Below are 57,671 nucleotides of genomic sequence, written 5' to 3' on the forward strand. Positions count from 1 at the left end.
CATGGCGATTGCCATAGCATCATCCGAACCACAATCTGTATCTATTATTATTTTCTTTTTAGAATAAATTCCTTTATTTTCCATAAACTCTCAACATCCTATCAATTAATAGAAACTGTAGTTTCAGATGTAACTAACTTTAGCGTGCAGCTGAAGCAACACATACTGCAAGCATTATAAAACCAAATGTTATTTATATACGCAAGCGCGTATATGCCGTATATATGTCATATACTCGCGAAAATTTATCAAAAACACTAAATATTAATTTACAAACTTTATAAAGGTATCTTATAATCCATGAAAAGATTATATTTGTAGTAATAAAATAGGAGGTAGTTGCATGAAACAGATAATTAAATCATTCAAGGAAGAATTTACTACTGCTGCAGTTGTCACAATACCATTATGTGTTGCTATTAATTATATTTCTGGCACTATAGCTGGCGTACTAAAACTACCTATCTTCCTTGATACTATAGGCACTTTATTTGCATGCATGGTTTTTGGACCACTTGTAGGAATAATAACTGGAATGCTATCTTCAATAGTTTCATCAATCACTATGCCAACCATGCTTCCATTTATAGTGGTCAATATTGCTCTGGCCTTATGCGCTGGCATTCTAGCAAAACATAAAATGTTTTCAAATTATATGAAAATTTTTATTTCTTCAATAATCATGGCAATAGTATCCATTATTATTGCGGCACCGATAGTAGTAATAGTATTTAGCGGGTTTACTGGCGGAGGATCATCTATGATAGCGGGTTTAATAACTGCATCTGGAGTGAATATTTGGATTTCTGTATTCTCTGCTGAAGGATTCTTTACTTGGGCTGATAGAATATTAACAATCATTATATGTTTAAGCGTTATAAAATGCTTGCCCAATAAATTACTGCTTCTTTTCCCATTAGGTTCACTTTACTTAAAAAATTCAGATTCTGAATAGTAAAAATTAAATCGAGTCTACTATATACAGACAAAGATAAAAGTAATTATGCACATGCATTATATAGATACTATTAATCAAGTAAAAAATACAAATACGTTTGTAACGCTGTATCCTACAACAAAATTTATATTGACCATATATTTGATAATAGTAGACATTATATTAAATACTTTTTCATTCACATTATACTATTTACGACTTTTATTGTTCCCCTATTTTCTTGCTCTACTTATTCTGATGATTCTATGCGGAATAAAAAAGAATGGATATAAACTTGTAGCAAGTATAGCCATGTTCTCATTATTTGTTGCAATATTTCAAGTTGCTTTCTATAGACAAGGAAATGCAATATTAAATCTTAATTTTTTGCAAATTACAGATACAGCATTGTCTAATTCTATAACGCTTGGAATGAATACCTTAAACATATCAACTATAGTCATATGGTTTTTCCAAATAACTGATATAGAAGATATTACAATATCTTTAAGCAAACTTGGGATGAGCAATAAAATATGTTTCATAATACTTTCTACTTTCCAAACTATTGATTATTTACAAATGCAAATTAAAGCAATCATAATCTCGCAAAAAAGTCGTGGAATAAACTTTAATGGAAATTTAATACGTAGAATTGGCACATTTACTTCGATTTTGCTTCCAGCATTTATTACTTCACTAATAAACATAGAGCAGCGCATAATGATGCTTGATTCAAGAAATTTTTTTAGTTCAGAAAAAAAGACATATATTAAACAGGTTAATCATAATGGTCACGAAAAATTAGTACTAGCAATAGGAACAATTACACTAGTTTTTCTTATTCTAGGAAGAGTAATTTATGGTTATCTCATATAATATTTGCGATTTTTCATACACTTATCCACTTACTTCAAAACCAGCTTTAAGTAACATAACAATACAGATAGAATCAGGGAAAATATATGGAGTAATTGGAGCTAACGCTTCAGGTAAATCAAGTCTATGCTTATCTCTTAAGGGTTATATTCCTCATTTCTATAAGGGAGAATATTCTGGAAAAATACTATTAAACAACACGATTGATTTAGTAAAATCTGATGAAAGTGGCAGCATAGGCTTTGTATTTAGCGATCCTTTTTCACAGTTAAGTCATATTAAAAAAACCGTATTTGAAGAAATTGCATTCAGCTTAGAAAATCGCAACACCCCTACTCAACAAATAGAGAGTCGAGTTACACAAGTTATGCAATTACTTAACATAGAACAGCTTGCGCTTCAAAACCCACTAAGCCTATCTGGCGGGCAAATTCAACGCGTTGCAATCGCTTGCGTTATAGTGAATAATCCAGAAATACTAATTCTTGACGAACCTACTCTACAACTTGATCCAAAAGAAACTAAGAATATTTATAATTTTCTACAAAAATACAAAGATGAAGGACATACTGTAATAATTAGTGAACAAGATACAAATTTGTTAGCAGAATATGCAGATAATATTATTGTTCTTCAAAATGGTTTTATAACCCATTATGGGAATAAATATGATGTTTTTTATGATGAAACCTTCCCTTCTGACTGTATTGATATTCCAGAAGTCGTCAAAATTGTAAAAAAGTTACGTAATTTTGATATTCAAATAACGCCTAACATAACAGATATAAGCAAATTAATAGTTTTATTGAAGGAGAAATGCAATGAGCACCGCAATTAAATTGGACGATGTAAGTTTTCAATATCCTTCAAATGAAAAAATAAAAAATAAGAACAATAATAAACAAGAAAAATCATGCAAAATTCTAAAACACGTAAATGTAGAATTCGAAAGTGGTGAAGTATGCGCAATAATAGGTAGCAATGGAGCAGGGAAAAGCACTTTAGCCAGAATAATAGACAATTTATTACAGCCAACTTCTGGTGACATAACTATCGAAGGAAAACAATATAAAACATTAAAGCAACACGATATTACATCACTCGTTGGTTATATTTTTCAGAATCCAAATGATCAAATTTTTAACAGCACTGTGCATAAAGAGATTACATATGGGATAAAGAATATAAACAATGATCTTTACCGTCGCATTGTGAATCTTACTGGTTTAAACGATAAAGAAAATACAAACCCATTTAATTTGTCATTCTCTGAAAGAAAATTTATTAACATTGCATCTGCACTGCTAAGAGAACCACATATTATTATTATGGATGAAGTGACTGGCGGGTTGGATAAGCTACAAAAAATGCGACTTGTAAAAATACTTAATTATTTACATACGATAAATGTAACAGTATTATTTATTACCCATGACATGGAATTTGCATACAAAAATTGTCAAAATGCTCTCATACTTGATAATGGAAATGTGCTATACAAAGGGAGCATCGAATCTGCATTTCAGAATGTAGAAATAGTAAGACGCGCGCATATTGACCAACCAATCATAGTGCAGATAATGAATGCGCTCGAAATTAACTATATAAATACAGATAATCCTATATGTGCTTTAGCTAAATATATTGCAAATCGCAATAATCATTAATGTATGTGCAATCACAAGTATCAAAATATAAACAAAAATATCAATATTAAGATGCAATGTGAATGCGCAATGAGCATAGCTGAAAAGGATGTAATTCTATATTTAACACGTCATTATTCTTGTGCAAAGCTACAGGCATACCGTGCAACACGGGCATTTCCATAAGATCCACTTCTTCAATCGAAGCCGCACGCAAGATTTTATTGAGTTTTATTTGCCCACTTGCGCAGCCACCACATGGCTCGTAAATACGCAAAATTATATCTCCAGAACAATCGTCAGCTAGCTTAACCCAATCTAATGCAATTAGACCTGAGTTTCTATGAATCGTAAACAGCGGATCTACATCTGGAAGCTTATCAATAATTGGCGAATTCAAAAAATCAGCTATACTTAGCACTGAATCCATATTTGCATCAGCAATAAATGACCAAGTAAATTCATGCTTACCTTGATCCGTATTTGGATCTGGGTAAAGAGGCGCAGAAAGCAAAGATAATCTGAGCATAGTTCCACAAGATGAAACATAATCGCCAATAGGAGCAGCATCAGCGCCATAAGTAGACGAATTCGCAACTGCAACAGCATAAGAGGAATCTTCTATACGAACAAACCTATGCGTGCATGATTCAAATTTTGCGTCATCACTACGAGTATTTTTTACTATTGGACGTTCAACTAAACCATATTGACACTCATATTGCGCATTATTTGAACATATAGATGTTGGCATATCTACTTTCAAAAATTGCTCTTTAGCTTTCCAATCAACTTGTGCATGGAAATCAAGTCGTTTAACACATGGCTCTAAAATTATATTTGTTTTAATCTTTATATCTTTTTTACATGCCAAGATTTCAACAGACACACCGCCCGATAAAAGTTCTTTAACATCAGCAATTGAGGAATCATCAATCTTACGATTCCTCATAAATGCATCTCTATCAACATCCCACGCATCCCATTGATACGGCTCATCTTTTAGTATCTCGTATTGCGCCATGCGATAACCAGATGGAATTAGCTCGCGATTAAATTTAATATCTTTAACAGAAGATACTGTGCCATCGCGTTCAATAATCACACTTAAAACACTATTATTAAGAATTATTCCACCATCATTTTTGTGTTTTACAGTTGTTTTATTATTTTTACCGCTTTCATTGCATTGATATAAATTCCAAGCGACCTCATTTTTACCTGTATAAGTCAATAACTTTACATTTTCACGCATACTAATCGCGCTAATAGTGCCAGTCGCACTGTTAGCTTTTACAATCGCATGAGCAATATCTGAGATAATCTTACGTAAACAAGAAATATCTCTAGCATATTCTTCTCTAGCTTGCCTATGAACCCATGCAATAGCAGAGCCTGGAAGAATATCGTGGAACTGGTTCAGTAATAAAGTCTTCCAAATTCTAGTAAGCTCATTGCTATTAAAACGGTATTCTGGCGCATAAACTCGAGCTAAAACAACAAGATATTCAGCTACGCGCAACAATGATTCCTCCATGCGGCAATAGCGCTTCATATCTTGCTGAGAAGTAAGAGTTTTCCTATGCAACTCTAGATAAAGCTCACCTTTAAACACTGGTGTATTACCATTTGAATCGTCAACAATATCTTTTCGTATTTTTTCAAACAACTCATCAGGAGTGCCGAAATCAACTCTAGGAGCACCCTCTAAATTACAATCACGCCTAATACGAGCAGTCATTTCGCGAGTAGGTCCGCCACCGCCATCGCCAAAACCGTATAACAATATTGCGTGATCAGATAAATCTTTATCCAAAAAATTGCGTTGAGAATAAACTAACTCATGCATGCTCACAGCTGAAGCATAAGTATTAGATGGAGGAAAATGAGCTAAAATCCTAGAACCGTCTATTCCTTCCCAAAGGAATGAATGATGCGGGAATTTAGTGGTATCGTTCCAAGAAATCTTTTGAGTTAAAAACCAATCAAATCCAGCGCGGCGAGCAAGTTGAGGCAATGCTCCAGTATAGCCAAAACTGTCTGGGAGCCAAATGCCATGAGGTTCAACACCAAGATGCTCCTTAAAATAGCGCTTACCAAAAGTCATTTGGCGAATTAAAGATTCACCGCATGGCATCATTACATCGGACTCAACCCACATACCACCGACAGGTATAAAACGTCCTTCCTTAATCCTATTTTTCATACGCTCAAACAAATCGGGATGCTCGTTTTCTAGCCACTCGTATTGTTGAGCAGAACTCATAGCATAAGTAAAATCAGGATCCTCATCCATAAGAGCTAAAACGTTAGATATTGTGCGTGCAACCTTTCTATGAGTCTCGCGCACAGGCCATTGCCAAGCAGAATCAATATGAGCATGCCCGACAGCCGTATGCTTTATAGAGCTTGCTGCAGCAGGGCAACTTAATACATTAAACAACTCTTTACGAGCATTTTGAACAGTAGAAAAATCATGCTCATCATATGCGTTTAAGGAGAGCTGTAAAGCTTTAGCTAATTTCCAATAACGCGGATTATCATCATTTAATTCGCGCATCAAAGAACTTACAGTCTCAAGATCTATATAATAATCAAAAATATTACGATTAAAAACGGTAACGTCAACATACTTCAACATATATTGGCATTCGGTTTTTCCAGTAGCACAATCTCCTAAATCAGTAGGAGAAAATGGAGCAGATCCTTCAACAAATGGATTGTCTGCAGCTTCTAAATATAAAGTAAAATTACCATTTTCATCAATACTAACAGAACGATTATTATGTTCATCAATCAATGGAACCCAATGATTACAAGGGTTTACAGCTTTGATAACTCTTCCATCGAGATTATATACTAATCCTTCAGCTTGAAAACCAGGAAAAAGATTGCTAATCCAACCTAAATCAACATTTAGCTCAACTTTGCGCCCTTTTACCTTTGAAAAATCAATCGACCCTGTAACTTCAAACCATGTTGTACCCCAAGTTGTTCCCCAAACACCTGGAACATTAAATGAGCTAAACACAATATCGTTTCTTTTTAGCTTAGAAAAGAATTCGTTAGAAGAAATAGGTTCTCCAGCAATCTCATATGCTCGAATTTTACAGTGCGATAAAACAATATTTATATACGGATATAGGCGTTGTTGCATAACTCTTGTACAGCGATTCAACTGCTGCTCAGGTAATAAAAACATTGTTTCTACACTTCTTTCTTACATAGCTACACATTTATATATAAATCGCGTATCTCGGTATATAAAGACAAAACAAGTAATTGATACATCTTATAGAATTTGCGATTGTAAGTTTTTGCGAGCAGCTTCCATTGAAGTAATTTTTCCTAGAAGCTCAAGCTTTTCCTGACCATCCTTGAGTTTCGCCATACGCGCTCTAGCAGCACCGATCCTACGCATATAGCCAATATCAAGAAGGCGAATAAGCAGCTCGTTTGCATACTTACTTTCTGCACTCGTAGCTTTCCGCAAAAAATCTGAAGGAGATCCGTTTGAAACTTGCTGATTCTGTCGATTGCCGGTATCTTCCAATGTATCTGCAGGAGAAGGAAGCGGCAACGGCATTACAGAAAGTTCTGTAATAACGGATTCAAGCAAAGGACCTGCAGCTTTTGTCATCATGTGCAGCCACAATCCTTGCGAAACATTGCCAACTGGCAATCCACCTGCAGCTACAAATGCCTGAAACAGCGTACGAAATACTGGTGTAATAAAATTGTTCAAAGTCAATTGCGCAAATAATTTTTCATCAAAAGCAAGCGGAACTTGCAAAAGTAACGCCATAAATTGTTGTTCGCACATAAATACAGCATCATCCACACGATAATAATGCTGATTTTTAGCAGAACTTTTAATAATTCCCATGCGAGAAGCTTTAAAACCTGCATTACGATCGTCATGAATTTGCTGACCAAAAGGCGGAATAACGTTATGCTTTTGCGCATAAGCATCGTCGTCACGCACTTTCAAACGTCTACGCGCAGACTCAACTTCATTGCGCATAACAGCTAAATCAACGCCAATTGAGCGCACGGCTTTGCGCATATACAAGTCAAGCAGCGAACGGTCTCGAATTTGCGCAATAAGAGGAGCGACAGCCTTTATAGCGCCCATTTGACCAGTAGTGTACGAAGTCTCAAAACGATTAATTACTGTGTCAATAACGAAATCGTATAGCGGACTTGCATGTGCAACAAGCGAACGCACAGCGTCGTCACCGCGCTGAATACGCAAATCGCAAGGATCGAGATTATTGTCTGCTACAGCAACAAAAGTTTGCGTCAAAAACGCAGAATCCAAACCAAAAGCGTGTAGCGCAGCCTTTTGACCTGCAGCATCACCGTCGAAAGTAAAAACGATGCGCGAACTTACAGACTGTCCATCTACCTTCAGCGGACCAACAAGCTGAATTGCACCCAAAGAATCGTCTGCAATAAGGCGGCGCACAATTTTTGCATGCTCAACGCCAAACGCAGTTCCGCAAGTTGCAACTGCAGTATCAATACCAGCTAAATGGCATGCCATAACGTCCGTGTAGCCTTCGACAATTACAACTTGACGCTTTTTTACAATATTTGCTTTAGCTAAGTCAATTCCGTACAAAACTTGCGTTTTTCGATACAGTGCAGTATCGGGAGTGTTAATATATTTTGCGCTAATGGAGTCGTCGTCATAAAGCTTTCTTGCACCAAAGCCAAGAGTTCGACCAGTCGAGTCGCGAATAGGCCAAGTTAAGCGACCGCGGAAATAGTCATATATTCCGCGCTGACCGAGTCTAGCGAGACCAGCATTAAGAAGTTCTTGACGCGTAAAACCTTTATTTGCCAAATATCTAACTAAATTATCCCAGCCTTTAGGCGCGTAACCACAAGAAAAACGCGCACTTTGTTGCGGAGTAAAGTTTCGCCCTGCAAGTAATTCGCGCGCAGGAGCTGCCTCTTTAGTGCCGAGATTTGAAACGAAAAACTTTTGCGCTTCTTCATTTGCTTCTAAAAGCCTGGCTCGTTTAGAACCGCGCGCTTGAGAATCATTATTTTGCTCCTGCTTATAATGCATCTCAATGTGATAACGATCTGCTAAAAACTCGACCGCTTCACGAAAATCAATATTCTCTTTTTGCTCAACGTACTTAAATACATCGCCGCCAGCGCCGCAACCGAAACAGTGCCATACTCCCAAGCTTGGTCGCACACTAAAACTTGGCGTTTTTTCATCGTGGAATGGGCAAAGACCTACAAAAGTGCCAGTTCCGGAAGGCTTAAGCGTCACTGTTGCAGACACAATGTCATACAAATCTGCCGCAGCGCGCACGCGCTCAATGTCTTCTTTCACAATCATTCCAACCATGCTATCTAGCTTATCGCAAATCTGCGGCGAGTGGTAAATTTCTTCGCCAGTGCTGGAAACTCCTAGTGGATTCGTTAGCACAAAGCCGCGTGAAGAGTTGTAGCAGAACCGTCTGTAAGACTTGCTACTTGGTCGATTGCAACACGAAGACGCTCATCATCGTTAGTGCACTCGTTCCAATCTCCCACGAATACTTCCTCCATTGCATCGTGCGAGCGCGGCGACTTGCTCATAAATACTTCTACTAAATCTGTCAAAATTTTCTGTTCGCGCTTATAAACTTCACGCTCTCGAGGGGCGATTATAAAGTGCACAGCTAAGCTTTTCAGCATCACAATTTCGTAGGAAGTATTTTCCGGAATCACAAGGTTTGCTCGGTAGCGAACAAGCGGACCGTTGCCATAACGCTCACGCGTAGCGTGCTCAACAGAGCTTGCAAAACGACCAATAAGAGCACTAGTAATATTTTTCAGCTGCGCTAGCGCTCGACGAGAACCGTCGAAAGAATTAGGAAACATGTGAAGCGAGCGCAAACGTTTCAAAGCATCCAAAAGTTTATCTACATCCCAACGCTCACCATACCATGCGTGGGTTTCTTCAATAACTTCATCTACAACTTTTGAATCTGCAACTAAAGCCGGATTAAAAGCGCCGGTTACAATCGCATCCTCAATATCATGCACACTGTAAGCAATGTCGTCTGAAAGATCCATTATTTGACATTCCATTGGTTTTGCTTCGCATGGAGCACCAATTTTCAGCCATTCAAACACATCTCGATCATCCGGATATACGCAGAATTTCAAATCACGCTCGCCTTTATCGTGTGCTTTTGCTTCTTCTAATCCCCACGGATACTTCACTGCAGCATCTAATGCTGCGCGCGTAAGATTTACTCCTGCACTACTGCCGTTTTCACGAAAAACTTTCGGTTCCAAGCGCGTAAGTAAGCGAAGAGTTTGTGCGTTTCCTTCAAATCCACCAATATTTTTCGCTAATTCTGCGAGCGCGCGTTCCCCGTTATGGCCAAATGGTGGGTGCCCTAAGTCGTGCGATAAACAAGCGCAATCAACAACATCCGGATCGCATCCAAGCATTGCTGCAATTTGCCTACCAATTTGCGCAACTTCCAAAGTATGTGTCAAGCGAGTGCGAGCAAAATCATCCGAGCCTGCAACTAAAACCTGGCTTTTTGCACCCAATCGACGAAGAGCAGACGAGTGTATGATTCGCGCGCGATCTCGTTCAAAAGGCGTTCTCACACGAGTGTGATGAGGCTCACTCGCCCAGCGCTCAGTATCATGCAAATCGTATTCGCCAACGATCTCATTATCCGATGCAATTACTTCGTCGCACATACAGCACCTCTTTTATTTGCAATTAAGGCTATTTTAACCTTCTAAAACAAGCAGCAACAAACTATATAAGACTTTTTGCGTCCAGTTTTGCAATATCGCTAGAAGATAGCACTTCATAAGCGTTGCGGTAAAGCCGCGGCACGCGAGGCCCAATTCCAGTCATGATTTCGTAGCTGATTGTTCCTGCAGCTTCTGCCCAATCGTCTGCAGTAGGCTCAGCAAATTCCACGCCTCTTCCAGGTCCAAAAAGCGTTACAGTATCGCCTTCTCGAACGCCTAACTCTGAAGCATCTCCTTTTAAATCGACTATGAACTGATCCATACAAACTCGCCCAGAAACGTTCAAAATTCGCGCACCTTTATTGGTTTCTACTCTAACTGGTCCGCCCGGCTTATCAATATGACGAGCACCTTGCATATCAAATCCAGAGGCAGAACGCAAAATTCCGTCAGCGTAGCCAAGCGGCACGATAGCAGTACTCGTATTATTTGGAGTTAAATACGTACGCCCGTAGGAAATTCCATGCCCTTCTTCTACAGCTTTTACAGTGCCAAGTTGCGCTTGAAGCGTCATAGCTGGTTGCAATCCATAAGTTTGCGAATCCCCCATTGCAGGATCCGGCTCGTATCCGTACAAACCAATTCCTGGACGAACAAGTTCAAAATGAATTTCAGGACGATTAAGCGTTGCAGCAGTATTCGCTAAATGGCGGATTTTAGGTGCTAAACCAGCTTCACTCATGCGATTTGTAAACTCGTGGAATTGTTGGATTTGCCGGTCGGTTGCATCTACAAATTCTGGAACGTCCGGCGAATCTGCCACAGCTAAGTGACTCCATTGACCAATAACCTCAATTACACCTTCGCTCGCATACTGCTTTAACTTTGCTAAAGCGGCACTAAAACCTTCTGGCGTAAAACCGTTTCGTCCAAAACCAGTATCGACTTTTACGTGCACGCGAGCAGACTTTGCTAAATTACGTGCAGCAAAAGCTACAGCATCAAGAGAGTCAATAGAGCCTACAGAAATATCGATATCTGCTGTAATCAAATCTGCAAATCTCGTAGTTGGAGCACTAGTAAGCCAAGTGAGAATATGACAACGGCTAGAATCAATACCAGCTGCACGCAAACGTAACGCCTCGTACGGTTGAGCTGTGCCAAGCCAAGTAGCACCTCCAGCTAAAGCCGCGAGCGCACTAGGAATAAGCCCGTGACCGTATCCATCTGCTTTTACGACTCCCATAACTTCCGGCGCATTCTGACCAGGCTGCAAATCTTGCAAAACGCGCGCAACCAAAGTGCGCATATTGTCTCGAAGCGCCTTCAAATCAACAATTACCTGCCCGGGGTATACGCTTAACGCGCGAGCATAGTTTGCTTCTAACATTGCCGCATTACTTGCACTATTACTTACCGCATTACTTAAATCTGTACTCATAACTCACCTAACCGATTTAGTATGCTTTTAATGCTACATGCTCTTTTGCATACTCTCTATAAGCTTTTTAAGAACACATGCGCATTCATATGACATGATTAAGCGTTTGCAACCATTGGTATGCAATACGTACTGCACTGTGTGCGCGATCTGGAATAACGACCAACCCACAACGACTAAACCCTGCACGCGTAATTACTTTTTGCATAATTACGTTATCTGGATGCGTGTCAATGCGTACATTATTATAGTTTTGCTGCACCCAATGCAAGCACGCTGTTGCCATTTTTGGTTTTATTCCCGAAGATGCTAAGCGGTGAATTGTTACATAGGGGGAAATATCATCAAGCCACGCACCGTCAATACTGGCATACACTTCATCAACACCTTCGCATAATGCGAATTGCGCTAGAATACGCTCGTTACATGATTCTGGGTCCTCGTCAACAATCAAATAGAAACGTTTTAAACGAATATCCTCAATAACACTTGAAACAAGTGGAAAACTATTCCCCCACTGATGAGGATTGCCTGTAACACGCATAAATTTGCGAGCATTTTCATAAATATGCTCAATATTTCGCAAGTCACCAAGAGTTGCTTTTCTCAATGTTATATCTTCCATGTCAACCTCTAAAAAGAAAGCAAATAAAACTACGCAAAATTAGCTAATTATTACTTACACAAGTTTGCGCTCAAAAGGATCCGAACTAATTCCCTTCGCTAGAATATCTTTACACCATTGACTAGCACCAAATAAACTGTGGTCTCTATAGTTGCCGCAAGATTCAATAGTTGTTGCAGGAACATCATCCCAGGTGGCATTAAACGCAATAAACTCAAGAGATTCCTTTAAAGCGCGCGCCACATCTTCTGTGCTATGTTCACCCCAAGTTAGCAGATGAAAACCAGTTCTGCAACCAAAAGGTGAGCAATCAATATAGCCATCAATACGCTCGCGAAGTAACACTGCAATCATATGCTCAATTGTGTGCAAAGCTGCAGTAGGAATCGCTTCCTCATTAGGCTGCGTTAAACGAATATCATAGTTGGAAATAACATCCCCATTAGGACCTTTTTGCGTATTGATATAGCGCACATAAGGTGCTTTTACTTTAGTATGATCTAGTTCAAAACTTTCTGGTCTAGGTCTAGACGCATCCTGCTTATTCATAAGTATTCCCTTCGCTTAACTACACAATAAACAACGTACTCTTTACGTACTAAGTACTTCTATAGTAGACGGTAGTTGCCTAATTAGTTGAAAGATTTATTAGTTGAAAGATTTATTTACATGATTGCTGCGTTTACAAGAGCACGAGTATAGTCATTTTGTGGATTATTGAGCACATCATTTACACTGCCACATTCCACAACTTTTCCTTCATTAAGAACAATAACTCGCGTTGCTAAATGCCGAATCATACCCAAATCATGACTTACAAATATGCATGACATGCTTTTACGCTCGGAGCGAATGGACGCAAAAGCGTCTAAAATGCGAGTTCTTTCAGCAACGTCAATTGCACTCATAGGCTCATCAGCAAGCAAAACTCGAGGATTATTGATTAATGCGCGAGCAATACAAACACATTGCGCTTGACCACCAGAAAGCTCGTGAGGGTGACGTTCCAAAAAATCTTCAGGCTTTAAGCCTACTAATTTCAACATTTCGCAAACACGCTGCTCAATAGTTGCATCGTCTAATTTAAGCGATTTTCGCCATATTCTAAGAGGCTCAGCAACACTTTTTTGAACTGTCCAGTGTGGATCCAATGCAGCAAACGGATGCTGAAATACAAGCGACGATTCGCGTCTCATAAGCGTACAAGCATTTTTATTTACTTCTAATAAATTTGCATTATTTACGATTTCACCGCAATAAGTAACGTTACCTTCGCAAAGAGTTTCAAGCCCCAACATAGCGCGTATAAGAGTTGTTTTGCCGGAACCAGATCCGCCAATAATCGCCAAAGATTCGCCAATATTAAGATTTAAATCTACACCGCTTAACACTTCAGCACGAGTTTTTGCTCGACCTAAAGTAACGTGAATATTTTTTGCATTTATAAGCGAATTTTCTTCACTGTTGCCAATATGGGAATTAAATTTCTTAAAATCAGCGTTTTCAGAATCAACGTTTGCAGAACCAGTATTTGCAGAACCCACTTTTGCAGAATCTAAATTTTTAGAACCCAAATTTTGCGCTCTAAAAGTCAACTTTTTAGCAGCACTCACTAATTGTTTAGTAGAAGAAATACGCGGATTATCAAGCAAATTCTTAACATTTTCACTATCGACCACACGCCCAGAATCGAGCACATAGCACCGATTAGCAGCATGCGAAAGCACAGAAAAATCGTGCGTTACAAAAAGCATTGAAGCGCCCATATCATCTACAAGTGAAGCAAGCATTCGCACAACTTCACTTTGTGTAACCGAGTCAAGCGCAGTAGTAGGCTCATCAGCCAAAATCAAACGCGGAGAGGTGATCAAAGCTGTAGCAATACCAACTCGCTGCTGTTGACCTCCAGAAAGCTCAAACGTGCGTTGAGATGCGAGATTTTTCGACAACCCTACTTTTTCAAGCATCATGCATACTCGATTGTGAATATCGTCATCATCTAGATTGTAATGTATTCGCAAAGGCAAAGAAATTTGTTTTTCAACGCTTAACATTGGATTAAGCGCTCTATTAGCTTGCTGAAATACTACACCAACGTATTTTCCACGAATAGAAGCTAAATTTTCATCTTTTGCTTTCACTGTTTGAAGATTGCCAAGCATACAAGAGCCTGAAATTTCAGCATTTGACGGCAATAATCCAGTTATAGCTCGAATTAGCATAGATTTGCCAGAGCCAGAAGAACCAACTAAGCCAACACGCTCACCGTCAGAAATCTCAATTGATACGTTGTCAAGAATTAGTTTTCCGCCAAGTTTTAGCGTGAGATTTTGAATATTTAAGCTCATTTTTCCCCTACTTTATTCGCACTTTTTGATGAAGGATCTAAAACTTTGCGCAATACGTCACCAAAAAGATTAAGAGCAACAACAACTACAGTCACAATCAAACCTGGCCAGACAACCGATAAAGGATTTACGTGAATTAACGAAACAGAAGTAGCCAACACGCGCCCCCAGCTGGGAACTCCAGCAGGAACTCCAATACCCAAGTATGTTAAGCCACTTTCAGCCAAAATAACAGTTCCTGCAGAAAGAGAAAGCTCAACAAATGCAACAGGAATAATATTTGGTAAAACATGATGAATAAGAACATATTTACGCGATGAACCTTGCAAAACAGCTGAAGTCACATAATCAGATTGCAACGCAAGCTGCGCACTCGGCCGTACAATACGTGCTAAATTCAAGCCATAGCCAGTTCCACAAGCAATAACAATCACAACAACACTAGCTCCAAACGGAACTGCAAGCATAAGCGCAATTAAAACAGTTGGAATAGAAATCAATGCGTCAACAGACATAATGCTTATTGTGCGAACCATTTGTGAACTAGAAATCATAAAGCTCAAAACAACAAACCCAACACAAGCAGCAACTAGAACAGTAGAAAAAACGAGAATCAGCTCAATTCTTGAACCTGCCATAAGCCAACTAAGCATATCCGAACCAGTGCCGTCCGTGCCAAGCCAATGCGAAAAAGACGGCTTCTGCCATACTTTAAAACCGTTAGTTTCTAAAAGTGAGTACGGAGTCCATAAAAGCGAAAGCAAAGCAACAAAAAACCATATTGCAAACGTTAAACACACAAATTTACCGAAAGTAGCATTCCATACACGCTTACATAAAGTAGATTTTACTTTGATACTTTTTTTAGACATATTGCACATAAAAACTCACCTTATTCGCATGTTAGATTCAACAATAGGAAATTAATTCAAACTATCTTTAGATAACCTAGGATCAAGTAGTCGGTGCGTAATGTCAACTACAAAGCCGATTAGTAAGAACAATGCAGCAAGCATAAAAAGCTCACCTTGCACTGCAATTAGATCACGCAAACCAACATCTCGAACCATTCCCGTACCAATACCAGGTAAGGAAAACAGGTTTTCAATAACCATCACGCCCATGACCATATGAGCGAAAGTTAAACCAATAACAGATACAAGTTGAGGAAGAGCAAGCCGCAAACCAACACGCCACACAACTTGTTTGCGAGTCATTCCGCAAGCCATAGCTTGAGAAGCTACTTCACTTTTAACAATATTTTCAACAGTTGCAGCAGTGTAACGCATAAAACTAGAGCCAACAATAAGTCCTACTGTAAGAGCCGGAATAAGAAGAGACGCAAAAGCTTCAGGAAATTCGCTCCAGCCATCTGTAGGGAAACCTTGAGTTGGCAGCAAGCTGAACACGCCAATACCGCGTCCTAATAGCAAAATAAGTAGCATGCAACCCCATAATGCTGGAACAGAGCCTGCTGTAATAGCCAAAAAGCGCATAATTGCCTGTGGAAGTTTGCCTTCATGAGTAATTTGCAAACATCCAAGTGAAATACCAACTACTAAAGCAATAAACAGACCCAAAAGAATCAGCGGAAAAGTAATAGAAGCACGCATCGCAATAGTTGAACTTACAGAACGACCAGTCAACATAGACACACCAAAGTCACCGCGGAAAACACCACAGATCCAGTCAACATACTGCGTAAAAAGTGGTTTATTAATACCAAGTTCTGCTCTAAGCTCCTCTACTTTTCCGCGAGGAGCGTTTAAGCCGGCCATAACTTGCGCAACATCGCCTGGAAGTACACGTAACGATATGAAAATAACTACAGAAATGCCAAGTAAAGCAAGAAGAAACAGCAATACTCTGTAGCAAATCATACGAAACATAAAATGCCTACTTTCTATGTTCTTCTAGTCGAAACACACCACAAATACACAAATTCGGACACTAGTGCAGTTTGCGCGCTGCGCGAGTGTCTTATTTTGCCCATTTTGGGACACTCACGCAGATTACATACTGCGCGAGTGTCTCTGATTAGTGGTTTTCGGACACGCGCGCAGTTTCATTTCTACATTAGAAACTAGATGGCGACTAGCAAATAAAAATCAACTAAGTCGCAGGTTGTATAGCGGCAAAATCTCTTGATTCATGTCAAAAGGCATTCCTTCAAGATTCTTCACTTTCGCAGTTACAACGCGATAGTTGAACAGCCAATCAGCAGGAGCATCCTCGCTAATAATTCGCGCAGCTTGAGCAAGCAATTTGTTTGACTCTTTAGGATCCGCACAAAGCATAGCTTTAGCATACAAATCCTGGACTTGCTTATTGTCGTATCCGTAGTAATACGTAGGATCCGCCCACTGCCCAAAATCGTGACTCTCATTGTGATCAACCATCGACAAATCATACTGCTTATTCTTATAAACATCCTGAAGCCAAGTAGTAAACTCAACAATATTAACTTTCAAATTGATTCCAATAGGCTTCAATTGCGAGCGCAGCTGATCGCCAATTTGCGTGCCGTAAATATTCGGATAAGTAAGCGTCAAATCCATAGGATGTGATTCGTCAAATCCGACTTCCTTCATTAACGCCTTAGCGCGATGCAAATCATGTGGATACAGCTTAGTTAAATCCTCATAACCAGGGTCAAGAGAAGGAATTGGACCGCCAAGAGCTAAATCCGTTCCGCCACGAGATGCAATAATTTGCTTGTGATCAATCGCGTAACGAATAGCTTTGCGCACGCGCTTATCTTTAGTACGTTCGCCTTTCATATTCATCGCTAGAACAAATTTATCTGTGCCATTACCTGCACTTACATCGTAACGCTTGGAATCATCTTTAAAAGGCTTAGCAAGTTGACCAGAAATAGGAGCCAACGCTTGCACAGAGCCGGAAGAAAGTGCGTCAACTGCTGCGTTATCGTCAACAAAGTAGCGAACTACTATCTTATTAGTTTGCGCACGATGAATACCTTTATAACGCGGATTTGCTTTTAAAACAACACGATCATTTGGCACAAATTTGTCAATTAGATACGGTCCAGAACCGACTGCTTGAGTTTTTGCATCATACTTTGCGTTTTTATCAAAAACTAAACCTGAACGACTGCAAAGTGCCCACAAAAGCTTAGCATTTGGCTCTTTAAGAGTGATTTCAAACGTGTAATCATCTTTTGCTTTAGCAGACTCAACTTTTCCAACCATGTTAGAGCCGCGATATTTTTTAGCAATAAGCTCGTTAAACGACCATTCCGCATCATGCGCAGTAAGTCTATCGCCATTAGAAAATACAGCGCCCTTACGCATGTGGAATGTGTAACGCAAACCATCTTTACTTATTTCCCAGCTTTGAGCTAACGAAGGAACTACCTGATTAATATCATTGCGAGCAACTAAGCCTTCATACACGTTACCAATAAGCAACTGGTCAAGCGATGAACCTGATTGGTTACGGATATCAAGATTCGTAGGAGCTAACTTTAGACCTATAGATACAGTTTTGTTCGAAATTTCCGATACTGAATTTGATTTATTTGGTTTATTAGATGTAGTAAGAGTTGCAAAAATTGCACTAAACACCACTACCAAAACAATAGCTAAGCTAAATAGCCATATCTTGCCCATTTTGCGTTTCGAGCCTGAATAAGCATATTTTTCAGCTTCATTCAGCGAAGAGTCAGTGCTCGCAGCGAAAGAAGTGCTTTTGTTAGCTTCATCGTTAGTTTTACCGGAGAATTTTTCAGTCGCGCCGTTTTCTTCGTGCACGCTTTCCTCAGGTTTGCTGTTAGACATACCATAAACCTTTCTTAATGGCATATAAACATTATTTATTTGTTATTATTTATTCTTTATTTATTCTTTATTTATTCTTTATTTATTCTTTATTTATTCTTTATTTATTCTTTATTTATTCTTTATTTATTTTTGTCTTATAGCTCGCCGCTTTATTGGAAATGCACATTTGCAAACATAACTATTTGCATACCACATAAACCCAAATACAAGTCGACTGCATTACTAATCGTAGTCGATTGACAAGCCAGTCTCACCTATGGCGCGTCCAAAAAATCAAATCATATTTTGTATATTTTTGTAATATTTTTATACCAATACATATGAGATATATCCTACGAATGTGGTTAAATTCCAACAGAACGTAAACTTGCAAACGTACGCAATAATCGACATAAGATTACAGCGTAGAAGCGCGCAAATTCACGAAATATTAAGATGCATACACGTATCTCATATGTTAAAGCTCATATGTTAAAGCTAAAGCGAGGAATGATGGCTGAGAACTTGAATACTACGGTAACTGTGAACGAATCCTCGGATCCGCAAAACAAAAGCGGCGAAGACCGTACAGCATTGAACCGTCAACTGGCACAAATGCTTAAAGGCGGCGTGATTATGGATGTCACCACCCCAGAGCAGGCGCGAATTGCTGAGGATTCTGGCGCGTGCGCAGTTATGGCTTTGGAACGTATTCCTGCTGATATTCGCGCAGCCGGCGGCGTTTCTCGTATGAGCGATCCAGCAATGATTCACGGCATTCAGGAAGCTGTGTCTATTCCTGTTATGGCAAAATGCCGTATTGGTCATTTTGTTGAAGCACAAGTGCTTGAAGCTATTGAAATTGACTACATTGACGAAAGCGAAGTGCTTTCCCCAGCTGACGACGTATACCACATTAATAAGCGCGATTTTGCCGTGCCTTTTGTTTGCGGCGCAAAAGATTTGGGTGAAGCTTTGCGACGAATCAACGAAGGTGCTTCCATGATTCGCACTAAGGGCGAGCCAGGAACTGGCGACGTGATTCAGGCTGTGCGTCACATGCGCATGATGAATTCTGCTATTCGTAAGCTAACCAGCATGCGCGAGGATGAGCTTTTTGAAGAAGCCAAAAATTTGCGCGTGCCTTTCGAACTCGTAAAATACGTTGCACAAAACGGCAAGCTTCCTGTTGTTAACTTCGCAGCCGGCGGCGTTGCTACCCCAGCCGACGCTGCTTTAATGATGCAGCTTGGTGCCGAAGGCGTATTCGTTGGCTCCGGCATCTTTAAGTCTGGAGACCCAGCAAAGCGCGCTGCCGCAATCGTTAAGGCTGTAACTAATTACAAGGATGCCAAGATGATTGCTCAACTTTCCGAAAACTTGGGCGAAGCTATGGTTGGCATTAACGAGCAGGAAATCAAGCTTTTAATGGCTGAGCGAGGCGAGTGATTTTGTCAAACTCACCTACCAATACTGATAACTCCGCTCATACTGTAGCAGTTTTAGCTGTTCAAGGTGCTTTTCTTGAACATCGCTTAATGCTTGAAAAATTAGGCGCACACGTTATTGAACTTCGTCAAGCGCGCGACTTGGAGCAGTCTTTTGACCGCTTAGTACTTCCGGGCGGCGAAAGCACTGTGCAAGCTAAGCTTCTTCGTGAGCAAAATATGCTCGAACCTTTGCGCGAGCGCATTGCAGGAGGAATGCCTGTTCTTGGCACTTGCGCAGGTTTGATTTTGCTTGCGAAAAACGTGGAAGGTGACGAAGTAAACGGTTTTGGCACTTTAGACGTAACAGTTAAGCGCAATGCTTACGGACGTCAGCTCGGAAGCTTCCATTGCGAGGCTGAGTTTGGTGAGCTAGGCAATGTGCCGATGACGTTTATTCGCGCGCCTTACATTGCAGAAGTAGGCTCTAATGCCAAAGCTCTTGCAACTGTAGATGGTCATGTTGTCGCCGCGTGCCAAGGAAAGCAAATCGGCACATCCTTCCACCCGGAGCTTGACAACGATACGCGAATCCACCAGCTTTTCCTGGATTTGTAAATTGGATTCGTAACTCCGGCAAATGTCCCATAAAACAGCCAACGCTCGCGCGAGCGTTGGCTGTTTTTCGTTACTCACGCAGAACGCAATCTGCAATAACAACACACTTTTTTAACGCGGACGTCAAAAACTTTGAATTTTATGTAATTTACATAGTAAACGTATACATGCGGTAAACGTAATGCAATCGTAATACAAAGTAAAACGTTTATATAATATTGTAAAACAGTGTAACACATTGTAGAATGTAATAAAAGTTGATAGCTGAATATCACAAAAAGCTAGAAAAACAAATCAAAATTAAACAAAATTAACGAGTCAAGAAAACTAACGCGCTTATAGAAGCAAAAATTATAAGTATAAAATCAAGGAAGCATATTATGGCAATCAGCGCAACAGCAACGAAATCAAACACTGCAGCGAAAACCGCGAGCATCAACGTACGCGTCACCAAGGATGTTAAAGCGCAGGCAGAAGAATTATTCGCCAGCTTCGGCATAACTCTTAGCGAAGCAATAAACATGTTCTTACACAAATCACTTATGGTAGAAGGACTCCCATTCGACTTAAAACAGCCAAAATACAATAAAGAAACAATCGCCGCGTTTAAGGAAGCAAATGATATTCTATCCGGAAAAGTTCCAGCAAAACGCTATAACTCAGTATCCGAGATGATGGACGACGTTTTTAAGGAAGATTAATTATGCTTACTTTGACATACACTTCACAGTTTAAAAAAGACATGAAGAGAATCAGAAAGCGCGGATACGATACACATCTTGTTAATATACTACTTGAGAAGTTGCGCAACGAAGAGATTCTTGACGAAACGTACCAAGATCATCCTCTTAAAGGAAAATATTTAGGCTTCCGTGAATGCCATGTAAAATCAGACTGGCTATTGATTTACATAATTAAGGAAAACGAGCTTGTTCTAACAGCATCTCGCACGGGAACACACTCAGACGTATTCAACGAGTAGCACTGCGAGTTGCTAAGCGTTGAAATCACAGTGTGCTTTCAACGCAAGCGAGGCCTGCCTTAGTCTCAATTGACGAAGGCAGGACAGATTTGTGTGGTAGTTCATTGGGAATTCGGTTGTGTTTTGCGTGCGCTGCGATTTAGCGCTGTTTAGTGTGCTTGCCGAAGGTGGAATCGTCACTTCGGAACCGAGCAAAGAAGCCGGTTGCCGCACTTACAGCAGATTTAATCATCGAGCCACTTACAACAGGATGCGCGAAGCAGTGCTTAAAGCCAGCTGCAATATCGAGCGCGCCGCCGCCAAAAGCCTTCGCAAACCCAGTCAAAGCAGTGCCAGAGAGCACAGACGCAACCCAACCATGACGACCGAACGCCCCAGCAACCGCAAATATTGAGAACAGTCCAATAGACAAGAACGTGAACATAATAGCCGACTGGCCGCCAGTATGCGGCAAAGGCACTGGCTGAACAAATGTCTCCAAATAGTACGTCGTAGTAAAGAACACTAAAGGCGAAATTGGATTACTAACAGGCACAGCACCATCACCATCGCCAAGTTCTGTCCAAGTGCAACCACCTTCGCTTGACTTCTTAAACATGATTTTATAAGTATTACCCTGTTTTTCGTCAGGCTCAGGTTCAGGATTTTCATCTTCATCATCGCCATCTCTTACAGATCGCAATTTCCTTGCGGATCGCAGTTTCTTTACACGCGATTTCAACGTTGCACTACGCGAGCCAGAATCAGGTTCCTCACCACCTGATTCCTCTCCACCAGGTTCATCTCCACCTGGTTCCTCAGTACTAGTAACTTTGCCCGATTGAGAATCTATAGCGTACCGCAACTTTGAAGCGAAACTATTTTTTACAATTCTGTACGCATAATCCTGCGATTTTTCATCCTGTTTCTTCTCTAAATTACTCGAATTATACAGTGCAGGAACATAGTAAGTATAAGTAGTGCCACCCGAATCTCTATTGCAATCACATGTCATATTGTCATTTTTTATATCTCCAGGCTCCATTAGCTTGGCTTTAACAGGAATGTAGTATGCAATCTTTTTAAGATCATCATCGTTTGAAATTGTATCTAAAATCGTAATATTATTAGTTACGACTATATTATTGCTGTGACCATTCTCATCGAGGGAGAATATTTCGCCATCAGCAAAATGACTTTTGATAGGATCATCCTCAGGATTATTCTCAAAACCACTAGACTGCAAGTTATTCGCAATCAGCGTGCCTTTAAAACCACTGAACATACTATCAACAGAAAAGTAACGCTGCTTCCCTTCGTCATCCGTGTATACAGGTGTATCCGATTTTGTAAAAGCCTTATCGCTGAAATCTAATATAAGACTGTCGCCGCTTTCTGCTCCTGCATTGGAAAACATTGAACTAAGATTCGTAACTTTTGAAATATTCCACTTGCTTAAATCTGCAGCGCCAGTAAGTTTTTTGCAATATGCAAACATGCTAGACATGTCCTCAACATTGCTAACATTCCACTTACTCAATCCACTTATATCAGTCAGCTTATCAAAATCAGAACCGCTAATCTCATGGCTGAACATGCCGCTCATGTTCTTAACACTGCCAACATTCCACTTTTCTAGACTTTTAAGGTTACTCAAGTTAGTACAATCTCTGAACATGCTACTCATGTCCGTGACACTGCGAACATTCCAATCACTTAATGCACTTATATCAGCCAATCCTTTTATACCAATAGGATTAGGATCATCTCCGGAACCGTAGATATCCGTAGCGCAACCACTGAACATGCTGCTCATGTTCTTAACATTACTAACATTCCACTTTTCTAGACCTTTAAGGTCACTCAAGTTAGTACAATCTCTGAACATGCTACTCATGTCCGTGACACTGCTCTTATCATTCAACCACTTACTCAAAGACTCAAGACTAGTTAAACCATTACAACCGATGAACATGCTGTTCATGTTCTTAACACTGCCAACATCCCAACCACTCAAAGGTTCAAGACCAGTAAGACTGCCGCAATTGTTAAACATGTCATGCATGTCAGTAACACTGCCAACATTCCAACCGCTCAAAGGTTGAAGATCAGAAAGAAAACTGCAGTTATAGAACATTCTATACGTGCTAGTTAATTTGCTTGTACTGCTCTTACCGCTTGTATTCCAATTAGATAATCCACTGATACTATCGAGGCTAGAGCATCCTGCAAACATGTCACCCATTTTTTTAACATTACTAACATTCCAATTTTCTAGGCCCTCAGTATTTTTAATCTTGTCGCACAGCGCAAACATTGCCATCATATATTCAACGTTCTTTACAGTCCACTTTTTCAAAAATCCAAGCGAACTAATACCCTTGCAGTATTCGAACATACCAATCATTGCCACAACGCTTTTCGTATCCCAACCTTCCAAACCAGTAAAATCTGTTATGCTGGCGCAACCCTCAAACATTCTGTTCATGTTCATAACATTGCTAACATTCCACTTACTTAAAGGTTTAACCGAATCAATCGCCATCTCACCTGCATACCCGTCTACTGGATTCAAAGCATCATGTTGATTTTGGTTCTTAATAATAGACGCGAACATTCCAGACATACTTCTAACCTTGCTCACATCCCAATCTTCCAACCCTTTAAGCGATTTCAAGCTCATGCACCCCTCGAACATGTTGCTCATGTCCGTAACATTGCTAACATTTCTAGCCGCGCTATCCTTGCTAGCCTCCCTAGCCCAACCGCTCAAACCACTAATATCATCTAAAAACGTGCACCCCTCGAACATGCTCTTCATGTTCGCAACACTGCCAACATTCCAATTAGCCAAACCGCTAATATCTTCTAAACCAGTGCACCCCTCAAACATGCTTTGCATATTCGTAACCTTGCTCACATCCCAACCGCTCAAAAAACTAAAATCAGTTAATGAGGAATCCTTAAATAGATAGGACATATCTGTAACATAACTTATATCGAAATTGTTTATGCTATCAATGTTACTAATATTTTTCCCTGAAAAAAGACCCACACCATTCTTTGACAAATGCCCGTACGCATATACTCTGCCTCTGTAAAAACCAAGCGATCCTTCTGTAGGAGAAAGTTTTTTTATTCCATTTATAATTTCACCAAACTCATCACCGTGATGATCAGCACTAACGGCACACTTGTCTGCTCCGGATGGAGGCTCGATTGAAAGAGTCTCGATTGTTTCACCTGAAGTTACCATGGCATTAGCCACGCAAGCAGGAAGCTTTTTAACTTCTTCTAGGCTTAATTTCTCACCATCACCAGCGCTGCGATCTTTGCCCTTAGCTTTGTTAGCGTCTTTGCTATCTTTTTTAGAAGCTTTGTCAGCATTTTTGTCAGATTTACCAGATTTTACAGCATCTTTACTGGCATCTTTGCCAGCACCTTTTCCAGCAATTTTACTGGCATCTTTGCCAGCATTGCTGTTATCTACAACCCCCCCCCATTAGATTCATTACCAGCTGCCCCATTAGCTGCCCCATCATTTCTCTTACCTTCTTTTTTATCTACCTCTTTAGCCTTCTTATCTCCTTTATCCCCTTTATCTCCTTTAGCAGTCTCCCCTTTAGCTCCTTCTTTTTTACCCGCTTCCCCATTAGCTGCACTGTTACCAGATCCTCCTTTAGCTCCACCTTCACCCGACTTATTTTGACCCCTATTATTCTCAACAACAGCAGACAAGACAGCAGAAAACAATGGATTCTTCGTTACGTTGGCATAAGCCATCGCTGGCAATACGGTTACACTTACAATCATAGAGACTGGGCATAAAACGGCACCAATTGCTGAAAGAATACGATGTTTCCTACTACTCATCATCAAACTTCCTCTCAAATGTGAACGAATCCACAGCCAGCGCATAAACAGTATGCAAAACAAATACATACCCAAGACGGTTCACCGGCGAACGCAATCTTTACACACAACCATCCACCATTATACGCCTAAACCCGAAAGAATAATATAACAAATTTATATAACAACCTATTGCACCAAAGTCGCACTACCGCACTATCGCAGGTTGCGCTTATAAATTTCAGCCATACCTTTGAAAATAAGATCCGGATCGTAATAGTCAATCGATTGCACGTCATTTTCAAAAAGCCTACCCAAGCCACCAGTAGCAACTACCTTAAATGGCTCGTCTATTTCAGTTTTAAACTGTGCAATTGTACGCTCAATTCCACCCAAGAAGCTGTAATATAATCCAGCTTGCATTGCGAGTTTAGTAGATTTCGCAAGAACAGACTGCGGTCTAGCTATTTCCACTTCTGGAAGCTGAGCCGTGTTATCCCAAAGTGCCGCAGCCGCAGTACGAATACCTGTGCAAATAAGTCCGCAAGTAATAGCACCACTTTTATCTATATAGTTGTAAGTTGTTGCCGTACCAAAATCAATAACTAGTACAGATCCTCCATACTCACTAAACGCACCAACGCAATCAGCTAAACAATCCGCGCCAAGAGTTCTTGGCTCATCAATACGAATATTCATACCGGTTTTAACACCAGGCCCTACAATCATAGGATCAATATGAAGAAATTTGATAATACTAGCGCGGAATGAATGCATAACTTTCGGCACAACAGAAGCAACGATAACATCTTCAACATCGTTTATTGTAAATCCGCTTAAATGCAAAAATTGCGCAATCATAATGCCATACTCGTCTGATGTATGATTAGACTTTGTTGTCATACGATAAGTGCCAACAATTCGGTTATTTTCCAAAAAACCCAGCACAATATTCGTATTACCAATGTCTACTGCTAATAACATGTGTGTCTACTTCCTATATTGGCATTTACGGATTAATTAAGTTAATCTGCAATCACGCGAGCACGTATTATACGTGTATTTATACTATCCTATTGTATTTATACTACTTTTGCTAATAATCTTACATTTATACAAAATTAAGCTGCTTTTACGAAATCACTTAATTGTAATAAGTTACGAAATTATCTAACTACAAATCCTTGATTGTAACCATATTCTTGAAGATCTTTTTCCCACAATAAAAGACCATCTTTTAAAGAAATTCGCTTACCAGGATCATCTGGAAGCCACAATCTACTTCCATCATCTTGAGTAACACCAGCATCAATCATGGCTTGCACGTTTAATCTAGCTAAAGATTTAACACTCCAGTCATATGCTTGACCCATAGTTGCTCTAAAATCACTTCGCGAATACACTTCAAAAGGCAAATACCTATATCCCGTATCCACGCGATTAGCGGCATCTGCAAATACACGATTAAACTTCTGACCGCCAAAATAGGGTATATCAATACCTCGTGAATCACGAATAGTAGCTCTATCTAAAAATGACTTATCTCTAAGCGTAACAACATCTGCAGGAAACGCTCCACCATTGACACGAGTACGAATTCCATGCATATCATGGCATACAAAATTCACAAATCGCATTGCTGCTTCAGGCTTACGACTCGATTTAAGCACAGATAACGAAGAACCGCCCATTTCTGCATTACGCTTTTCTCCGTGCATAGTTGGCACATTCGTTACCTTCCATAATCCTGCAGTTCCAGGCACATTTTCCAGCAGCAAAGACGGCATCCAGGCTCCTGAGAAAACAGAAGCAATCTTGCCAGCTCCAACACCGTTCTTCCAACGTTGACTCCAAGTTCTAGTTCTAATGTCAATCAATCCTTCATCAATCATTGATTGCCAGAACTTTGTAAACTCTTCAGTACCCTTATCTTTGCTCAATCTAACAGTAACTGTTTTCCCATCATGAGAAGTCATAAACGGGTGTCCACCTGCAAGCCAAATCATAGCGTTATAAAAACTTGCGTCACCTGAGTCTGATGCAATATACACACCGATATCTTTAAGCTTACGAGCAGCGTGACGGTAATCTTCCCAAGTGTGTATTTTTGTGGCATCTACACCAGCCTGCTTAAACACGTCATCATTATAAAACCAAGCCATTGGGCCAGAATCCATTGGCAAACCGTAAACACGTCCACCAAGTTGCACAGAAGACCATGTTCCAGGAGTATAGAATGTGCGAGTATTTTTCACACGATCAGTAATATCTAAAAGCTGTCCACTTACCGCATATTGCGGAAGAGCAAAATATTCTAATTGAACAACATCTGGCATACCATAGCCATCTTGAATAGCACTATTAAGATTGCTATATCCGCTAGTATCCTTTACAGTTACGTGAACATCCGGATTATGTAGTTCAAATTCTTCAGCAAGTCGTTTCATGCTTGGTTCCCAAGACCAAACACTAATTTGAGTTCTAGAATCTTTAGTTCCGCATCCGCAAGAAAACAGCAAAGAAAAAACACAAAGTATCAACAGAAGCAAGCGTCCAAAATGATTGCGTTGTTGCAAAATTCTTGCAAATGCAGACATAAGATTTGCCATCCGTTACTTTATGTTACTCAACGTTGTTATGCGCTTACTCAACAGTTACAGACTTTGCAAGATTACGAGGCTTATCAACATCATAACCTTTTAACTTTGCCATATCCATTGCAAATAATTGCAATGCAACTACATCTACAAGAGGACTTAGCAAAGTCGCACATTTAGGACGCCAGAACACAATATCGGCATAGCGAGAAGCATCCGGATCACCCTCTTCGGCAACAGCTATAGTGAAAGCTCCGCGCGCTTTAACTTCTTCAATTCCAGAAATAACTTTCGCATGAAGCACATCACGACCGCGAGAAGATGGCACAATCACAACTACCGGCTCACCTTCATCTACAAGCGCAATAGGACCGTGCTTAAGCTCACCTGCAGCAAAACCTTCAGTAAAGGTATACGCAATTTCCTTAAGCTTCAACGCACCTTCTAGTGCAACAGGATAGCCAACATGTCGACCTAAGAAAAGGAAAGATTTAGCTTCCAGAGTATGCTCAGCAGCTTTCATAATTGATTCAGATTGTGTATCAAGTACATGCTGAATTTTATCCGGCATCTCTTTTAATTGCGCAACGATTTGCTGAATTTCGTCGCGATACATAGTGCCTTTTACTTGCGCCAAAAACAGACCAAGCATATAAGCTGCAACTATTTGCGCAACAAAAGCTTTAGTAGATGCAACTGCTATTTCGGGACCTGCATGCGTGTAAAGAACTGCATCAGATTCGCGTGGAATGCTAGAACCTTGCGTATTGCAAATTGCAAGAACCCTACTTCCCTGCTCGCGCGCGTGACGCAAAGCCATAAGAGTGTCCATTGTTTCGCCAGACTGCGATATTGCAACCACCAATGTTCGATGCGTCAAAATAGGGTCACGGTAGCGAAACTCGTGCGCAAGCTCCACCTCAACCGGCACGCGCACCCAGTGCTCAATAGCATATTTTGCAACCAAACCTGCGTAACTTGCCGTTCCGCAAGCAACAACAATAATTTTGTCAATTGCGCGCAACACGTCTTGGCTAATATGAACTTCGTCAAGAACAATATTTCCCTGAGCGTCAAAACGCCCGCGCAAAGTGTCTGCAACAGCGTGCGGATCTTCATGAATTTCCTTATCCATAAAGGAATCCCAGCCGCCTTTTTCTACAGCAGACGCATCCCAGTCAACTGTAAAACAAGTAGGATTTTCAACAATATTATTGTCAAAATCAGTTAGAAGCAAAGATGCTTTGCCACTGCCATCTACATCTCCAATGCACACCGCTTGATCTTGACCAACTTCCAAGACTCGATCCGTATAAGCAACAAAAGCTGCAACGTCAGAGCCAAGGAAATATTCACCGTCTCCAAGACCTACAACCAACGGCGAATCGTGACGAACGGCAGCCACAATACCTGGCTGACGAACGTCAACAGCAAGTAATGTGAAAGCTCCTTTTAACATTTTTGCAGTACGACGAAGAGCTGTGAATAAATCCGGCTTACCAGTTTCGTTTACAATATCATTCGCAATTTTGCCAAGTAATTTTGCAGCAACTTCAGTATCTGTTTGAGAAGAAAATTCGTATCCTTCTTCGTGAAGTTGCTCTTTTAATACAACAGCATTTTCAATAATGCCATTATGAATAAGCGCGATTTTGCCATCTGCACTAGTATGAGGATGCGCATTAATGTCACAAGGAGCACCATTAGTAGCCCAACGAGTATGACCAATAGCTGCACTCGCTTCAGGCATAGGATTTGCATCAATATCGTTGCGAAGAACAGATAAACGACCAGCTTTCTTTCGCACAGTCGCACATTTCATCCCAGGAGCAACTAAAGCTACGCCCGAAGAGTCATATCCGCGATATTCTAGACGCTCTAACCCACCTAAACAAACTTCTAAAGGTTTTGCACAAACTTTTCCAAAACCTGCGTATCCTACAATGCCACACATAATCTTCTATTGTACGTTATGCGAGCGAGCGCACGCCAGAGAAGCACACAAAAACTATGCAAAACTACATAAATAAGATACGTTTCTTACGTAAATTACAATACGTGATTTAGGAAATCTTTAAAACGATCAGTTTGCGGACTAGTAATAATATCTGCACTACCCTGCTCAACTATGACACCGCCATCCATAAACACAACCTGATCTGCAACCTCACGCGCAAAACCAATTTCGTGAGTTACTACAATCATAGTCATGCCATCTTTAGCAAGATTTCGCATAACGGTTAACACCTCACCTACAAGCTCTGGATCTAACGCGGATGTTGGCTCGTCAAATAGCATAATTTCCGGTTTCATAGCAAGAGCGCGAGCAATTGCAACGCGCTGCTGCTGACCGCCTGAAAGTTCTGCAGGATAATGGTTCATACGCTCATCCATGCCAACTCGCTTTAGTTCTTCAATAGCTAAATCGCGCGCTTCTTGAGCTTTCATATGCATAACATGAACAGGAGCTTCCATAACGTTCTCTAAAGCCGTCATATGAGGGAATAAATTAAAACGCTGGAATACCATGCCAAGCTTCGCACGCTGTTGAGCAATTTCTTTGTCGTTAAGAGCCTGCAGGCACTTCTCACCTTTATGCATTACTTGCTTTACACCGATGCGCTCGCCATAAATACTTATACTTCCTGCAGTCAAAGTTTCTAATTGATTAATTAAACGCAATAACGTCGATTTTCCAGAACCGGACGGACCCAAAATAACTGTTACGCTACCTGGGTTCACCGTCATATTAATACCGTTAAGTACATGCAATTGACCGAAAGATTTTTGCACATCGTTAATAGCAACCGCAGGAAGATTAGATTTTGCTTCTACCATTTATTCACATCCAATTTGTTTGTTTCATGCAAAATTTAAAGTTTACAAAGAAAAATATTTAAAATTTAAGCTATTATGCGCTTATTTAAGCATTAAATCCGAGCATAGCAGCATCATTTCGTCCTTTAACATTTTTCCGTTTAGCATCTAATGATTGATCGCCGCGCTGATCAGAATCAGTATTAAGTTGAGCATGTTTTACAATATCTCTTGCTTCAAAGCCTTTAGCAAAATGCTTCTCGAGCATGTATTGCAAAACCATCAAAATGGAAGTAATAATCAAATACCAAATACTCGCAACAAGAAGAAGCGGAATTGGTTTATAGATACGGTTAGCAATAGCATTTGTAGCAAATTGCAATTCAAGAGTAAACGGAACTGCAAGAACTAACGAAGTCGTTTTTAGCATACCGATTGTTTCGTTACCAAGCGGAGGAACAATAATACGCATTGCTTGAGGAAGAATTACACGCCTCATAGTTAAAGCTCTACCCATTCCAAGAGCCTTAGCAGCTTCAACTTGTCCACTATCAACGGCTTCCAATCCTGCTCGAACAATTTCCGACAAATAAGCGGATTCATTCAAAGACAAACCAACTACAGCAGCAGTAAGAGAAGTCATAATTACATTAGAATCAATAGACCAAAATTCTACAGAAGTAAAAGGAATGCCAATACTAATTCTCGGCACAAGCACTGCAAACATGCCCCAAAATACAAGCTGCGTATAAACAGGAGTACCACGGAAAAACCAAATAAAGAACCAACTTACGCCACGAAGCACAGGATTAACTGACTTGCGCATCATCGCTAAGCCTACAGCAAACACGATTGAAATTACCATAGCAATTAGCGTAAGAAGTAACGTCCAGCCAATACCAGAAAGCACGTTATCGCTTATTAAATATATTCCGACTACTTGCCATTCAAAACGAGGGTTAGTAATAATACTGTAAAGAAGCGAACATGCTATTACAGCTACAATGACTCCGGCAATAATAGGTCCTGGCTTTTTTACTGGCAAAATACGTTCAGAGTTAGCTACTCCGGACTTGCTCTTAGCAGAGTTACCAATTAAAGAATTCAAAATATGCTCCAATAAGTACGTTTATACAAAAACAGCAAAGTAAAGAAACAATCTGAGCCGAGAATTCAATCACGACTCAGATTAACAATATCATTTTAGATAATTATTCAATTATTTGATAGCTAAAGTTTCATAGCTAAAGTTTTATAGTTTTGGATTAACTACAGACTTTTCAATAGCAACATCTTCAACGCCCCACTTCTTCAAGATATCCTTGTAGACGCCGGACTTCATAAGCTTATCAATGCCAGCTTTTACAGCCTTCAGCATCGCTGCATCACCCTTTTTAACAGCCGCTCCCATTGGTTCAGAATCCTTGCTGTTTTCCAAAATTTCAAGCTTTCCAGGATTTTTAATTGAAGCGTAACCTGCAACAGGAGTATCTGCATACATAACATCAGCGCGACCGGAAAGAAGTGCGGTAGTTGCGTCAGTTTGCTCCTTGAAGCTCATGATTTCAAGAGGCTTATTTCCTTTAGCTGCGCACTGTTTCTTTGCTTCTTCCATAATAGGTTCGCCAACAGTTCCAGTTTCCAAAGTTACTTTCTTGCCACAAAGGTTCTTTGGATCTACTTTAGTAGGATTTCCCTTACGCACTTCAAAAGACAAACCTGCGTTTGCATAAGTAATAAAGTCTACAGACTTCATACGTTCAGCATTTACTGTAAAACCAGAAATACCGACATTATATTTGCTTCCTATTGCTGGAATGATTGAGTCAAACTGAGCATGCATAATTTTTGCTTTTAAGCCCATGACTTTTGCAAGAGCCTTCGAAAAATCAATTTCGTAGCCTACAGGAGTTTTACCGTCTGCAGCAAAGAATTCTGCAGGTGCATAACTTACGTTTACACCAACAGTTAACTCTCCTGTTTTTGCAACTTCTGCTGGCACCAATGCTGCAACGGCATCATCCTTTTGCACATGACTTACATCATAGCTACGAGCAACATCAGGGTCTGCTTCTTTAGAATCAGCAGGTCCACATGCAGCAATACTGCCAATCATTACTAAAGATGCAACAATAGCAACAGGTTTCATAGATTTAAACATAGTTCTTCTCCTCATGTATGTACTAAGAATCTATAATTTGCATTAATGTGTATAACTATACACGATAACCCTACAAATTCAACAGCCTTTTATACGATTATTGAATATACAAAGATACTCATGCGGTACATCTGCACAATAATTATACTTTTCATAAACAAAAACTGCATATTATTCGCAATAATGTATAATATGTGCGTGTCGCATTACCTCACTTTTTATCACGTGCGAAGCAAGCAAGTGTTTCACAAACGCATAAAAAAGAAGCGTCAACTCTTAATCAATACTACGAGAACGCAGATTACGGTAACGCATTTCACGCAAAGCCTCTCGCTTATCTTGCTCCTCACGCAAAGCCTGACGCTTATCAAATTCCTTTTTACCGCGCGCTAAAGCAATTTCTACTTTTACGTAGCTTCCCTTAAAATACAAACGCAAAGGCACAACAGTGTAGCCTTTCGCCTCAGTTTGCCTAGAAAGCTTAGCAATCTCAGCAGCATGAAGCAGAAGCTTACGCTTGCGCTTAGGAGCATGATTATTCCATGTGCCGTTTAAATATTCAGGAATATTTGCTCCTTCAAGCCACATTTCACCACGACGATCAATATTCACAAATGATTCAGCTAAAGAAGCACGCCCTTCGCGAAGTGACTTAACTTCAGTACCAGTAAGAGCAAGACCTGCTTCATAACAATCTTCAATTACATAATCATGATGCGCTTTACGGTTTTGTGCCACAGTAACAGTGCCATCTTGCGCAGGCTTATTTGCCATAATTCCCCTCCAGTACACATCACGCACAAAAGAAACTTGCCATAAGATACTACTATCTTATGGCAAGAACAATAAGTCGTAAACTTACAAAGTTTTCAATTTCAACAAATTGAAAACTTTGAAGTGCTTATATTTAATAATGCACATACTCGTAATCGCCTGGATTATAAATAGTTTCATAAGCAGGGAATGTCGAAAAACCAGTTCCACCTTCAGAAATAAGAACTGATCCATCAGCATTCACACGTTCCACAACCGCAACATGTCCATATTGCCAATCAGCATTCCAGTTGCCGACGCGTTGACCGCGAGCAAACACCATAACAGCACCAACATGTGGAATTCTATTAACTAAATATCCAAACCTACGACCAGTATTCGCCCACTCAGCACCATTACCCATGTAGGAGCCAACTGGCAGACCAAGTTGCGAACGACGCAAATAAGCCCATAACGTGCATTGACGAGCAGGATAAGCAGAACCACCAACAGTGTTTCCAGTATTATGCCCGTAGCAGAACTTAGAACCTTCTGCGCAATTTCCAGGAACAGTATAATTCATACCATTAGCAGCACCATTAGAAAGTTGCATCGGAGGAAGGTAAACATTCTTTCCAGAGCTTCCATTCAATTGCTGGCGATTACCAGCATTCGGATCAGCTTTAGCGAATGACTTATTAGCAAGAGCACGCGCTTGAGCATCGATGGCCGATTTCATTGCTATAATTTCTGCAGCCTCACGCGCAGACTGAGAAGTCAAACTACTCTTTTGACCTTCCAGCTGCTTACGAATCTCTTCACCATGATCTCGCAAACTTTGCAAGGACTTTTTGCGATCATTGGCGGCTTTCGCAGCGATTTGAGCACTTTGCGCTTGAACATCCGCCTGCTGCTTTAACTTGGTTATTTCTGCTTCAATAGCAGCCAAACGCTGACGACGATTCATAGAAGTATTCAACTTAATAGCAGCATCATTAGCAGCATTTGCTTCACTTCTAGCAACAGCAGCCTCGGATTGTAACTTTCCAACAAACTGTTCTGTAGTAGTTGATTTAGTCACAATATCCATAACATTAGATGCCTGAGAACCATGGAAACTCTTACGAGCAAGCTGTGCTACAGCAGCCTTAGCATCATCAAAATCTTCACCAGTTTTTTTAATTTTCTCTTCCAAATCACGCTTATCTTTTTGTGCAGACTCTAGACGCTGCTGCGTTGATTCTACAAGACTGCGCGCCTGAGAAGCTTGCTCTTCTGCTTGTTGAGCAGCTCGTATTTGATTTGGAATTTTATGCTCATTTAAATCATTCAATTCAATGATCTTATTTGCAAGTTGTTTACTTACACCAGCAAGTTGGTGCTTCAAATTCTCGTTTCGTTGTATTTTGCGCCTATATTCCTTCATGTTGACAGCACTTGCTGTAGACGCATTAAATAATGCACCAGCAACACCAGCAAACATCATTGAAATAGCAACTATTAAACTCACTACAGTGTGAGTGCGTCGAATTGCATACATACTATGTCGATCTTCGCTCATATCACTTCCCTTTCAACATCACTATTGCGAATTATACCGTAATGCAAGGAATCACGCGAGTTTCTACTTCAAATCTTCTAAAATATTACTTTCACAATGCTCATGCGAAAATAACGCAAATAATTACGCACCTATTATTTTGCATTTTAAGCTTTTAAGTATCGCCTCAAAGCAATAGCAGAAGCAACTATAGATAACACTACTGCACCAGCTACAAGTATTGGAACGCATAGCCACACAGTTGTTTGAGTAACAAATGGCATCCAACGCACATTCTGCGCAAGCCAATCAGTTACAAAAACTTTAACTACTAAACTTAGCGCAGCACCAGCAAGTAAAGAACCCACAAACGACGCGAACGCTCCTTCAAGAAGAAACGGCATACGAATAGTCCAGTTAGAGGCACCAACTAAGCGCATAATTTCGGTTTCTTGACGACGGCTAGCAGCAGACATTCGAATCGTAGTGCCAGTAAGCATAATCGCTACAACAACCATAACTGCTGCAAGCACAATTGTCACAACAGTAGCGCGATTAAGCACACTGAAAACAGGATCAAAAATCTGACGCTGATCAACAACTTCTTCCACACCATCGCGTCCAGAAAGAACTTCTGAGACAACCTGATATTTCATAGGATTAGTAAGCTTCAAGCGCAACGAATCTTGCATGTCTGCCGCAGTTAAAGTACGTCCTTGATACATTCCGTTAGGATATTGCTTTAAGAATGTGTTTTTATAAAATTCATTGCGGCTAACATAAGTGATATTTGAAACATCATCGCCTAATTCTTGGTGAATAATATGCTCCAATTTTACAATTTCGGCATTAGTAGGTGCTTTTCCAGAAGCACAAGAAGGAGATTGGCTAGTTCCATCCGGGCACAGCCAGGCAACCACTTCTACTTTGTCATACCAGTCACCTTTTGCCTTGGTAATCTGCGCTTGCATAAGCACTGAAACACCAATAAAAAGGAAAGAGATGAACGTTACAAGCATAACCGAAAGAATCATCGAAACATTACGACGCAAACTAATGCAAGTTTCGGAAAAAATAAATCGTAAACGCATTACTCTGCTCCTTCAGTTTTATTAATGTCATTATTGCTATCGTCAACACTAATGTTCTCATTATTAGTATTTTCAGCTGCAACAGGTGGCTTAGGCGGAGCTGGAGGCATAGGAGGAAGCTGAGATTTACGCTCAGATTCAGCATCGGATTGTAACTTACTTTCTGCTTCTGACTGCAACTCATCGCCGGTTTCGGATTGTGATTCTTCGCTCACTTCAGAGTTTTCAGTAGTTTCGTGAGATTCGTGAGATTCATTAGTTTCTGCAGTTTCGTGATTATCAGCAGTCTCAGTAGTCTCAGTAGTATTAGCAGTTTCTGCAGTTTCAGAATTTCCGGCAACTTCAGAGGATTCTTTATTATCTTCCGAAATCTCAACTTCTGAATCATTCTCTTCAACATCTTCATTATCGTTTGAAGAAATCAATCCTCGTCCCCAAGTCATCGTTGTTTCCAAAGACTGGAACACTTCGCCGTAACGACCAGTTCTGCCAGAATGAACAGACTGAGCCAAACGTGCGATTCCTTCATTTTCTGAAGTGTCACTCTTCAACGATTGCGTTACCATGTCAACAACTTCACGCGCCTGAGCAGCACGTTGAGCTTTTTTAGAAAGCCTCTTATGACGTTCAGTATGCTCAGATTGAGCAATTGGCTTTTGAGCATCGCGATCTGATTGATCTTGAGAATTTTCAACAGTTTGTTGTGCTTTAGAATTATGCTCAACTTCACTATCTGGGAAATACAATGCAGAATCATATGATCCTTCACGCTCATCACGCACAATTTTTCCAGCATGAAGCTCCACAACTCGCTTACGCATTGAGTTCACAATTTCCTCATTATGCGTAGCCATAACAATCGTTGTGCCAGTTCGGTTAATAGCATCCAAAACTTCCATAATTCCAAGAGAAGTAGTTGGATCCAAATTACCAGTAGGCTCATCTGCAAGAATAATTTGAGGGTGATTGACGTATGCGCGAGCAATTGCAACTCGCTGCGCCTCACCGCCAGAAAGCTCGTGTGGGTAATTATTTTCTTTACCAGTCAAACCAACCGTTTCAAGAACACGAGGAACAAGTGAACGAATCGTAGACCGACTCGTGCCAATCACTTCCAAAGCAAAAGCAACATTTTGGTAAACTGTTTTATTATTAAGCAGCTTATAATCCTGGAAAATAAAGCCAAGAGATCTACGATACTGCGGCACTTGTCGGTTAGAAAGTCTGCGCAAATCGTTACCAGCTACGTGAATTTCCCCACCATTTGCTTCTTCTTCACGAAGCAGCAAACTAAGCAATGTAGTTTTACCAGAACCGGAAGCGCCAACAAGAAACACAAAATCTCCGCGATCTACATGCAAAGACACATCGTCTAATGCAGGACGTGTACCTCGAGGATATATTTTTGACACATGATCTAATGAAATCAGCGACATTGTTTCAATTCCTTCCGAAGATTATGTGTAATTGTTGGTTTTTAGTTCTAGCTTTAGTTTTATTTAAGATTCTGCTTCAGCTTCTTTTTGAGCTGCAACTCGCTGCTCGTGACGCCAACGAATGCCAGCTTCAATAAAACCGTCAATATCGCCGTCAAAAACAGCTTGAGTTTGTGAAGTTTCGTAACCAGTGCGCAAATCCTTCACCATCTGATAAGGGTGAAGCACGTAAGAGCGCATTTGATCTCCCCAACTTGCCTTAATATCTCCAGCAAGTTCCTTCTTTTTTGCAGCTTCCTCAGCATGCTTAAGCACAAGCAAACGCGATTGCAAAACTGCCATTGCAGCGGCGCGGTTCTGAATCTGACTTCGCTCATCTTGCATAGAAACAACCAAGCCGGTTGGCAAATGCGTAATACGAACAGCAGAATACGTAGTGTTCACGCCCTGACCTCCTGGCCCTGAAGCCTGGAAAGTATCCACGCGAATATCCGAATCTGGAATATCAATATGATCTGTAGCTTCAACCAAAGGGATTACTTCCACTGCGCTAAAGCCAGTCTGTCGACGGCCTTGATTATCGAATGGCGAAATACGAACCATTCTGTGAGTACCGCCTTCTACAGAAAGACGACCATACGCGTACGGGGCATCCACTTGGAAAGTAGCGGATTTAATACCAGCTTCTTCCGCATAAGACGTGTCCATCATCTTAGTTTTGTAACCGTTTCGCTCAGCCCAGCGCAAGTACATACGAAGAAGCATTTGAGCAAAATCAGCAGCATCCACGCCGCCCGCACCAGAGCGAATCGTAACAACTGCAGAACGAGCATCATATTCGCCGTCAAGAAGAGTCTGAACCTCCATATCGTCCAACTCGTGAGCAATATTTCCAAGCTCTTCTTGAGCCTCGCTCATAGAATCAGCATCGCCTTCTTCTTGGCCAAGCTCAATTAAAGTCTTAGTATCTTCAATGCGCTGATCTACAGCTTGCAAACGCTTCAACTGAGACTGAGCCGCGGAAAGCTTACTCGTAACCTGCTGAGCATGCTCAGAATCATCCCAAAGTCCAGGCTCTGCAGCCTGCTTTTCTAAATCAGCAATCGTAACTTTCAACGAATCAACGTCTAGTGCTTTAGAAATCGAAGAATACTTTGCTTCAACATCATTTAATGCTTGGGAAAAATCAAATTCCGCCATTTACTTAAAGTACCTCTTTACATACCTGTTTTACGCAATTACTACTCGCAAAATACTTACAAAATCAACTATTGATAAGTTTAGCGCACGGTCAAAATCTCAGGACCGTTTTCCGTAATTGCAATCGTGTGCTCGCTGTGAGCACCGCGAGAACCATCAGCAGAGCGAAGAGTCCAACCATCCTTAGGATCCTGGTAAATTTCGTCAGTAGTCTTTAAGAACCATGGCTCAATTGCAATAACTAAACCTGGGCGAAGCTTGTAGCCATGGTGAGCAGTGCCATCGTTAGGAACATGCGGATCGCCGTGCATAATATGACCGACTCCGTGACCGCCAAACTCAAGATTTACGCTATAACCATACTCGTGAGCAACGCAACCAACAGCTGCAGAAATATCGCCAAGACGGTTGCCAGGCTGAGCCATGTTAATGCCAGCCTCCAAAGCTTCCTCAGTGCACTTAATCAAGCGCAAATCCTCAGGATCTGCATGCTTTCCAACAACGAAACTAATAGCGGAATCTCCAACCCAGCCGTCTACGTTAATTGCCAAGTCAAGAGTTAATAAATCACCATCTTTAAGGTTGTAATCGTATGGAACTCCGTGAAGAACAGCATCGTTTACAGACGTGCAAATATAGTGCGCAAAAGGACCTGTACCAAAATCAGGAGCGTAATCAACATAGCAAGAAGACGCACCTTTGCGGCTCATAATACGCTGGCAAACGAAATCATCAATCTCAAGAAGATTCGTGCCAACTTTGGTCATTGCTTTCAAGTCTTTAAGAATACTACCGACGAAGCGACCTGCAGGCTTCATCGCTTCAATTTCAGATGGAGTTTTAAGTTCAATCATGCTTCAAGACTAACGCGCAGGCACGAAAATAGCGCAGAATATGGCGAAAATATTGCGAAAATACTAGCTAATGGTGTCGCTTAATACTTGTAAGCTAAATTCATGCTTAATAACAATGAAAATAATAAAGAATCACAGAAGGAAATTTCTGCTGTAGATTTTGACCCAGCCTCCTTCTCGTCGGTTATTCGTCCACAAGACGACTTGTTCCGTTACATAAACGGTCCTTGGATTGACACTTACACTCTTCCAGACGACCGCCCAATGTACGGTGCTTTCCACAAGCTTGCAGAAGATGCAGAGACGCAAATTCGAGATATTTTAGAAAGCGAAGATTGCTCAGCTAAAAAATCTCAAACTTTATACCGTAACTATTTGGATACTGCAGCTATTGAAAAAGCTGGAATTACGCCAATTAAAAGCGATTTAGACGCTGTGGATAAAGCTTGCAGCAAGGAAGATTTGGTTCGCACTCTCAGCACGCTTAACCCTTACGGCGGACCGGACGCAATGTTCTATTTTGGCGTTTACGGAGATCCTAAGGATCCTAAGACGAATATTATGCATATTGAGCAGTCGGGATTGGGCCTTCCAGACGAAGCATACTATCGCGAAGATAATTATGCTCCAATCCGTACTGAATACGTAAAAATGGTAGCTTCTTTGCTGCGATTGGCAGGTTACGGAGATAGCGCTACTACCCAAGCGCAAGCCGAGCGTTTTTTGAATGTTGAAACGCAGATTGCAAGCAAGCATTGGGATAACGTAGCAACTCGCGATTCTCAAAAAACTTATAATTCTTGCAATTATGCAGATTTGGCAAAAAAGCTTGAAGCACTTAATCTCGATGCCTTCTTAGATGCTGCACAAAAATCGTACGACACTTGCGAAGAAGCAAAGCATCAGCCAATCAATCTTCGTGAAGCTTTTAGCAAAGTAGTAGTTCACGAGCCAAGCTTTATAGAAGGATTGAATAAGATTTGGCAGGAAGCAGAATTAGAAGATTTAAAGCTTTGGGCACGCGTGCACGTGATTTTGCGCTGGGCAAGCTTACTTAGTGAAGATTTTGCACAAGCGCGATTCGACTTCTACGGCAAAGTGCTTTCTGGTGCCACAAAGCAGCGCGACCGCTGGAAGCGAGCAGTCGGAGTTGTTGACGATGCCTGCGGCGAGGAAGTTGGACGCGAATACGTGCGATTGCATTTCCCTGAGTCTTCTAAGGAATATATGCAAGGCTTAGTTGACAATCTTATTAACGCTTACCGCGAGTCGATTTCTCACAGCAGCTGGCTTGGTGAGGAAACTAAAGCGAAGGCTTTGGAAAAGATTAGTAAATTTGAGCCAAATATTGGTTACACAAACCATTGGGTTGACTACTCTGCGTTAAATATTAAGGAAGACGCTGGTTTAGTTGAAAATATGCGCGAAGTTTATCGATTTGGCTTCGGTAAGAATACTGCGAAAGCTGGAAAGCCCGTGGATCGCGAAGAATGGCAGATGACTCCGCAAACTGTGAACGCTTACTACGATCCATTGCTTAACGTAATCGTATTCCCTGCTGCAATTTTGCAACCACCATTCTTTAACCCGAGCGCTCCAGACGCAGCAAATTATGGCGCTATTGGTGCAGTGATTGGCCACGAAATCGGCCACGGTTTTGACGACCAAGGTTGCGAATACGACGGCGACGGCATGCTTAACAATTGGTGGACTGAAGAAGACAAAACCAACTTCACTGAGCGCACTAAGAAGCTTATTGAGCAATACAATGCTTTCACACCAACGCAGCTTATTGTTAAGTACTCTCACTTGAAGAGCAAAGAAGAGCGCAATGCGATGCCTCACGTAAACGGTGCTTTAACAATCGGCGAAAATATTGGCGATTTAAGCGGCGTGACTATTGCGCTTAAAGCATACGCTTTCGCTTTGCAAAAGAGTGAAGGGCATGAAATTGACGGAAGTGAAGATGCGATTCGCGAAACTTTGTTGAACGCTCCTGAAGTAGATGGTTTCACTGCTTTGCAGCGATTCTTCTTAAGCTACGCGTTAGTATGGCGTTCCAAGGCTCGTAATGAAATTGCGGAACAGCTGCTTCAAATCGACCCGCACTCCCCAGCCGAATGCCGCACTAACGGCATTGCTCGTAACGTAGACTTGTTCTACGATGCTTTCGACGTTAAAGAAGGCGACGAAATGTGGCTCGACCCTGCTGAGCGCGTACACATTTGGTAAGTTGCGAATAAATCGCAAATAAGTCGCTATAAGTCAAAAATAGAAGCCTGCAGACGCTTAATAAACGTTTGCAGGCTTATTATTTTCTATTTTTATTAATATTTTTAGTAATATTATTGTTTATCTTTTGAATTATCAGAAGATTTTTCACTTCCGCAAGTTTTGCTACGCGCAATATGCTTCACGTGCAAACTATTTTTAGAAATCATTCTTCGTCTTAAGAAAATCCAAGCTACCACTGCAATTGCGCACAAAACAAGCACGCTTAAAATCGCAGAAATAATCACAATAAATTTATACGTTGAAGCATTTTTCTTCATAGCTTTCGCTAACTTTTTATGATGCTTATGCTTCAAATGCTTCTTTTTAGCCAAAGCTTTTTTCTTCTTAGCTTCCTCGTCTTTACGCTTCTGCTCTTCCTTCTTCTTTCGCTCCTCTTCAGCACGCTTTTTTGCTCTTCGGGAGATTCTGGGCCAATCTTGCCATCCAGATAATCAATATCACCGTTATATTCCGACAGTGTCAACGCTCCAACAACACCATAAGGGCCGCCCGAAGCCTCTCCGTAACCGAAAGAAATATTGCTAGGATTCAAAATCTGATACAAATGACCATTATCTTCGTTAAAACTTCCGCCGGTTGCGCGCAAAGCCGACTCTTCATCTTGAATCCACAATTGCATAGAACCAGCAAGATCCACACCCCAACTTAAATTTTCACCCCACGCTTTTCGGCCAGTGTAATCAGGCTCGCTCACACCATCTGGGCCCAAATGGCCAAACTGCCCATGCTGGCGGTTTCTTGCGCGCGACGGAAAGCATCCTCTTCATTTGCAGAATCGTACTGAATATTATTAACATACGCTTCTTTAGTAAGACCGTAGCGGCTCACGTAATCTTGCAAAGGAACGCCATTAAAATACGTGCTGCGATCATCGTAAAGCCTAGATCTTGCATTTCGAATAGAAGAAAGAACGTAACGCGCTACATTACTTGACTGAATAAAAGATGCAGCAGAAGCAGAATTAGTTGTTTGAATTATTGGATTTTGATGATATTCGTGATGATATTCGCGATTATATGCCTGATGATACGCCTTAGAATGTTCTAAAGTAAAATCAGCAAAATTTTGCGATATTGCACACGCAGCTAGGCATACAGCCGAAATAACAAGGATACTAACCCAACTTATGCGCATATTAGATTTATGCTTTGCATATTGCTGATTATTTTCCACCATAAATATCTTCTTCACTGCATTCAATATTTTCAATACGTTTGCTCAATACTACCCTGCAATGAGGAATGATTACGTATGCACAGTTAATTGTTGAGCTTTTACTAAATATTTTGCTGTAGTCAAGAGATCAATTACATTGTGGATAAAACCTAGGTTTTAACCACAATAGAAAAGTTTGCTGGCAAAGTTGTTGCGCAAAGTTCATAGTTGTTATTACTGCGGCATTTCCTCGTGGCTGCGAAGCTCAGAGGCAATGATGGCTCTGTATTTCGGGGCTGAAATGGCTGCAGTCCATTTGTGAAAGGACTATGAAATATGGCACAACAACAGTCGACCGTGACTATTAGTGGATACGTAGGCGCTGAGCCTGTAAACTTTGGGCGAAGTGAAAATTCTCCGGCTTGTTCGCTACGAATCGCGAGCACGCAATCATATTACCGCAACGACGAACAGCAATGGCATGAGCGTCCAACTACTTGGATGACTGTGAAAGCGTATAGGACTTTGGCTTCAAACGTGCTAAAAAGCGTTCATAAAGGCGATGCAATCGTTGTATATGGCAATTTGAGTACAGAAAGCTGGACAAAAGATGGAAACGATTATAATCGCGTAATTTTGGAAGCTTCTGCTATTGGGCACGATTTAAATCGCGGAACTACGCAATTTACAAAGCGAAACGCTGATTCCGCTAAAAATGGGCAGACGAAAGACAGCAATCAGTCACAAAACGAAAAAATAGAACGTACTGACTCTCACTCAGACAGCACGGACGACGAATATGGAGGTGATGCTGATATCTAAAGAAAGTAAATAATACTTCACGCACCACGATAAACAATAATGCCGCCAAGAATAGTAGTATTCCTGGCGGCAAATTTCACAAATTTAATATCTATTTATAATTTTCTTTTTATCTATTTTATTTACAACAATATTAGCTATTGAACAAATGATAATTGCTATCGCAAGTATGACATAAAGATAGTAACTAATTCCATATGTGTAACTTTTCGAAGGAATAACACCACGACTTACCATATCATAATTCATAATAAGCGAAGCACCAAGCATAAGGAATGCAAAGACAATATTACCAATAGGCTTATTCAATAGAGTAAATAAGACAATAAAAAGTATAGAAACAGCCAGTATACTAATAAGAACTAAATCAATCATTACATCAGTGCGCGCAAAGATCATTTTTTTGGGATTATTCACTATATACAAATAAAACCGAAAATATTTTATCATAGACAAATCAATCATATCTCTATATTTCATATTCAATGCACCAATGGCAATTGCATCAGGATTACTAAGTATAAATTGTTTTTGCTCATTAGTAGAAGTTGCATACGGCAACCACAAACCTAATAAACCAATCAAGATAAAAATAAAATTAACAATTTGTGGAATTTTGAACTTTTTCATATATATCACTCCCTATTCAAAATTTTAATATTTATTTCTAATATGTAAGATTTCTCTATCTATACAAATTAAATTTATAGTTAAGAAATAGTAGAAACTAGAACACAGTGGTAACTAATTTCTACTATTTCTTATTACAAAACAGCAATGAGAAACACTGATACTATTTATGCTACTTCAGCTAGTTTCTTTGTGACTCTAGCTTGAACAGCAAGATAATATGACAACTCTGCATTGTTGAGATTATTGCTCTTCCAACTTTGGAATTTATCCGTCATATCAGCATATTTCTGCATATAATCTGCATATTCCGAGATAAGTTCAGCATCACTTGAATTAGCTTTATACTTTTTCATGAATTCAACATACTCATTCATAGTTGATTCATAGCTATCCATAGCTGCCTTAAAATCACTACGCAAACCATTAGCAGATTTAGCATCATTTTGCTGCGGTTTAGCAGACTTAGATTCTGCGCTATTTGATGAATCTTTTGAATTAGTTGACTTCTTATTATCATTACTACCAGAATTATTATCTGGAGCTGAAAGCATTATATTCATTACGCTATTCCCCTCATAGGATAGCGAAAGATCCCACCCTGCATCATTCTTAGCAGAATACCTGTTCTTTGAATTGTCGTATCCAACCTTGAAACCTCTATCAGCACAAGCCTTCACATAATTATTGTAATCTTCTCTACTTGTATTACCAACATACACATTCAGATTATCGTCACTGTCTGAAATGAAATTACCAATAGTAGACTTTGGAACAGGCAATTGACTAGCAGCTTTGCTAGAAGGCCATACAATAGACGACATTTCCATCGGCTTATTAAGATGAATACTCAATTCTTTACTTGACTCATAATAGGTCAAATCTAATTTATAACCTTTATTATTGTAGGCTTTATATCCTGAGGAATCAGATTCCGCATCAATTGTAAAACCCTTTTTCGTCTTACAATCTACAGTATAATCGTTATATTGTTTAGCAGAAATGTCTTTAATATCAACATCAAGCTCATCTGCAGAATTAATAATGACATCACCTTTATCAGAAGGAGGCTTGGGCAACTGAGCACTCAAAACCATCTCATCCCAATTAATAGTTTTATCTCTATGCATAGCAATATTAGCAATTGAAATGATAGCTGCAATTACAAGTAAATAAAACCACCATCTTCGATAAATCGGTTTTTTACGCTTCTGATAAGCTGCTACATTACCCGGATAAGCTGGAAATGCATAATTTTGCGTATAAGATGTAGGGGGGGGGTAGCAGAGTTCGTTTGTGCCGCAGTAGGAAGTAACTCTATTTTATGAGTTTCGAAATTCATTCCACATTGCTTGCATACTGTACCATAACATTCTGCACCACAATTACTGCATTTCATTATTTTCATCCTTTCAATCTGGGTATAACATTATAATATAACTACTTTCGTATGGAAAACTGATATAGCTACATTACTTCATCTTCAACAGTTTACATTCTATGCTTGTACAACTCTTATAACTGTAAAAAATAATGTAATCAAGCATACTAATACCGAACTCAATCATGAAGTTTTCCATACTTGCAGTATTTAAGAAAAATATAATGCGAAAAAAGTTTTTCTTAATTGTAATTCTTACAAAACTGGCACTTTCACAATATACAATGTAAGTTTTAGATACGCTCGCGGACACAATAACATAATCATATGAAAATCTACTTTTGTACATAAAACATATACAAAAAACGTGGGATATACAAAGATACACCCACGTTTTTCGTAAAAGCAGATAGCAAATTTTTTAAGACAATGAATTAAGCTAAGAGCTCACTGACGCGCTCAACGATTCGAGCAGCAGCCTCGTCAACTGGGACTGCTTCAACATTTGAGCCGTTACGATCGCGGATTTCAATCGTACCGTTGTTCACGGTATCGCGACCTGCTACAGCAATCAGCGGTACGCCAACAAGCTCAGCATCCTTAAACTTTACGCCTGGAGAAACCTTTGGACGGTCGTCAAAGATTACTTCGATTCCCTGCTTACTAAGCTCTTCAACAACCTTTTCAGCAGCGTCGAAAGCAACTTGATCTTTGCCTGTTGCAACAACATGAACTTGAGCTGGAGCAATTGCCATAGGCCATGCGAGACCAGCGTCGTCGTGATGTGTTTCTGCCAAGCATGCGATCACGCGGCTAACGCCAATACCGTAGCAACCCATCCAAACTGGCACAGCTTTACCATTTTCGTTAAGAACGCTTAAGCCCAAAGCCTTAGAATACTTTAAGCCAAGCTGGAACACTTGACCAATTTCCACACCGCGTTCGAAGCTCAACGGACCGGAACCATCTGGGCTCATATCACCATCGCGAACCTGGGCTGCTTCAACAACACCATCAGCTTCAAAATCGCGACCGTAAACAGCGTTGTAAACATGCTTTCCGTCTTCGTCAGCTCCTGTAATCCAGGCACTTCCCTTTGCAACGTGAGCATCCATCAAGTAGCGGACAGGATTTGCAATACCCCTACCCTCTTTGCGAGCTTGAGGACCTAATACGCTAAAACCAATGTAGCCCTTAACAAACTCAGGATGAGACTTCAAATCATCCTCAGTTGCTTCTTCGATTTCTGCAGGAGCAAACTGAGCTTCAAGACGCTTCATATCTACTTGGCGATCCCCTGGAATACCAATCGCCACGATTTCGCGCCATGGTTCCTCATGCTCGCCGCCTTCAGCATCAGCTGGGTGCTTAACAGCAATAATAAGGTTCTTCAAAGTGTCGGAAGCTTGCCATTCGCGACCATCTTTACGCGGATGCAAGTCGTTAGAAACCTTAACCAAAGCTTCAATCGTCTTAGCGTCTGGAGTTTCGAGAGATTGCGCTGCAGGAGTTGCTGAGTAATCAACATCTTGCATTTCTGGAGTGGTAAGAGCCTCAACATTCCAAGCTTTTCCTGAAGGTGCGAGCGCAAAAGTATCTTCACCAATTGGCATTGGAGCCAAGAATTCCTCGGAATCAGAACCACCCATTGGGCCGGAAACAGCGTGAACAATCACGTATTTAATGCCCAAACGGTCGAAAATACGAGCGTAAGCAGCGCGCTCCTCAACGTAAGCAGATTTCAAACCATCTTCGTCAATCGAGAACGAGTAACCATCCTGCATAATAAACTCGCGGCCGCGAATAAGACCAGCGCGCGGGCGAAATTCGTCGCGATACTTCGTTTGAATCTGGTACAAAGTAACAGGCAAATCCTTGTAAGAAGAATACATATCCTTAACAAGGAGCGTGAAAACTTCTTCGTGCGTTGGAGCAAGAAGATAGTCAGCCTCATGACGATCTTTAAGACGGAAGATATTGTCGCCATATTCTTCCCAACGGTTGGTAGCCTCGTAAGGCTCGCGCGGAAGAAGTGCCGGGAAGTGAACTTCCTGCGCACCGATACCGTTGATTTCGTCGCGAATAATCGCCTGAACCTTGTTCAAAACCTTAAGTCCTAGCGGAAGCCAAGTCCACACACCTGGTGCAGATTTACGAATATAGCCTGCGCGCTGCATAAGTTTTGCGGAAGTCACGTCCGCGTCTGCAGGATCCTCGCGCAGCGTACGAAGGAATAGCTGAGACATACGAAGTACATTGGAATTCATGCGTTCCAATCTATTTGCGCATGAGGACATAAACACTTGTTTACACGCATCAACAAAAGTAATACTCGATTAAATCATAACGTGCAAAAATATAACAAAGCGACCAAAACGACTCAGGTGTGAGTAGTTTATGCCGTGCACAAGGCAAAAGCTTATAGAATATTAAAACTCGTCGTCGAAAGAAAATTCGTCCGTAACGCCATCACCGGCATTTTCAAAAAGACTAAACTCCTGCTGATCCGCAAAATCACCATCTGCTTTTTTAGCAACAAACGCGGAAGCCCCATCGCTAGCAAGCAGCTCACTTGCGCACCTTGACGCCTCACGCAAAGATCCGTCTAGCAGTACAGCATCCGCCGAAACGCTAAACGCGCGATCGTTAATACCTTCCAAATAAAGACCGCCCAGATTTTCCACGCGAGAAAGCGCAACATATCCCATTCCAGGAGCGAAAGTTCTACGCAAATCCATTACCGCACTATCGAGAGTCATACCTTGCGACTTATGAATCGTAATTCCCCACGCGCAACGAAGCGGCACTTGATTTACGCTAGCAAGTACAGTCTCACCGTCCGTCATTTCCCACGCTGCAGGCTTAAGCGTCACAATATTGCCGTTTTCAAACTCAACAATCGGCCAGCCGCCTTTAGATTCAGGCGCAAAACGCAACACACGCCCAACAGAGCCATTTACGTACTGCTTTTCCTGATCGTTTCGCAACGCCATCACAGCAGCTCCGGCCTTCAAAACTAAACGCTCCGGAGCAAGCATATTCTTTTTTAAGCGATCAACAAGATTTTTAGGCCCGGCTTCCGTTGCAACGAATTCGTGAGGCTCAGCATTAATTTCCGCAAGCTGCATATTATTTAAGCCATCTGCTTGCGAGTTCGTTGGGAAAAGATGTACTGCAACTTCGTCATCTTGCGGATACTCACCAAGGCGGCTAGCAAGCACTTGCTTATCGTCGTCACTCACGAGACCGCTACGAATATCCGTCAAAACTTCTAGCAACTTGCCGTCGTCTTGACGATGTTGCTCAGTTAAGTAACACACAACAGGTTTCAAAGCGTCCCATGCAAACGATTCCGTAATATAGCCTTCCGGATTTTTTCCAGCTGCAGCATACTTTTCGCGCGACGAAATAAACTCCGGGCTCGGCTCGAACACATCACGATTTCGCATAGAAGTGCTAACAGGCGGCAATTGGAAGAAGTCGCCCGAAATAACTACTTGAAGCCCGCCGAAAGGAGCGGGATTTTTGCGCACCTTCCGGCAAACTTCATCAACCATGTCAAAAAGCCACGCGTGAATCATAGAAACTTCGTCCAACACGAGCACGTCCGTGGCTTTTATGCGCTTTCCTCGCCTAGCTCTAATTGTTTTAAGAAGCGTATCCGTAAGCGCGTTTGAAACTCCAACTCCACTCCACGAGTGAATGGTTTGACCGTTTAAGTGCGTTGCCGCAATACCGGTAGAGGCAGTTACAGCAACGCTTAAACCGTTCTTTCGCATTGCGCGAATAGCTTCGTTTAATACGTAGGTTTTACCTGCACCCGGAGCACCGGTAATGAACGCGCTCGCGCCAGCGTTGATTATGGTTAAGGCTTCGGATTGCTTCATTGGCAGTACCTTTTATTGCGTTTAGTAGTCGCGCTTTATTTAATAGTAGCGTTGTGTTTAGTAGTCGCGCTTTTCTGCGGAATTTACGTCTTCTAGCGCCTCTCCGCGACGCTCATAGTCACGAAGCAAGCTCGTGCTTTCAATGTGTTGCGCACCGGCTTTTGCTTGAGACTCGCTTGGGCCTGGAGCTGGAACGAACATCATATCGCGGTAGTAACGAAGCTCATCAATCGACTCAATAATATCCGCGAGCGCGCGGTGACCGCCGTGTTTTGCCGGCTTATTGCGGTAAACGTCCGGGTAAAGCCTGCGTGAAATTTCCTTCAACGTGCTTACGTCGATTACGCGATAGTGCAGATTTGCCATTAAATCTGGCATGTAACGGTCGAGGAATTTTTTGTCAGAACCAACTGAGTTTCCAGCAAGATGCGCTTTTCCGCGAGCTGGCAGGAAACGCTTTACGTACTCAACAACCTGCTTTTGCGCTTCTTCTAACGGCAAACCGTTCTTATTCCACTCGTCAACAAGCCCAGAAGAAGTGTGCATATTGCGTACAAAATCGTTCATGTGAGCCACAGCAGCATCGCTTGGCTTAATCACTAAATCAATGCCGTCGTCCAAAACTTTCAGATTAAAGTCGGTTGGAACTACAGATACTTCGCATAATTCGTCGTGGAAAATATCGAGTCCAGTCATCTCGCAATCAATCCAAATTAAGCGCGATTCTTCCGGCGTAAAAGTAAGATCTTCCTTAGCTTCAGCCATTTTCGTTCCTTTCCTAATATTTTTTCGAACCCACAAGCCTACATCTTCCCGCCGACGAGACGCGTATTAAAAACGACGAAAAGCAGACAAGTTATGAGTAACTTGCGTAACTTTTCGCCGTTTAGTGCAAAATTATTTGCGATTTATACGCGACTTAGTTGTGGAAACCGCTGTAGTTTGGTGCTTCTGCAGTCATCACAATATCGTGAGGATGAGATTCGCGAAGGCCAGCATCAGTAATGCGAATAAAGCGGCCGCGCTCTTGCATTTCCTTAATATTGTGCGCACCAACGTAGAACATTGACTGGTGTAAGCCGCCGAGAAGCTGGTAAAGCACAGCGTTAAGCGGACCGCGATATGGAACTTCGCCTTCAACGCCTTCTGGAACCACCTTGTCGGAGCTGGTAACGTCTGCCTGGAAGTAACGATCCTTCGAATAAGACTTCTTACCGCGAGGAGCCATTGCACCAAGCGAGCCCATGCCGCGGTAAAGCTTGTACTGCTTGCCGTGAAGAAGAACCTTCTCGCCTGGAGCTTCCTCACATCCAGCCAAAGTGCCGCCGAGCATAACAGTGTCCGCGCCTGCAACCAAAGCCTTAGCAATATCGCCGGAATAGTGAATACCACCGTCTGCAATGCATGGAATTCCAGCAGCCTTGCAAGCCTGAGCCGCATCGTAAACTGCGGTAAGCTGAGGCACGCCAACGCCTGCAACAACACGCGTAGTGCAAATAGAGCCTGGACCAACGCCAACCTTTACAGCGTCAACGCCAGCGTCAATCATAGCCTGTGCGCCTTGGCGAGTTGCAATATTTCCGCCAATAATTTGCACGCCGTCGAAAGCCTTATCTGCCTTAATGCGACGAATCATGTCGAGAGCCAAGCGAGCCTCGCCGTTTGCGGTATCGACCACAAGCACGTCAACTCCAGCTTCCATAAGAGCGCACGCACGCTGCCAAGCATCACCCAAGAAGCCAATGCCAGCAGCAACGCGCAAGCGACCCTGAGCATCCTTAGTAGCATCCGGATACTGTTCAGTCTTCACAAAGTCCTTAACAGTAATCAAGCCTGTAAGCTTACCTTCAGCATCAACCAAAGGCAACTTTTCAATCTTGTTATCCGCAAGCAAGCGGTGAGCATCTTCCTTAGAAATATTTGAAGGACCGGTGACGAGATTTTCGCGCGTCATCACGTCCTTAACTTTCAAGCGATCGTAGTCTTCGGAAGCAATGAAACGCATATCGCGGTTGGTAATAATACCAACTAAACGATTTTCGCTATCCACTACCGGAAGACCAGAAATATGGAAACGCCCGCACAATTTATCTAAATCGGCGAGCGTAGCATCTGGGTGAACAGTAAGCGGGTCGGTAATCATACCGGATTCACTGCGCTTAACAATATCAACCTGCGCAGCTTGATCATCAATAGAAAGATTGCGGTGAAGCACGCCAATACCACCGTTACGCGCCATGGCAATAGCCATATCAGACTCGGTAACAGTATCCATAGCTGCCGAAATAGTCGGTACTTTCATGGTAATTTCGCGAGTCAGACGAGTGGAAGTATCCACTTCGGACGGAATAACATCAGTTTCATTTGGAAGCAAAAGGACATCGTCATAAGCGAGACCGAGCTTCTCGAAAATTGGTGGAACAGGAGCATACACGGATTCCGTGTTCATATCAGTTGTAGCCATAGGGTTACTATACGTTTTTGCTATGACGTTTGCCGAAACGCACCCTCCAAACGCGGGCGCGACGACATGCTTGAGCGCAGCACAGCGCGCGCGAAAGCAATTCGGAGCGGAAACTCGCTCGCGTTGGAAGTCCAGTGGACTTCCAACGCGAGTTTCGTAGCGAGCGCTTATAGCGCGAGCGTACTCGCACGTTTTGAGCGCCACGCCACATTAAGAAAAACAAAATTAAGCAGTTGTTACGAATTGCGAAGTTCGGGCAGGCGACAACGCAAGTACGGCATCATTGTGAGCACAGTAAGTAGCGCAGCAGCAAGAATCATTCCAACAAGCACATACACAGCTTTAAAGAACAAAATCATAATAGAGCCAAACGCAATTAGCGCAGCCCATCCCCACAAAATCAGCACAGCACCCTGCACAGAATGCCCAATGCGCAGCATGCGATGATGCAAGTGCATGCGATCCGGATGCATTGGCGACTGCCCTTTAGCAACACGCCTAAAAATAGCCAAGCACATGTCAAGAACCGGCAAAAACAGCACAAGAATCGGCAACAAAATCGGCATAAATACAGGCAAATAAATACTCGTATGAACGGCGGAAGGATCCAAATGGCCGGTCATAATAATCGACGCGCAAGTAATTAAGTAGCCGATTAACATGGAGCCTGAGTCACCCATAAAAAGTTTTGCTGGATGCCAATTGTGCATAATAAATCCAACGCACATACCTACCATTGCAACGTCAATAAGAGTTGCCATTGAAGCGTAGGATGGCGACGTGCGCGCAAGCATGTATGAGTATGTTGCGAAGGCAATGCCGCCGATTGCAACGATTCCAGAAGCCAGTCCGTCCAGCCCATCTACAAAATTTACTGCATTAATTGAAGCAACGATTAGTATTGCAGTTATTGCGATTGACACGCTTGGAGATGCCGTTACGAGCGATCCTAGCGGCAAAGTTACGATTTGCAACCCTCCCCACGCTACAAAAACAGCTATAAGCAGCTGACCGGCAAGCTTTAGCATCCAATCTAGATCCCAAATGTCGTCGCATACCCCAAGCAGGCATATCATAACGGCTCCTGCTAGTACAACCCACGGTTGGTGCGTTCCTGCAAAAAGCCCGGAAATAAATGGCATAGAACTAGCGAAAGCCATCGCAACTGCGAAACCAAAAAGCATACCTACACCACCCATACGTGGCGTTGGAATAGTATGCACGTCGCGAGCGCGAACTTTGCCAACAGCACCCATACGAATTGCAAGGTGACGAACAAGAGGCATAATAAGCCACGTAGCACCGCCTGCAATTGCTGCAATAAACAGGTATACCCTCATAAATGCGTCCTTTGCTATGCGATTACTTCGTTGGGTTTAGCAGCGTTTGTTAAATTTTTCACTTGCTTATCTTGATTGTAGCGATTTGTTAGTACCAGAAATTTAGTACCAGAAATAAGTTAATAAACTTACTCACTTAACGCATTACGAATTTCACTCTCCGAAATCACACCTTCGCGCAAAATCACAATACCGTCTTTATCGCTTGAATCCGCGCCAACTACCGTGCTTGCCACGTGCGAGCAAGTCGGGCCTGCGTTCAAATACAGCGGAATTTCGTTGCCGAAAGCTGCAAATGCTTCTTCTACACTGTCTGCACTTTCGTTACCGCTGCGATTCGCGCTAGAAGCAGCCAGTGGACCGGTGACTCGCAAAATTTGCATTAATTCAGGGCAATCCGGCACGCGCACGCCTTGAGTTGCTTGAGTTTTCGCATCGTTTTGAGCATCAGTTTCATTCGTTTTGCACAGCGTTGCAAGATTTGAAGCAACTGAATCCTTCTTCGCACGCGCAATCGGAGAATATCCGCCCGGAAGGAACTTTTTGCCTAGAATATCCAGCGGAGAAGGCAAATAAAGCCCAAGTTTTTCTAAATCTTCCACTCCACTCATTAAAATTTGCAGCGCCTTTGTGCGCGGTCTGCGCTTAAGCTCGTAAATTTTTGCAACAGCAGCTTCATTGAATGGATCGCAAGCAACGCCGTACACGGTGTCAGTCGGCACTACGATTACGCCGCCTTCGTTAATAATTTGCGCTGCCATTTGCAGGGATTCTTCGTTGATATTGCAAATTTTGCTCATTTTTGCCTCTTTTATTGCTTATTTTGCTTATTTTGCTTATTTTGCTTATTTTATTCTGTTTGAGTCAAGTTTTATTTTTGATTAAAATTTTACTTTTCCGCAAAAGTGTACCGCGGTCTGCCAGTTAAGTCGTTTCCAACGCGCGCACGCGAAAAACCTACGCTTTCCGCATACTTTTTAAGCGCATCCCCTTGCGAAATATCGTGTTCCATAACCATCGCTCCCCCAGACTTAAGCAGCGCAAAAGCCGCACGCATAATCTGCTCCGGAATAAGCAAGCCGTCCGCAGAACCGCCATAAAGCGCAAGCGGAGGATCATACTCTCGCACTTCAACCTGTTCTGGCACTTGACTTTCCGGCACGTAAGGCGGATTCGTTATTACTAAATCTACTTTGCCACAAATTGCGTGAAGTTCCGGCGTGCAATCCGAAATATGCGATTTGGTTGCGTCTGCAAGCACGGCATGATAGCGACTGAAAATCTGAATATTTTCCCACTTTTTTGCAGCTTCTTCGAAATTTTTTTGCAAATATTGGAAAGCTTCAGGAGATTTTTCTACAGCCCATACTTGCGCGTCTGCAACTTCCGCCGCAATCGACAATCCAATTGCGCCCGATCCGGCGCATAAATCGACTACCGTCGGCTTGCTAATACCAGACTCTCTAAGCCAATCCAATCCAGCTTCAACAACAATTTCCGTTTCCGGCCGCGGCACAAAAACGCCCTTACCAACTTGCAAATCCAAGTAGCGAAAAGGCGCGCGACCAACAATATGCTGCAACGGCTCACGAGAAGCACGCCTAGATACAAAATCGCTATATTTACTAGCATAATCTTGCGAAAAATCGGTTAAATCGCCAAGTATTAGCGCCTTGTTCAGCTCAGCTAAGCTTACGCCGCAAGCATGAGCCAGCAGCAAGCGTGCATCATATTCTGCTGACTCCACGCCTGCAGAATCAAGCTTTTTAACAGCATCGCGCAAAACTCGCAAAAGTTCTTGCATTTTAAGAATTGCTTGGTTATTTCAGTAATTTTACTTGACTTACTTGGCTTGCGCTAAGCGGTCAGCTTCATCCGCCTGAATATCACTGTCGATAACAGGCTGCAAATCGCCGTCAAGAACCTGATCAAGATTGTAAGCCTTGTAATTCGTGCGATGATCCACAATACGATTTTCTGGGAAATTGTACGTGCGGATTCGCTCAGAGCGGTCGAGCGAACGCACCTGTGAGTGGCGCATATCCGCCGCTTCTGCTGCCTCCTGCTCGTGCTTCATAGCGAGCAAACGAGACTTTAACACGCGAAGGGCTGCCGCACGGTTTTGAATCTGCGACTTTTCGTCTTGCATGCTAACAACAATTCCGGTTGGAATATGTGTCATGCGAACCGCAGAATAAGTAGTGTTCACGGACTGCCCACCAGGGCCGGAGCTCATGAAAATGTCGATCTTCAAATCTTTTGGATCGATTTCGATTTCGTCGTCATCTTCGTCTGCTTCTGGGAACACGATTACGCCAGCTGCGGAAGTTTGAATACGTCCCTGCGATTCCGTAACTGGGATTCGCTGCACGCGATGCACTCCGCCCTCATACTTCATGCTTGCCCACACGCCATCTTCTGGAGCAGGCGTACCTTTTGCTCGAATCGCAAGCTGCACGTCTTTTACGCCGCCAAGTTCCGTTGAATTTTCGCTTTGGATTACGGTAGTCCAGCCGCGCTTTTCCGCGTAACGCATGTACATACGCAATAAATCGCCAGCAAACAAAGCCGCTTCTTCGCCGCCTGTGCCAGCTTTAATTTCCATAATCATATCGCGCGCATCATCCGGATCCCTAGGAATTAATGCAGTGCGAAGCTTTTCTTTTGCTGCTGGAATCTGCTCTTCTAAGCGCTTAGCTTCTTCAGCGAAATCTGGATCGTCGCTTGCCATTTCGTTTGCGGCTTCAAAGTCGTCGCAAAGCTGTTTGTAATTTAGGTAAGCGTTTACGATTGATCCAAGTTCTGCGTGCCTACGACCGAGCTTACGAATAGCGTCCGGATTTGACGCAACTTCCGGGCTTCCCATACGACTTTCAATATCGCGATACTCTTCTAACGCGGTAACTGCTGCCGGGAATTGTTCCTCTACTGACTCAGCCATCATATTCCTTTGTAGTCACGCTTAACGCGGATTGTAAATCAAAAATTTAAATGTTAAATATTAAACACACATGTTTAGCACATAAAACGCCAGCCCCGATTCCGCGAGTTACACGAAAGCAGGGCTGGCGTCACAAAAGCTACTTAGTCTTCTTACCGTAGCGCTTCTCGAAGCGAGCCACGCGACCGCCGGTGTCGAGAATCTTCTGCTTGCCGGTATAGAATGGGTGGCACTTTGAGCACACGTCAACCGTCATGTGATCGCCATCAGCGGTAGAACGAGTTACGAAAGTGCTTCCGCAAGAGCAGGTAACCTGCACTGCGTGATAGTCGGGATGAATACCCTGCTTCATAATGTCTCCTATGGAATTCGGGCGACCCGGGTCGCAAAGCCCCAATAGCTAAGCGTGAACCGGAACCTTCGTAATTCTAGTCACCACCCTCGACGCGCTTATAATCCGCATAAAAATGGAGCGCATGAAAAATTCAAACGCTCCAAATTTAAATAAATTATTTATTATTGCGACGCTTGCGATGGTGTTTGCCAGTCTTTACCACCGCAAGACCAATTGCTGCGATTGCTGCCGACAAAATACCAGCGGATGCAGAAGAAACCGTATTGCTACCAGTTTTAGCTAATTCCGGCTTTGCTCCAGCAGTTTCTTTTACATCCTTTTCTTGCTTCTTTTCATTCTCAATAGTTACGTCATATGAAGTATAAGAATCAAGAGAAGGAATAGCTCGTTCAGGCGTTGGAGCAGGTTTGCTCTCAGAAATCACATCAATTTCAACAGTAATTTCCGCTTCGCGACCATACTTGTCGGTAGTAGTAAACGTTAGCTCAACTTTCGGCTTGCCGTCAACAATCTTAGGCGTGCCAGAAATCTTGCATTCAGTACCAGCGCAATTTGCGTTAATGCCGTTTACAGAAGTTAAGCCTTGAGCAACTAACTCGTTAATAGTTACTTTCTTGCCGTCTACTGTAACCGTTGTGTTATTAACATCTCCTTCAGTCATGTTTTGCAATCTGAAGTTCGTTAAAACACCCTCGCAAGCAGAACCACTA

Annotated in this window: 51 protein-coding genes (2 of these 51 cut by a window edge); 11 read left to right on the forward strand and 40 right to left on the reverse strand. The window is 41.7% G+C overall.

Features of this window, described 5'->3' with window-relative positions; all coding sequences use genetic code 11:
* Nucleotides 1-84, reverse strand: partial view of a nucleoside hydrolase gene (locus HXT37_RS05370; RefSeq protein ID WP_012914360.1) — the 5' end (the start) only. The gene continues 882 nt to the left of window position 1, outside the view; the window shows 84 of its 966 coding nt (coding positions 1-84); the start codon lies at nt 82-84; the stop codon falls past the left edge of the window.
* Between the two features lie 259 nt (nt 85-343).
* On the opposite strand from HXT37_RS05370, the gene HXT37_RS05375 reads away from it, so the two are divergent.
* The 4 genes from HXT37_RS05375 to HXT37_RS05390 are packed head-to-tail and all read left to right on the forward strand — an operon-like array spanning nt 344 to nt 3,483.
* Nucleotides 344-955: an ECF transporter S component gene (locus HXT37_RS05375; protein WP_012914361.1), complete on the forward strand. Its 612-nt coding sequence runs from the start codon at nt 344-346 to the stop codon at nt 953-955.
* A 54-nt stretch (nt 956-1,009) separates the two neighbouring features.
* Complete coding sequence (locus HXT37_RS05380; protein ID WP_012914362.1) at nt 1,010-1,816, forward strand: energy-coupling factor transporter transmembrane component T; 807 nt, start codon at nt 1,010-1,012, stop codon at nt 1,814-1,816.
* Nucleotides 1,800-2,654: an energy-coupling factor ABC transporter ATP-binding protein gene (locus HXT37_RS05385; protein ID WP_041160522.1), complete on the forward strand. Its 855-nt coding sequence runs from the start codon at nt 1,800-1,802 to the stop codon at nt 2,652-2,654. The genes HXT37_RS05380 and HXT37_RS05385 overlap by 17 nt, the downstream gene beginning before the upstream one ends.
* Nucleotides 2,638-3,483 (forward strand): energy-coupling factor ABC transporter ATP-binding protein, encoded by an 846-nt coding sequence (locus HXT37_RS05390; RefSeq protein WP_012914363.1) that lies wholly within the window; start codon nt 2,638-2,640, stop codon nt 3,481-3,483. Before HXT37_RS05385 ends, HXT37_RS05390 begins: the two co-directional genes overlap by 17 nt.
* Before the next feature lie 46 nt (nt 3,484-3,529).
* On the opposite strand, the gene HXT37_RS05395 is transcribed toward HXT37_RS05390, so the two are convergent.
* The 10 genes from HXT37_RS05395 to HXT37_RS05440 all read right to left on the reverse strand — a co-directional run bounded on the left by HXT37_RS05395 (nt 3,530) and on the right by HXT37_RS05440 (nt 18,402).
* Nucleotides 3,530-6,664, reverse strand: a complete 3,135-nt coding sequence (locus HXT37_RS05395) for an alpha-mannosidase (protein WP_162863112.1) — start codon at nt 6,662-6,664, stop codon at nt 3,530-3,532.
* Nucleotides 6,665-6,754: 90 nt separating this feature from the next.
* A complete protein-coding gene (gene dnaG / locus HXT37_RS05400) occupies nt 6,755-8,911 on the reverse strand; it encodes a DNA primase (protein ID WP_421779388.1) in 2,157 nt (718 codons plus the stop codon).
* Nucleotides 8,905-10,188 (reverse strand): deoxyguanosinetriphosphate triphosphohydrolase, encoded by a 1,284-nt coding sequence (locus HXT37_RS05405; protein WP_102155718.1) that lies wholly within the window; start codon nt 10,186-10,188, stop codon nt 8,905-8,907. Before HXT37_RS05405 ends, dnaG begins: the two co-directional genes overlap by 7 nt.
* Nucleotides 10,189-10,249: 61 nt before the next feature.
* The gene (alr, locus tag HXT37_RS05410) at nt 10,250-11,629 is read right to left on the reverse strand and encodes an alanine racemase (protein WP_103013834.1); all 1,380 of its coding nucleotides are present in this window, start codon (nt 11,627-11,629) and stop codon (nt 10,250-10,252) included.
* Nucleotides 11,630-11,714: 85 nt separating this feature from the next.
* Nucleotides 11,715-12,254, reverse strand: coding sequence for an N-acetyltransferase (locus HXT37_RS05415; RefSeq protein WP_103013833.1), 540 nt, complete (start codon nt 12,252-12,254; stop codon nt 11,715-11,717).
* A gap of 54 nt (nt 12,255-12,308) precedes the next feature.
* Nucleotides 12,309-12,803, reverse strand: coding sequence for an S-ribosylhomocysteine lyase (locus HXT37_RS05420; RefSeq protein WP_004118906.1), 495 nt, complete (start codon nt 12,801-12,803; stop codon nt 12,309-12,311).
* A gap of 116 nt (nt 12,804-12,919) precedes the next feature.
* Nucleotides 12,920-14,602 carry an ABC transporter ATP-binding protein gene (locus tag HXT37_RS05425; RefSeq protein ID WP_116440489.1) on the reverse strand — a complete coding sequence of 561 codons (1,683 nt, stop codon included), beginning with the start codon at nt 14,600-14,602 and terminating at the stop codon, nt 12,920-12,922.
* Nucleotides 14,599-15,474 (reverse strand): ABC transporter permease, encoded by an 876-nt coding sequence (locus HXT37_RS05430; RefSeq protein WP_415707501.1) that lies wholly within the window; start codon nt 15,472-15,474, stop codon nt 14,599-14,601. Before HXT37_RS05430 ends, HXT37_RS05425 begins: the two co-directional genes overlap by 4 nt.
* A 51-nt stretch (nt 15,475-15,525) precedes the next feature.
* Nucleotides 15,526-16,491, reverse strand: coding sequence for an ABC transporter permease (locus HXT37_RS05435; RefSeq protein WP_076002963.1), 966 nt, complete (start codon nt 16,489-16,491; stop codon nt 15,526-15,528).
* A gap of 219 nt (nt 16,492-16,710) precedes the next feature.
* Entirely contained in the window at nt 16,711-18,402 is a 1,692-nt protein-coding gene (locus HXT37_RS05440) for an ABC transporter substrate-binding protein (RefSeq protein ID WP_033888460.1), read from the reverse strand.
* Between the two features lie 597 nt (nt 18,403-18,999).
* Here HXT37_RS05440 and pdxS point away from each other — a divergent pair.
* From pdxS to HXT37_RS05460, 4 genes are all read left to right on the forward strand, one after another.
* Nucleotides 19,000-19,833 carry a pyridoxal 5'-phosphate synthase lyase subunit PdxS gene (gene pdxS, locus HXT37_RS05445; RefSeq protein WP_064340158.1) on the forward strand — a complete coding sequence of 278 codons (834 nt, stop codon included), beginning with the start codon at nt 19,000-19,002 and terminating at the stop codon, nt 19,831-19,833.
* Nucleotides 19,830-20,429 (forward strand): pyridoxal 5'-phosphate synthase glutaminase subunit PdxT, encoded by a 600-nt coding sequence (gene pdxT, locus HXT37_RS05450; protein WP_421779393.1) that lies wholly within the window; start codon nt 19,830-19,832, stop codon nt 20,427-20,429. The genes pdxS and pdxT overlap by 4 nt, the downstream gene beginning before the upstream one ends.
* 380 nt (nt 20,430-20,809) lie before the next feature.
* A complete protein-coding gene (locus tag HXT37_RS05455; protein ID WP_050770715.1) occupies nt 20,810-21,130 on the forward strand; it encodes a type II toxin-antitoxin system RelB/DinJ family antitoxin in 321 nt (106 codons plus the stop codon).
* A 2-nt stretch (nt 21,131-21,132) separates the two neighbouring features.
* Entirely contained in the window at nt 21,133-21,411 is a 279-nt protein-coding gene (locus tag HXT37_RS05460) for a type II toxin-antitoxin system YafQ family toxin (protein ID WP_004108415.1), read from the forward strand.
* Nucleotides 21,412-21,550: 139 nt separating this feature from the next.
* On the opposite strand, the gene HXT37_RS05465 is transcribed toward HXT37_RS05460, so the two are convergent.
* The gene (locus tag HXT37_RS05465; protein WP_421779396.1) at nt 21,551-24,646 is read right to left on the reverse strand and encodes a BspA family leucine-rich repeat surface protein; all 3,096 of its coding nucleotides are present in this window, start codon (nt 24,644-24,646) and stop codon (nt 21,551-21,553) included.
* Between HXT37_RS05465 and HXT37_RS05470 the strand changes: the two genes are divergently transcribed.
* Nucleotides 24,645-24,896 carry a hypothetical protein gene (locus HXT37_RS05470; protein ID WP_410310331.1) on the forward strand — a complete coding sequence of 84 codons (252 nt, stop codon included), beginning with the start codon at nt 24,645-24,647 and terminating at the stop codon, nt 24,894-24,896. The genes HXT37_RS05465 and HXT37_RS05470 overlap by 2 nt on opposite strands.
* Here the strand turns inward: HXT37_RS05470 and HXT37_RS05475 are convergent.
* From HXT37_RS05475 to map, 13 genes are all read right to left on the reverse strand, one after another.
* Entirely contained in the window at nt 24,877-25,266 is a 390-nt protein-coding gene (locus tag HXT37_RS05475) for a hypothetical protein (protein WP_421779398.1), read from the reverse strand. The genes HXT37_RS05470 and HXT37_RS05475 overlap by 20 nt on opposite strands.
* Nucleotides 25,267-25,458: 192 nt before the next feature.
* On the reverse strand, nt 25,459-26,226 hold the full coding sequence (locus HXT37_RS05480; protein ID WP_012914375.1) for a type III pantothenate kinase: 768 nt from the start codon (nt 26,224-26,226) through the stop codon (nt 25,459-25,461).
* 182 nt (nt 26,227-26,408) lie between these two features.
* Complete coding sequence (locus HXT37_RS05485) at nt 26,409-27,851, reverse strand: ABC transporter substrate-binding protein (protein WP_410309283.1); 1,443 nt, start codon at nt 27,849-27,851, stop codon at nt 26,409-26,411.
* A 34-nt stretch (nt 27,852-27,885) separates the two neighbouring features.
* Nucleotides 27,886-29,793, reverse strand: a complete 1,908-nt coding sequence (gene glmS, locus HXT37_RS05490) for a glutamine--fructose-6-phosphate transaminase (isomerizing) (RefSeq protein ID WP_421779400.1) — start codon at nt 29,791-29,793, stop codon at nt 27,886-27,888.
* 95 nt (nt 29,794-29,888) lie between these two features.
* A complete protein-coding gene (locus tag HXT37_RS05495; RefSeq protein ID WP_116431593.1) occupies nt 29,889-30,677 on the reverse strand; it encodes an amino acid ABC transporter ATP-binding protein in 789 nt (262 codons plus the stop codon).
* Between the two features lie 85 nt (nt 30,678-30,762).
* Nucleotides 30,763-31,764, reverse strand: a complete 1,002-nt coding sequence (locus tag HXT37_RS05500) for an amino acid ABC transporter permease (RefSeq protein ID WP_012914378.1) — start codon at nt 31,762-31,764, stop codon at nt 30,763-30,765.
* A 144-nt stretch (nt 31,765-31,908) separates the two neighbouring features.
* Entirely contained in the window at nt 31,909-32,817 is a 909-nt protein-coding gene (locus HXT37_RS05505; protein ID WP_415693199.1) for an ABC transporter substrate-binding protein, read from the reverse strand.
* A 276-nt stretch (nt 32,818-33,093) separates the two neighbouring features.
* Nucleotides 33,094-33,591 (reverse strand): SsrA-binding protein SmpB, encoded by a 498-nt coding sequence (gene smpB / locus HXT37_RS05510; protein ID WP_004107461.1) that lies wholly within the window; start codon nt 33,589-33,591, stop codon nt 33,094-33,096.
* 133 nt (nt 33,592-33,724) lie between these two features.
* Entirely contained in the window at nt 33,725-35,131 is a 1,407-nt protein-coding gene (locus tag HXT37_RS05515) for a CHAP domain-containing protein (protein WP_012914380.1), read from the reverse strand.
* Nucleotides 35,132-35,277: 146 nt separating this feature from the next.
* Complete coding sequence (gene ftsX, locus HXT37_RS05520) at nt 35,278-36,201, reverse strand: permease-like cell division protein FtsX (protein WP_076002972.1); 924 nt, start codon at nt 36,199-36,201, stop codon at nt 35,278-35,280.
* A complete protein-coding gene (gene ftsE, locus HXT37_RS05525; protein ID WP_421779403.1) occupies nt 36,201-37,637 on the reverse strand; it encodes a cell division ATP-binding protein FtsE in 1,437 nt (478 codons plus the stop codon). Before ftsE ends, ftsX begins: the two co-directional genes overlap by 1 nt.
* Nucleotides 37,638-37,700: 63 nt before the next feature.
* Entirely contained in the window at nt 37,701-38,837 is a 1,137-nt protein-coding gene (prfB, locus tag HXT37_RS05530; RefSeq protein WP_116773688.1) for a peptide chain release factor 2, read from the reverse strand.
* An 80-nt stretch (nt 38,838-38,917) separates the two neighbouring features.
* Entirely contained in the window at nt 38,918-39,691 is a 774-nt protein-coding gene (gene map / locus HXT37_RS05535) for a type I methionyl aminopeptidase (RefSeq protein WP_116773687.1), read from the reverse strand.
* A gap of 102 nt (nt 39,692-39,793) precedes the next feature.
* Between map and HXT37_RS05540 the strand changes: the two genes are divergently transcribed.
* Nucleotides 39,794-41,923 carry a M13 family metallopeptidase gene (locus tag HXT37_RS05540; protein WP_421779406.1) on the forward strand — a complete coding sequence of 710 codons (2,130 nt, stop codon included), beginning with the start codon at nt 39,794-39,796 and terminating at the stop codon, nt 41,921-41,923.
* A 113-nt stretch (nt 41,924-42,036) separates the two neighbouring features.
* On the opposite strand, the gene HXT37_RS05545 is transcribed toward HXT37_RS05540, so the two are convergent.
* The 3 genes from HXT37_RS05545 to HXT37_RS05555 are packed head-to-tail and all read right to left on the reverse strand — an operon-like array spanning nt 42,037 to nt 43,162.
* Nucleotides 42,037-42,297, reverse strand: coding sequence for a hypothetical protein (locus HXT37_RS05545; RefSeq protein WP_240318922.1), 261 nt, complete (start codon nt 42,295-42,297; stop codon nt 42,037-42,039).
* Nucleotides 42,276-42,695, reverse strand: coding sequence for a hypothetical protein (locus HXT37_RS05550; protein WP_240318921.1), 420 nt, complete (start codon nt 42,693-42,695; stop codon nt 42,276-42,278). Before HXT37_RS05550 ends, HXT37_RS05545 begins: the two co-directional genes overlap by 22 nt.
* The gene (locus tag HXT37_RS05555) at nt 42,677-43,162 is read right to left on the reverse strand and encodes a hypothetical protein (RefSeq protein WP_421779408.1); all 486 of its coding nucleotides are present in this window, start codon (nt 43,160-43,162) and stop codon (nt 42,677-42,679) included. The genes HXT37_RS05550 and HXT37_RS05555 overlap by 19 nt, the downstream gene beginning before the upstream one ends.
* A gap of 315 nt (nt 43,163-43,477) precedes the next feature.
* Here HXT37_RS05555 and HXT37_RS05560 point away from each other — a divergent pair, with 315 nt between their 5' ends.
* Complete coding sequence (locus HXT37_RS05560; RefSeq protein ID WP_103013824.1) at nt 43,478-43,963, forward strand: single-stranded DNA-binding protein; 486 nt, start codon at nt 43,478-43,480, stop codon at nt 43,961-43,963.
* Nucleotides 43,964-44,047: 84 nt separating this feature from the next.
* Here the strand turns inward: HXT37_RS05560 and HXT37_RS05565 are convergent, their stop codons facing one another.
* The 12 genes from HXT37_RS05565 to HXT37_RS05620 all read right to left on the reverse strand — a co-directional run.
* Nucleotides 44,048-44,593, reverse strand: a complete 546-nt coding sequence (locus HXT37_RS05565; RefSeq protein ID WP_012914386.1) for a hypothetical protein — start codon at nt 44,591-44,593, stop codon at nt 44,048-44,050.
* A gap of 167 nt (nt 44,594-44,760) precedes the next feature.
* Nucleotides 44,761-45,723 (reverse strand): DUF6591 domain-containing protein, encoded by a 963-nt coding sequence (locus HXT37_RS05570; RefSeq protein ID WP_102155679.1) that lies wholly within the window; start codon nt 45,721-45,723, stop codon nt 44,761-44,763.
* Nucleotides 45,724-46,408: 685 nt separating this feature from the next.
* Complete coding sequence (locus HXT37_RS05575; RefSeq protein ID WP_102703198.1) at nt 46,409-48,241, reverse strand: proline--tRNA ligase; 1,833 nt, start codon at nt 48,239-48,241, stop codon at nt 46,409-46,411.
* Nucleotides 48,242-48,403: 162 nt separating this feature from the next.
* Nucleotides 48,404-49,861, reverse strand: coding sequence for an ATP-dependent DNA helicase (locus tag HXT37_RS05580; protein ID WP_102703199.1), 1,458 nt, complete (start codon nt 49,859-49,861; stop codon nt 48,404-48,406).
* 57 nt (nt 49,862-49,918) lie between these two features.
* Nucleotides 49,919-50,626 (reverse strand): oligoribonuclease, encoded by a 708-nt coding sequence (gene orn / locus HXT37_RS05585; protein ID WP_004107431.1) that lies wholly within the window; start codon nt 50,624-50,626, stop codon nt 49,919-49,921.
* 154 nt (nt 50,627-50,780) lie between these two features.
* Nucleotides 50,781-52,325 (reverse strand): IMP dehydrogenase, encoded by a 1,545-nt coding sequence (guaB, locus tag HXT37_RS05590; RefSeq protein ID WP_421779411.1) that lies wholly within the window; start codon nt 52,323-52,325, stop codon nt 50,781-50,783.
* A 236-nt stretch (nt 52,326-52,561) separates the two neighbouring features.
* Entirely contained in the window at nt 52,562-53,665 is a 1,104-nt protein-coding gene (locus HXT37_RS05595) for an MraY family glycosyltransferase (RefSeq protein WP_004108465.1), read from the reverse strand.
* 128 nt (nt 53,666-53,793) lie between these two features.
* Nucleotides 53,794-54,465, reverse strand: coding sequence for an L-threonylcarbamoyladenylate synthase (locus tag HXT37_RS05600; RefSeq protein WP_102155671.1), 672 nt, complete (start codon nt 54,463-54,465; stop codon nt 53,794-53,796).
* A gap of 89 nt (nt 54,466-54,554) precedes the next feature.
* Nucleotides 54,555-55,469 (reverse strand): peptide chain release factor N(5)-glutamine methyltransferase, encoded by a 915-nt coding sequence (gene prmC / locus HXT37_RS05605; RefSeq protein ID WP_102703200.1) that lies wholly within the window; start codon nt 55,467-55,469, stop codon nt 54,555-54,557.
* 39 nt (nt 55,470-55,508) lie between these two features.
* Nucleotides 55,509-56,606: a peptide chain release factor 1 gene (gene prfA / locus HXT37_RS05610; RefSeq protein ID WP_012914392.1), complete on the reverse strand. Its 1,098-nt coding sequence runs from the start codon at nt 56,604-56,606 to the stop codon at nt 55,509-55,511.
* A gap of 139 nt (nt 56,607-56,745) precedes the next feature.
* On the reverse strand, nt 56,746-56,958 hold the full coding sequence (rpmE, locus tag HXT37_RS05615) for a 50S ribosomal protein L31 (RefSeq protein ID WP_004118797.1): 213 nt from the start codon (nt 56,956-56,958) through the stop codon (nt 56,746-56,748).
* Between the two features lie 157 nt (nt 56,959-57,115).
* A protein-coding gene (locus HXT37_RS05620) for an InlB B-repeat-containing protein (RefSeq protein WP_421779414.1) crosses the window boundary here: on the reverse strand, nt 57,116-57,671 show its final stretch. Its footprint extends 8,237 nt past the window's final position; 556 of the gene's 8,793 nt are visible here — the last part of the coding sequence; its start codon lies off the right edge, out of view; the stop codon is at nt 57,116-57,118.

This window comes from Gardnerella sp. DNF01151 (assembly GCF_049244235.1).
GTDB classification, from domain to species: Bacteria; Actinomycetota; Actinomycetes; order Actinomycetales; family Bifidobacteriaceae; genus Bifidobacterium; species Bifidobacterium swidsinskii.

Coding starts and splice junctions, on each gene's coding strand:
- HXT37_RS05375 (WP_012914361.1), top strand. CDS start 344: ATGAAACAGATAATTAAATCATTCAAGGAAGAATTTACTACTGCTGCA.
- HXT37_RS05380 (WP_012914362.1), top strand. CDS start 1,010: ATGCATTATATAGATACTATTAATCAAGTAAAAAATACAAATACGTTT.
- HXT37_RS05385 (WP_041160522.1), top strand. CDS start 1,800: ATGGTTATCTCATATAATATTTGCGATTTTTCATACACTTATCCACTT.
- HXT37_RS05390 (WP_012914363.1), top strand. CDS start 2,638: ATGAGCACCGCAATTAAATTGGACGATGTAAGTTTTCAATATCCTTCA.
- HXT37_RS05395 (WP_162863112.1), bottom strand. CDS start 6,664: ATGTTTTTATTACCTGAGCAGCAGTTGAATCGCTGTACAAGAGTTATG.
- HXT37_RS05405 (WP_102155718.1), bottom strand. CDS start 10,188: ATGTGCGACGAAGTAATTGCATCGGATAATGAGATCGTTGGCGAATAC.
- alr (WP_103013834.1), bottom strand. CDS start 11,629: ATGAGTACAGATTTAAGTAATGCGGTAAGTAATAGTGCAAGTAATGCG.
- HXT37_RS05415 (WP_103013833.1), bottom strand. CDS start 12,254: ATGGAAGATATAACATTGAGAAAAGCAACTCTTGGTGACTTGCGAAAT.
- HXT37_RS05420 (WP_004118906.1), bottom strand. CDS start 12,803: ATGAATAAGCAGGATGCGTCTAGACCTAGACCAGAAAGTTTTGAACTA.
- HXT37_RS05425 (WP_116440489.1), bottom strand. CDS start 14,602: ATGAGCTTAAATATTCAAAATCTCACGCTAAAACTTGGCGGAAAACTA.
- HXT37_RS05430 (WP_415707501.1), bottom strand. CDS start 15,474: ATGTCTAAAAAAAGTATCAAAGTAAAATCTACTTTATGTAAGCGTGTA.
- HXT37_RS05435 (WP_076002963.1), bottom strand. CDS start 16,491: ATGTTTCGTATGATTTGCTACAGAGTATTGCTGTTTCTTCTTGCTTTA.
- HXT37_RS05440 (WP_033888460.1), bottom strand. CDS start 18,402: ATGTCTAACAGCAAACCTGAGGAAAGCGTGCACGAAGAAAACGGCGCG.
- pdxS (WP_064340158.1), top strand. CDS start 19,000: ATGCTTAAAGGCGGCGTGATTATGGATGTCACCACCCCAGAGCAGGCG.
- HXT37_RS05455 (WP_050770715.1), top strand. CDS start 20,810: ATGGCAATCAGCGCAACAGCAACGAAATCAAACACTGCAGCGAAAACC.
- HXT37_RS05460 (WP_004108415.1), top strand. CDS start 21,133: ATGCTTACTTTGACATACACTTCACAGTTTAAAAAAGACATGAAGAGA.
- HXT37_RS05470 (WP_410310331.1), top strand. CDS start 24,645: ATGGCATTAGCCACGCAAGCAGGAAGCTTTTTAACTTCTTCTAGGCTT.
- HXT37_RS05465 (WP_421779396.1), bottom strand. CDS start 24,646: ATGGTAACTTCAGGTGAAACAATCGAGACTCTTTCAATCGAGCCTCCA.
- HXT37_RS05475 (WP_421779398.1), bottom strand. CDS start 25,266: ATGATGAGTAGTAGGAAACATCGTATTCTTTCAGCAATTGGTGCCGTT.
- HXT37_RS05480 (WP_012914375.1), bottom strand. CDS start 26,226: ATGTTATTAGCAGTAGACATTGGTAATACGAATATTGTGCTGGGTTTT.
- HXT37_RS05485 (WP_410309283.1), bottom strand. CDS start 27,851: ATGGCAAATCTTATGTCTGCATTTGCAAGAATTTTGCAACAACGCAAT.
- glmS (WP_421779400.1), bottom strand. CDS start 29,793: ATGTGTGGCATTGTAGGATACGCAGGTTTTGGAAAAGTTTGTGCAAAA.
- HXT37_RS05495 (WP_116431593.1), bottom strand. CDS start 30,677: ATGGTAGAAGCAAAATCTAATCTTCCTGCGGTTGCTATTAACGATGTG.
- HXT37_RS05505 (WP_415693199.1), bottom strand. CDS start 32,817: ATGTTTAAATCTATGAAACCTGTTGCTATTGTTGCATCTTTAGTAATG.
- smpB (WP_004107461.1), bottom strand. CDS start 33,591: ATGGCAAATAAGCCTGCGCAAGATGGCACTGTTACTGTGGCACAAAAC.
- HXT37_RS05515 (WP_012914380.1), bottom strand. CDS start 35,131: ATGAGCGAAGATCGACATAGTATGTATGCAATTCGACGCACTCACACT.
- ftsX (WP_076002972.1), bottom strand. CDS start 36,201: ATGCGTTTACGATTTATTTTTTCCGAAACTTGCATTAGTTTGCGTCGT.
- ftsE (WP_421779403.1), bottom strand. CDS start 37,637: ATGTCGCTGATTTCATTAGATCATGTGTCAAAAATATATCCTCGAGGT.
- prfB (WP_116773688.1), bottom strand. CDS start 38,837: ATGGCGGAATTTGATTTTTCCCAAGCATTAAATGATGTTGAAGCAAAG.
- map (WP_116773687.1), bottom strand. CDS start 39,691: ATGATTGAACTTAAAACTCCATCTGAAATTGAAGCGATGAAGCCTGCA.
- HXT37_RS05540 (WP_421779406.1), top strand. CDS start 39,794: ATGCTTAATAACAATGAAAATAATAAAGAATCACAGAAGGAAATTTCT.
- HXT37_RS05555 (WP_421779408.1), bottom strand. CDS start 43,162: ATGGTGGAAAATAATCAGCAATATGCAAAGCATAAATCTAATATGCGC.
- HXT37_RS05560 (WP_103013824.1), top strand. CDS start 43,478: ATGGCACAACAACAGTCGACCGTGACTATTAGTGGATACGTAGGCGCT.
- HXT37_RS05565 (WP_012914386.1), bottom strand. CDS start 44,593: ATGAAAAAGTTCAAAATTCCACAAATTGTTAATTTTATTTTTATCTTG.
- HXT37_RS05570 (WP_102155679.1), bottom strand. CDS start 45,723: ATGCATAGAGATAAAACTATTAATTGGGATGAGATGGTTTTGAGTGCT.
- HXT37_RS05575 (WP_102703198.1), bottom strand. CDS start 48,241: ATGAATTCCAATGTACTTCGTATGTCTCAGCTATTCCTTCGTACGCTG.
- HXT37_RS05580 (WP_102703199.1), bottom strand. CDS start 49,861: ATGAAGCAATCCGAAGCCTTAACCATAATCAACGCTGGCGCGAGCGCG.
- orn (WP_004107431.1), bottom strand. CDS start 50,626: ATGGCTGAAGCTAAGGAAGATCTTACTTTTACGCCGGAAGAATCGCGC.
- guaB (WP_421779411.1), bottom strand. CDS start 52,325: ATGGCTACAACTGATATGAACACGGAATCCGTGTATGCTCCTGTTCCA.
- HXT37_RS05595 (WP_004108465.1), bottom strand. CDS start 53,665: ATGAGGGTATACCTGTTTATTGCAGCAATTGCAGGCGGTGCTACGTGG.
- HXT37_RS05600 (WP_102155671.1), bottom strand. CDS start 54,465: ATGAGCAAAATTTGCAATATCAACGAAGAATCCCTGCAAATGGCAGCG.
- prmC (WP_102703200.1), bottom strand. CDS start 55,469: ATGCAAGAACTTTTGCGAGTTTTGCGCGATGCTGTTAAAAAGCTTGAT.
- prfA (WP_012914392.1), bottom strand. CDS start 56,606: ATGGCTGAGTCAGTAGAGGAACAATTCCCGGCAGCAGTTACCGCGTTA.
- rpmE (WP_004118797.1), bottom strand. CDS start 56,958: ATGAAGCAGGGTATTCATCCCGACTATCACGCAGTGCAGGTTACCTGC.